Annotated in this window: 42 protein-coding genes, 13 tRNA genes and 1 riboswitch; of the genes, 6 read left to right on the top strand and 49 right to left on the bottom strand. The window is 33.9% G+C overall.

The window, feature by feature from the left end; translation table 11 throughout:
- Positions 1-186: 186 nt before the first annotated feature.
- The 5 genes from CN601_RS18665 to CN601_RS18645 all read right to left on the bottom strand — a co-directional run bounded on the left by CN601_RS18665 (position 187) and on the right by CN601_RS18645 (position 1,069).
- Positions 187-262 (bottom strand) — tRNA-Val (locus CN601_RS18665).
- A gap of 12 nt (positions 263-274) precedes the next feature.
- A tRNA-Glu gene (locus CN601_RS18660) sits at positions 275-349 on the bottom strand.
- Between the two features lie 11 nt (positions 350-360).
- Positions 361-451: transfer RNA gene (locus CN601_RS18655), tRNA-Ser, on the bottom strand.
- A gap of 7 nt (positions 452-458) precedes the next feature.
- Positions 459-533: transfer RNA gene (locus CN601_RS18650), tRNA-Asn, on the bottom strand.
- Between the two features lie 83 nt (positions 534-616).
- Positions 617-1,069, bottom strand: a complete 453-nt coding sequence (locus tag CN601_RS18645; RefSeq protein ID WP_098171908.1) for a SprT family protein — start codon at positions 1,067-1,069, stop codon at positions 617-619.
- A gap of 304 nt (positions 1,070-1,373) precedes the next feature.
- On the opposite strand from CN601_RS18645, the gene cmpA reads away from it, so the two are divergent.
- Complete coding sequence (cmpA, locus tag CN601_RS18640) at positions 1,374-1,484, top strand: cortex morphogenetic protein CmpA (RefSeq protein ID WP_088003988.1); 111 nt, start codon at positions 1,374-1,376, stop codon at positions 1,482-1,484.
- Here cmpA and CN601_RS18635 read toward each other — a convergent pair.
- From CN601_RS18635 to msrA, 13 genes are all read right to left on the bottom strand, one after another.
- Positions 1,474-3,672, bottom strand: coding sequence for a Tex family protein (locus CN601_RS18635; RefSeq protein WP_098171907.1), 2,199 nt, complete (start codon positions 3,670-3,672; stop codon positions 1,474-1,476). The two genes, cmpA and CN601_RS18635, sit on opposite strands and share 11 nt — an antisense overlap.
- A gap of 118 nt (positions 3,673-3,790) precedes the next feature.
- The gene (gene ndoA, locus CN601_RS18630; RefSeq protein WP_056476047.1) at positions 3,791-4,141 is read right to left on the bottom strand and encodes a type II toxin-antitoxin system endoribonuclease NdoA; all 351 of its coding nucleotides are present in this window, start codon (positions 4,139-4,141) and stop codon (positions 3,791-3,793) included.
- A gap of 4 nt (positions 4,142-4,145) precedes the next feature.
- Positions 4,146-4,427 (bottom strand): CopG family ribbon-helix-helix protein, encoded by a 282-nt coding sequence (locus CN601_RS18625; protein WP_056476050.1) that lies wholly within the window; start codon positions 4,425-4,427, stop codon positions 4,146-4,148.
- Positions 4,428-4,565: 138 nt separating this feature from the next.
- Complete coding sequence (gene alr, locus CN601_RS18620; RefSeq protein WP_098171906.1) at positions 4,566-5,738, bottom strand: alanine racemase; 1,173 nt, start codon at positions 5,736-5,738, stop codon at positions 4,566-4,568.
- A gap of 166 nt (positions 5,739-5,904) precedes the next feature.
- Positions 5,905-6,924 carry a LolA family protein gene (locus tag CN601_RS18615; RefSeq protein ID WP_098120391.1) on the bottom strand — a complete coding sequence of 340 codons (1,020 nt, stop codon included), beginning with the start codon at positions 6,922-6,924 and terminating at the stop codon, positions 5,905-5,907.
- 327 nt (positions 6,925-7,251) lie between these two features.
- A complete protein-coding gene (acpS, locus tag CN601_RS18610) occupies positions 7,252-7,605 on the bottom strand; it encodes a holo-ACP synthase (protein ID WP_098120392.1) in 354 nt (117 codons plus the stop codon).
- A gap of 21 nt (positions 7,606-7,626) precedes the next feature.
- Positions 7,627-8,592, bottom strand: coding sequence for a UV DNA damage repair endonuclease UvsE (gene uvsE / locus CN601_RS18605; RefSeq protein WP_098171911.1), 966 nt, complete (start codon positions 8,590-8,592; stop codon positions 7,627-7,629).
- Between the two features lie 126 nt (positions 8,593-8,718).
- The gene (gene cshA / locus CN601_RS18600) at positions 8,719-10,272 is read right to left on the bottom strand and encodes a degradosome RNA helicase CshA (protein WP_098120393.1); all 1,554 of its coding nucleotides are present in this window, start codon (positions 10,270-10,272) and stop codon (positions 8,719-8,721) included.
- Between the two features lie 400 nt (positions 10,273-10,672).
- On the bottom strand, positions 10,673-12,049 hold the full coding sequence (locus CN601_RS18595) for a UDP-N-acetylmuramoyl-tripeptide--D-alanyl-D-alanine ligase (RefSeq protein WP_098171905.1): 1,377 nt from the start codon (positions 12,047-12,049) through the stop codon (positions 10,673-10,675).
- A gap of 112 nt (positions 12,050-12,161) precedes the next feature.
- Positions 12,162-13,262, bottom strand: a complete 1,101-nt coding sequence (locus CN601_RS18590; protein WP_142317368.1) for a D-alanine--D-alanine ligase — start codon at positions 13,260-13,262, stop codon at positions 12,162-12,164.
- Between the two features lie 231 nt (positions 13,263-13,493).
- Positions 13,494-14,768: an MDR family MFS transporter gene (locus CN601_RS18585; protein ID WP_098120396.1), complete on the bottom strand. Its 1,275-nt coding sequence runs from the start codon at positions 14,766-14,768 to the stop codon at positions 13,494-13,496.
- A 161-nt stretch (positions 14,769-14,929) separates the two neighbouring features.
- Positions 14,930-15,157, bottom strand: coding sequence for a hypothetical protein (locus CN601_RS18580; RefSeq protein WP_098120397.1), 228 nt, complete (start codon positions 15,155-15,157; stop codon positions 14,930-14,932).
- A gap of 242 nt (positions 15,158-15,399) precedes the next feature.
- Positions 15,400-16,347, bottom strand: a complete 948-nt coding sequence (msrA, locus tag CN601_RS18575) for a peptide-methionine (S)-S-oxide reductase MsrA (protein ID WP_098171903.1) — start codon at positions 16,345-16,347, stop codon at positions 15,400-15,402.
- Positions 16,348-16,499: 152 nt separating this feature from the next.
- Between msrA and mscL the strand changes: the two genes are divergently transcribed.
- The gene (mscL, locus tag CN601_RS18570; protein ID WP_098171902.1) at positions 16,500-16,889 is read left to right on the top strand and encodes a large conductance mechanosensitive channel protein MscL; all 390 of its coding nucleotides are present in this window, start codon (positions 16,500-16,502) and stop codon (positions 16,887-16,889) included.
- A 79-nt stretch (positions 16,890-16,968) separates the two neighbouring features.
- Here mscL and CN601_RS18565 read toward each other — a convergent pair whose 3' ends face one another.
- A complete protein-coding gene (locus CN601_RS18565; protein WP_098171901.1) occupies positions 16,969-18,186 on the bottom strand; it encodes a coiled-coil domain-containing protein in 1,218 nt (405 codons plus the stop codon).
- A gap of 192 nt (positions 18,187-18,378) precedes the next feature.
- Positions 18,379-19,701, bottom strand: coding sequence for a diaminopimelate decarboxylase (gene lysA / locus CN601_RS18560; RefSeq protein WP_098120401.1), 1,323 nt, complete (start codon positions 19,699-19,701; stop codon positions 18,379-18,381).
- A gap of 135 nt (positions 19,702-19,836) precedes the next feature.
- Positions 19,837-20,010: riboswitch (Lysine riboswitch) on the bottom strand.
- A gap of 307 nt (positions 20,011-20,317) precedes the next feature.
- Here lysA and CN601_RS18555 point away from each other — a divergent pair.
- Positions 20,318-21,223: a cation diffusion facilitator family transporter gene (locus tag CN601_RS18555; RefSeq protein ID WP_098171900.1), complete on the top strand. Its 906-nt coding sequence runs from the start codon at positions 20,318-20,320 to the stop codon at positions 21,221-21,223.
- 83 nt (positions 21,224-21,306) lie between these two features.
- Here CN601_RS18555 and CN601_RS18550 read toward each other — a convergent pair whose 3' ends face one another.
- From CN601_RS18550 to CN601_RS18540, 3 genes are all read right to left on the bottom strand, one after another.
- On the bottom strand, positions 21,307-21,963 hold the full coding sequence (locus CN601_RS18550) for a VC0807 family protein (protein ID WP_098171899.1): 657 nt from the start codon (positions 21,961-21,963) through the stop codon (positions 21,307-21,309).
- Between the two features lie 131 nt (positions 21,964-22,094).
- Positions 22,095-22,562, bottom strand: a complete 468-nt coding sequence (locus CN601_RS18545) for a DinB family protein (RefSeq protein WP_098171898.1) — start codon at positions 22,560-22,562, stop codon at positions 22,095-22,097.
- Between the two features lie 335 nt (positions 22,563-22,897).
- Positions 22,898-23,284 (bottom strand): DoxX family protein, encoded by a 387-nt coding sequence (locus tag CN601_RS18540; RefSeq protein ID WP_098120405.1) that lies wholly within the window; start codon positions 23,282-23,284, stop codon positions 22,898-22,900.
- Between the two features lie 175 nt (positions 23,285-23,459).
- Here CN601_RS18540 and CN601_RS18535 point away from each other — a divergent pair, with 175 nt between their 5' ends.
- Positions 23,460-24,104, top strand: a complete 645-nt coding sequence (locus CN601_RS18535) for a TVP38/TMEM64 family protein (protein ID WP_098171897.1) — start codon at positions 23,460-23,462, stop codon at positions 24,102-24,104.
- Positions 24,105-24,216: 112 nt separating this feature from the next.
- Positions 24,217-24,528, top strand: a complete 312-nt coding sequence (locus CN601_RS18530; RefSeq protein WP_098171896.1) for a magnetosome magnetite crystal formation protein family — start codon at positions 24,217-24,219, stop codon at positions 24,526-24,528.
- A 109-nt stretch (positions 24,529-24,637) separates the two neighbouring features.
- On the opposite strand, the gene CN601_RS18525 is transcribed toward CN601_RS18530, so the two are convergent.
- The 3 genes from CN601_RS18525 to CN601_RS18515 all read right to left on the bottom strand — a co-directional run bounded on the left by CN601_RS18525 (position 24,638) and on the right by CN601_RS18515 (position 27,930).
- On the bottom strand, positions 24,638-25,525 hold the full coding sequence (locus CN601_RS18525; RefSeq protein ID WP_257131742.1) for a TVP38/TMEM64 family protein: 888 nt from the start codon (positions 25,523-25,525) through the stop codon (positions 24,638-24,640).
- A 344-nt stretch (positions 25,526-25,869) separates the two neighbouring features.
- Positions 25,870-26,700 (bottom strand): aldo/keto reductase, encoded by an 831-nt coding sequence (locus CN601_RS18520; protein WP_098120408.1) that lies wholly within the window; start codon positions 26,698-26,700, stop codon positions 25,870-25,872.
- A gap of 18 nt (positions 26,701-26,718) precedes the next feature.
- Entirely contained in the window at positions 26,719-27,930 is a 1,212-nt protein-coding gene (locus tag CN601_RS18515; protein ID WP_098171895.1) for an MFS transporter, read from the bottom strand.
- 413 nt (positions 27,931-28,343) lie between these two features.
- Here CN601_RS18515 and CN601_RS18510 point away from each other — a divergent pair, with 413 nt between their 5' ends.
- Entirely contained in the window at positions 28,344-28,697 is a 354-nt protein-coding gene (locus CN601_RS18510) for a winged helix-turn-helix transcriptional regulator (RefSeq protein ID WP_098120410.1), read from the top strand.
- A gap of 176 nt (positions 28,698-28,873) precedes the next feature.
- On the opposite strand, the gene CN601_RS27005 is transcribed toward CN601_RS18510, so the two are convergent.
- From CN601_RS27005 to CN601_RS18405, 23 genes are all read right to left on the bottom strand, one after another.
- The gene (locus CN601_RS27005; protein WP_172446665.1) at positions 28,874-29,038 is read right to left on the bottom strand and encodes a hypothetical protein; all 165 of its coding nucleotides are present in this window, start codon (positions 29,036-29,038) and stop codon (positions 28,874-28,876) included.
- A gap of 107 nt (positions 29,039-29,145) precedes the next feature.
- Entirely contained in the window at positions 29,146-29,565 is a 420-nt protein-coding gene (gene mgsA, locus CN601_RS18505; protein WP_098120411.1) for a methylglyoxal synthase, read from the bottom strand.
- Between the two features lie 64 nt (positions 29,566-29,629).
- Positions 29,630-30,952, bottom strand: a complete 1,323-nt coding sequence (locus CN601_RS18500; protein WP_098171909.1) for a sensor histidine kinase — start codon at positions 30,950-30,952, stop codon at positions 29,630-29,632.
- A 97-nt stretch (positions 30,953-31,049) separates the two neighbouring features.
- Positions 31,050-31,724 (bottom strand): response regulator transcription factor, encoded by a 675-nt coding sequence (locus CN601_RS18495; protein ID WP_098120413.1) that lies wholly within the window; start codon positions 31,722-31,724, stop codon positions 31,050-31,052.
- Between the two features lie 154 nt (positions 31,725-31,878).
- Positions 31,879-32,550, bottom strand: a complete 672-nt coding sequence (locus tag CN601_RS18490) for a PspA/IM30 family protein (protein ID WP_098171894.1) — start codon at positions 32,548-32,550, stop codon at positions 31,879-31,881.
- Between the two features lies 1 nt (position 32,551).
- The gene (locus CN601_RS18485) at positions 32,552-32,962 is read right to left on the bottom strand and encodes a hypothetical protein (RefSeq protein ID WP_098120415.1); all 411 of its coding nucleotides are present in this window, start codon (positions 32,960-32,962) and stop codon (positions 32,552-32,554) included.
- A gap of 142 nt (positions 32,963-33,104) precedes the next feature.
- Positions 33,105-34,193, bottom strand: a complete 1,089-nt coding sequence (locus CN601_RS18480) for a Ger(x)C family spore germination protein (RefSeq protein ID WP_179865607.1) — start codon at positions 34,191-34,193, stop codon at positions 33,105-33,107.
- Positions 34,190-35,275 (bottom strand): GerAB/ArcD/ProY family transporter, encoded by a 1,086-nt coding sequence (locus tag CN601_RS26560; RefSeq protein ID WP_142317367.1) that lies wholly within the window; start codon positions 35,273-35,275, stop codon positions 34,190-34,192. Before CN601_RS26560 ends, CN601_RS18480 begins: the two co-directional genes overlap by 4 nt.
- A 17-nt stretch (positions 35,276-35,292) precedes the next feature.
- Entirely contained in the window at positions 35,293-36,582 is a 1,290-nt protein-coding gene (locus CN601_RS18475) for a spore germination protein (protein WP_179865606.1), read from the bottom strand.
- Positions 36,583-37,267: 685 nt separating this feature from the next.
- On the bottom strand, positions 37,268-39,070 hold the full coding sequence (gene glmS / locus CN601_RS18470) for a glutamine--fructose-6-phosphate transaminase (isomerizing) (protein ID WP_098171891.1): 1,803 nt from the start codon (positions 39,068-39,070) through the stop codon (positions 37,268-37,270).
- Positions 39,071-39,602: 532 nt separating this feature from the next.
- The gene (glmM, locus tag CN601_RS18465) at positions 39,603-40,946 is read right to left on the bottom strand and encodes a phosphoglucosamine mutase (protein ID WP_098171890.1); all 1,344 of its coding nucleotides are present in this window, start codon (positions 40,944-40,946) and stop codon (positions 39,603-39,605) included.
- Positions 40,947-40,959: 13 nt separating this feature from the next.
- Positions 40,960-42,255, bottom strand: a complete 1,296-nt coding sequence (locus CN601_RS18460) for a CdaR family protein (RefSeq protein WP_098171889.1) — start codon at positions 42,253-42,255, stop codon at positions 40,960-40,962.
- Positions 42,248-43,066, bottom strand: a complete 819-nt coding sequence (cdaA, locus tag CN601_RS18455; RefSeq protein WP_098120421.1) for a diadenylate cyclase CdaA — start codon at positions 43,064-43,066, stop codon at positions 42,248-42,250. Before cdaA ends, CN601_RS18460 begins: the two co-directional genes overlap by 8 nt.
- Positions 43,067-44,061: 995 nt before the next feature.
- A complete protein-coding gene (gene rocF, locus CN601_RS18450; protein ID WP_098120422.1) occupies positions 44,062-44,961 on the bottom strand; it encodes an arginase in 900 nt (299 codons plus the stop codon).
- A 231-nt stretch (positions 44,962-45,192) separates the two neighbouring features.
- Positions 45,193-45,268, bottom strand: a tRNA-Ala gene (locus CN601_RS18445).
- Between the two features lie 18 nt (positions 45,269-45,286).
- Positions 45,287-45,358, bottom strand: a tRNA-Gly gene (locus CN601_RS18440).
- Between the two features lie 16 nt (positions 45,359-45,374).
- Positions 45,375-45,447, bottom strand: a tRNA-Lys gene (locus CN601_RS18435).
- Between the two features lie 25 nt (positions 45,448-45,472).
- Positions 45,473-45,547, bottom strand: a tRNA-Gln gene (locus CN601_RS18430).
- 8 nt (positions 45,548-45,555) lie between these two features.
- A tRNA-Tyr gene (locus CN601_RS18425) sits at positions 45,556-45,640 on the bottom strand.
- A gap of 18 nt (positions 45,641-45,658) precedes the next feature.
- A tRNA-Val gene (locus tag CN601_RS18420) sits at positions 45,659-45,734 on the bottom strand.
- Between the two features lie 10 nt (positions 45,735-45,744).
- Positions 45,745-45,819 (bottom strand) — tRNA-Glu (locus CN601_RS18415).
- A 16-nt stretch (positions 45,820-45,835) separates the two neighbouring features.
- A tRNA-Thr gene (locus CN601_RS18410) sits at positions 45,836-45,908 on the bottom strand.
- Between the two features lie 8 nt (positions 45,909-45,916).
- Positions 45,917-45,991 (bottom strand) — tRNA-Asn (locus CN601_RS18405).
- Between the last annotated feature and the right edge of the window lie 27 nt (positions 45,992-46,018).

Here is a 46,018-nt window from a genome sequence, read left to right as displayed (position 1 = left end):
GCTCCACCCCGCGATAATGTGGATACTATTTTATTAGATCCATGAAGTTTATTTCGTTAAGACCATCCCAATCTCAGGATGTTTATGCAAGTAGCAGCTCGATTGGTATGCTGAAGTTATTACTTCGAAGCATATTCGTTCGTGCTCCACCCCGCGATAATAAAAGTTTATATCATTTTAAAGAAATGGTGGAGGATGACGGGCTCGAACCGCCGACCCCCTGCTTGTAAGGCAGGTGCTCTCCCAGCTGAGCTAATCCTCCGGGATAAAATATTGGTGACCCGTACGGGACTCGAACCCGTGTTACCGCCGTGAAAGGGCGGTGTCTTAACCGCTTGACCAACGGGCCAAAAAAAAATATGGCAGAGAAGAAGGGATTCGAACCCTCGCACCGCGTTAACGATCTACACCCTTAGCAGGGGCGCCCCTTGAGCCACTTGGGTACTTCTCTATAATAATGGCTCCGCAGGTAGGATTCGAACCTACGACCACTCGGTTAACAGCCGAGTGCTCTACCACTGAGCTACTGCGGAAAAATTTAAATCAATTCGTCATGTGCTGCAACATGATGACAAGTATTAATATAAACTATACATATATTCCCTGTCAACACTATTTATAATTGTTTTAACGGACTTTTGCATATTCCACATACAAAGCGCTTTGTGTCTACTTTTCTTTTCCTTAAAAAGTCTTGTCCACACCCAACACAACTGTATTTATATTTATAAGAATGTGTTCTTTTTTTAATTGAATTTAACGGTTTACAGTATCTAGGGGCACCTACTTTTTTTAGTAGGACTTTAAAATCTTTATCTTCGTGTTTATATCCTTTCTTCATAATATGAAGATGATAGTGACACAGCTCGTGTAATATAATTCCCTTTAGCTCTTCGATTCCGTGTTCTTGATAGTATAGTTTATTTAATTCGATATTACTATTATTTAATAAATACCTTCCACCAGAAGTTCTCAATCTAGTATTGAAAGAAGCTTGATGGAGAAATGGCTGTCCGAAATAGGTAATCGATAGGTCTTCTACTAATTTTTGTATCTCCTCATTGTCCATTTATAGATCGCCACCTCTTTTTCTACTTTATTCTAACTAAACAACTCACATTTTTCTGGGTATGTGCATACATTAAACATACAAATGAGAATTTCAAAAGATCTTATTAGTACGATTTATGCTAAATGGGCTGCTCTTAGTAAATCTCTCTACAACGGCGTAATTTTTACTATCCAAAATGAACAATACAGTTATCCTTTTTATACAGTGTATCGGAAGGTTACCCCTCACTCATTTATTTCATCGCCCATCTCAATAGTTAAGATGGGCGAAGATTTTTAAGTTGGAGGTTTTCATCATGGTAATGCCTAGTTGGCTTAAGACTCAAATGCAGAAAGCATTTTATGAAAAAAATCGTTATCAAATAAAGTTATTAAATCAATGTTGGTTTTATTATCAAAAAATTAAGCTTTGACTTTTTCTTTTGCTTCAATTGGCAGCATAGATAAGCCTACTCTTTGTTTCTTTTGATCAACTTCAGCAATCCACACTTTTACTACTTGACCAACTGAAACAACATCTAATGGATGTTTAATAAATTTACTACTCATTCTTGAAATATGAACAAGACCGTCATTCTTTAATCCTATATCTACAAACGCACCAAAATCTACTACATTTCTTACTGTTCCTTCAAGCTCCATGCCTATTTTTAAGTCTTCAATTTGAAGAACATCTTGGCGAAGGATTGGTGCTGCTAATTCGTCTCGTAAATCTCTTTCAGGTTGTGTTAATGAACCTAAAATATCATTCAGTGTAATTAAACCAATATCAAGTTGTTCTGATATTTCTTCTAAGTTTAGCGTCTTTAACTTTTCTTTTAGTTCTTTTGAACCAATTTGATTTGTTGAGAAATTTAATTGCTTTAATAGTTTTTTTACTTGCACATAATTCTCCGGATGAATACTTGTACGATCTAAAGGTTCATCCCCTTCGACAACGCGCAAGAATCCAATACATTGTTCGTATGTTTTTGCACCTAGTCTCGGTATCGTTTTAAGCTCTTTTCGATTTGTAATTTTCCCTTTTTCATCACGATAATTAACGATATTTTTCGCCACCGTTTTGGACAAGCCCGATACATGTTGTAATAGCGAAACTGATGCTGTATTTACATTTACACCTACTTGGTTAACTGATGTTTCAACAACAAACGATAGTGATTCATTCAGACTTTTTTGAGAAACGTCATGTTGGTATAATCCTACGCCAACAGATTTAGGGTCAATTTTAACCAATTCAGCTAACGGATCTTGTAATCGTCTTGCGATTGAAACCGCACTTCTTTCCTCAACTTGGAAATTTGGAAACTCTTCTCGCGCTAGTTCTGAAGCAGAATACACGCTCGCTCCAGCTTCATTTACGATTACATAGTAAATACTATTTTTCATTTCTTTTAGAATTTCAGATATAAATAGCTCAGTTTCACGAGACGCTGTTCCGTTTCCAATTGCTATCATCTCTATTTTATATTTGATAAGAATATCTTTAATTTTTGCAATTGCTTGCTCTCTTTTATTTCTTTGAACTTCTTCTCTTTCACCTTTGAAAGGATGCGGATAAATAACATCAATATTAAGTACTTTACCTGTCTCATCTACAACGGCTAATTTGCAACCTGTACGGAATGCAGGATCAACTCCAAGAACGATTTTTCCTTTTAATGGTGGCTGTAGCAATAGTGAGCGTAAGTTTTCTGAGAAGATATTAATTGCATGAGAATCAGCTTTTTCGGATAATTCCTTACGAATCTCTCTTTCAATTGAAGGTTGAATTAATCGTTTATAAGCATCCTCAACAACTTCTTTTAAAATTGGTCGCACAAAAGTTTCCTTTATCATAACTTTTCTTTCTAAATATGAAATAATTTCATCAAAAGGCGATTGAACTGCAACCCTTAAAATATCTTCTTTCTCCGCACGATTCATTGCTAGTATTCTATGTGGAACAATCCTTGCAATTGGCTCAGAGTATTCATAATACATTTCATAAACTTTTTTCTCGTCTTTATTGGCATCTTTTACAGTACTATCAATTGTTCCTTTTTTAAATGTAACTTCACGAATCCACTTTCGATATGTAGCATCGTCTGCAATCCATTCCGCAATAATGTCTTTTCCACCTTGAATAACTTCATCAGCTGTACTAACTTCAAGTTCAATATTTATGTATTTTAATGCCTCTTCTGCTAACATGCCTTCTTTTGGCATCGAGAATAACCACTCTGCAAATGGTTCTAACCCCTTATCTTTTGCGACCGTAGCACGAGTCCTTCTTTTTTCTTTATATGGTCGGTATAAATCCTCTACTTCTTGTAGCTTTGTTGCTAACGTAATACTTTTACGTAATTCATCAGTCAGCTTTCCTTTTTCATCAATTAAACGGATTACTTCATCTTTTCGTGTTTGAAGATTTACAGCATACTCATATTTCTCCAAGATCGAATGAATTTGAACTTCATCAAGAGAACCCGTCTTTTCTTTTCGGTACCTGGCAATAAAGGGAATTGTATTTCCTTCTTCCTTTAATTCAATGACAGTAGCTACTTGTTTCAAAGTAATAGATAAATCAGATGCTATTTTATTAATCAATTGCTGTGACATAACTTAACGCCTCCAATTTTTGGGAATTATATAAGACCTAAAATAACCCTTTCAAGTCGAAAGGGTTATAAAACATTAATTATAATTTATGTAGATAAAGCTGCTAAAAAAAGCAACTTTAAAAATCAACAAGTCCTAAACTGATTTGCAACGCTTCATCAACCTGATCCATCATCTCATCGTCAAGATGTGTTATCTTATCGGTTAATCGCTGTTTGTCAATCGTTCGAATTTGCTCTAGTAGTATAACCGAATCACGTTCAAATCCATATTTTTTAGCATCGATTTCAACATGTGTTGGAAGCTTTGCTTTTTGGATTTGTGCTGTAATCGCAGCGACTATAACGGTAGGACTAAAACGATTACCGATATCATTTTGTATTATGAGAACCGGACGAACTCCACCTTGTTCCGAGCCAACTACAGGGGAAAGGTCTGCAAAATATACGTCGCCACGTTTTACTATCAAGTGATTACCCCCCGCTAACTAAGCGCTCCACTTTAGAATCCGCTTCAGACTCAGCATAGAATGACTCAGAAGATATTAATAAGTTGATTTTAGCCATTTCCATGTATCCGCGTCGCATATGTTCACGACTTTGGCGTCTTTTACGATCTTTTAAAAACATCTTAGTCGCTTGATAAATATACTCATTTCGATTACCGTTTTCTTGCTTTACTAATCCATCTAGTTCGCTTACTACGTGTTTTGGTAAACGTACTGTTATTTCAGTTGTCGCATTTAGTTCGGACAAGTTTCAGCACCTCCAGAATCAACTATTACCCATATATCTCCCTATACTACATCATACCATTATTTTCAGTGATTGGAAAGACACATATCTTCGTTTATCTTAACCAAATAACGGTGTTTCATACTTTAATACATCAAATTACAATTTATCTGATACTAGATAATTACTGACTGACTTAATATTTCCATTCTTTTTATATACTCTTGGTACCCGATGATTTAGAAGGCAAGTTACTTCATAATTGATTGTATTCATGTGTATAGCCACGTCCTCAGCCGTAACAGCTCCGTCTTTATTTTCTCCTATTAACGTCACTTTTGTACCAACAGGATAATGCTTTGAAAGCTTGATCATACACTGATCCATACAAACTCTACCAACGATTTCTGCCTTTTCACCTTCCACTAGTACAGAAAAGCCTTGCATATCTCTTAGCCATCCATCTGCATAACCAACTGGTAATGTAGCAATCCACTCTGAGTCAGAAGTAAAATACGTTGCTCCATAACTTACACCACTATTCGATGGTAACTGTTTAATATGTGAGATTTTCGTATAAAGCGATAGTGCGGGCTTTAATGTAAATGGCAGCAATGGCTTTATCTCTAAAGATGGAGTTAAACCATACATGATAATTCCAACTCGAACTGTGTTAAATAGGTTAGTTTCTAATGCAGCCGCTGCGCTGTTCGCACAATGAATTAGCTCAGGCGCAAATCCACTACTCTTAACCCATTCGATACATTCATAAAATGTCTTTAATTGCTGATTAAAATAGGATTTATTTAACTCATCGGCAGTAGCAAAATGTGTAAACAATCCTTCTAATTTAATCGATGGATTATCTCGTAAGATCGATGCTGCTCGTTCCCACTCCGATTTTGTCTTTAAGCCTAACCTACCCATCCCGGTATCAAATTTAATATGAATCATTGTACCATCAGTATTTTTTAGATTTTGAGAAATACCTTCTAACCAATCAACATTATATGCTGTTAAAGTTAATTTATGCTCAATTGCGACGTTTATATCCTCTGGTCTAGTTGCACCTAAAACTAAAATTGGTGCTTCTATTCCTGCATTACGCAGAAATATCCCTTCATCAATAAAAGCGACTAATAATCTTGTTGCTCCAGACTTTAATGCTTGTTTAGCTACTTCTACATAACCGTGTCCATATGCATTCGCCTTTAAAGCTACATAAATTTCTTGATGATTTGGGTAAAGCGATACAATATTTTTAATGTTTTCTTCAATTGCATCTAAATCCACTTCTACCCAAGTGTCGCGATAAAATGGTGTTTCTGTCATGATTTACACTTCCTTATCGATTTACCCATTACTCTTTTTATATGTGTTAAATTATTTGCTTATTTTACTATAAATGTCAACCAATATACTACTCATTCATAGTTTATTTGAAATTTAAAAAGGCGTGATAAAGCATCATCACGCCCTTTTAAGTTTGGAAAAAATATTATTTTGTGCCTGTATCTCCGACTGATTGAGCAACTTGAATTAATTCGCTTTGAGTTAAGTTTTTAGAAACAATCGTAAAGTCTGTTCCGCCATATGACCATGTGATCATCTTATCTGATAGTGCCCCTACGGTTTTTCCTAAATCAACTGGTTCACCAGTGATTTCCATTGTTGTACCAGACTCTGTAATCTTCGCTTTTTGCTCAATTAAAGTAAACGATTTTTTATCACCTTTATATGAAAGGATAACTTGAACACCAGTATTAGTTTTTACTTCTTGTTGGTCATCAAGCACTACACCATTCATCAAATAATTAGGGTAAAGTGTAACTAATAAATTAGGATCATTTTCTGGATTAGTTGATGTAGGTACACTTAAACGAGCGCTTGTCATATTTTTCTTCACGTCAAATGCGTCGCTATCAAACTTAGCATTGTATTCTACTTTATCAAATTTAACGTCCAACACTACATTTTTATCTGTATCTAATAATTTTACCGATTCAGGTGTTAAACCTTTTTTATTAAATGTAATTTCTTGTGTTGGGAGTAATTGTCTATTTGTATAATTTGTTTTCGTTTCAAAAACATAGCCTTTTTTAGTTGTTTTAAATGTTGCATTTTTATCCTGTACTAGGTCATTAACCAATGATTCTGGTAAGTATGGCTGACTGCTGTTTGATGGCCAATCACTTTGGAAGCGATAGCTTTTATTTAATGCTGGTGTTAAAACGAATACACCTTCTTTGTTTCTTAAAATAATTTGATTTTGATCGCTCTTAGCATTTTTTAATTGTACACGATAGTAAGAAGGCTTTTTGTGCCAAATGACAACTTCATACTTTTGTGGATCGTTGCCATTATTAATTGTTAATGTTGCATCCGCCTTATAACCATTCATTTTTTCAATCTGATTGCTAAGAGAACCTACTACATCATCTTTCGATTTCGTTCCACATGCAGCTAATGATAGTACTAACATGACAGTCAAAAGCATCGCTACAAGCTTTTTCTTCATTTCCCCAGCTCCTTTGTTCCTCTATTGTAAAAAAAGAGAATCTCATGCAAAGGCAATTGAATAAATGTGCGCGAGTAGCTTAGAAGTTTAATCTTGATTTATTCATGCACGTTGCAACCTTGCTTCTCATATCCTCATAAAACTATATGAGGTCAAGCTTTAAAATATGCAGACTAGCATGACAAGCTAAATTAAAATATTTTTAAAGAAAACGAGCCAAATGGCGAAAAAAGTGCTGTAGTTATGGGGATTTTTCTTCTACGGTGCATTGTTAATTTACAAAAAAAGAACAGCCACTCCATAGATGAGTGACTGCTTGAAAACTGTTTAGATTTGCTGTAAAACCACTTGAGCAGCAGCATAATGTTCAGTATGCGTAATCGATAAAAACGGTATAAATGGTAAATCAACAGTTAAAACAGGCTTACCTTTCTCATCGTTTAAAATTTCAATGTCTTGAAACCCTATCTCTTTTCCAATGCCAGTTCCAAATGCTTTTGAGCAAGCCTCTTTTGCTGCAAATCTGCCTGACAAAAATTCTAATTTTCTACGCTCCGATAAGTTTTTGTATATTCCATATTCTGCTTCAGTCAGAATCCTTTTAGAAAAACGCGGCTGCGAAATAATAATTTCTTTCATTCTTTCGATTTCAACTAAATCCAACCCAATACCTACAATCATATTCCCCCTACTTTCTAAGTACTACGGTTTAAAATAAAAGCTTGCACCATTAATAACCTCAACTGAAGGATGATCTTTCATATCTTCCATTAATTGAAAGAGTGCATTATCTTTTTGTTTTGCTTCAATCATACAATCAATTTGATCAACCGAGCCATATATTTCATTTAAAAACGTAATAAACAGATTCGAATCTACAAAATCGGCATGAGCCCGAATATCTTTCTCATCTCTAGGGCTTGATATATGCATTTTCATTGGTAAACTGGAATCTCTCCACGTATTAACAGCATCGCCCCAACTTTTTACCCAGTCTTCATTTTCATGATTGACTAAGTGATGATGATAGTCAAATACAAGTGGCACGCCTAATTTTTCACAAGCATATAACGTTTCATCAAATGTAAAAGTAGTATCATCATTCTCAAACATTAACATTTTCTGAATGGACGCTGGAACTAAGCTGAAATTTTCGATTAATTGTTCGAGTGATTTTTCTTTATCATCATATCCTCCACCAATATGTAATACACATCTTTGTTCAGGGTTAATTCTCATACCTTTTAATAACTGATAGTGCATTTTCAAGGTTTTAAGAGATGTTTTTAATAAGTCTTCATCTGTAGAGTTTAAAATAACAAAATGATCTGGATGAAAATCAATTCTCATTTCATTAGCAAGTGCAAATTTACCTAACTCAAGCAAACCTTCCTTTAATGGCTTGATATAATTCCAATCTGCCACTTCTTCATGATTCGCTAAAGGAATCAATTTACTACTTAGTCGAAAAAATGATATATCATGTCCCTTATTATGCTTTAGCAATCTTAAGCAGTTGTTAATATTTGTATTAGCAATTTGTTCTAACTTACGAATAGCCGCTTCTTTATCCTTTTGCTTTAAAAACTGTGTAACTGTCATAGTTTTTGAAGGTGAAGCATTTTGTAAGTTCATACTCATTGCAACATACCCAAGTCTTACTAGCATTTTCATTCCAACTCTCATATGTTTTTTAATTAGTGTATGGAATCTATCCAAATTCACACATATAGAAGAGAATAAAATTACAAACAAAAAGGTACATGGATTTTACCATGTACCTTAACTAATAACTTATTTACTGCTGTCTTGTGGTTTACGTTGTCCACCACGGTTGTTATCACGAGGACCTTCGCTACGTTTGTTACGGAAACTTCCGCCACGGTTATCACGGTCTCCACGACGTCCATCTCCACGACGATTATCGCTACGACGTCCATCTCCACCGCCGCTACGTCTATTTTCTCCACGACGGTATCCGCCGCCACCGTTTCCGCCGTTTCCACCGCGTCCGCCACGGTCACGTTTGACCATTGGTGGCTCATCAGTTAAACGAATTGGTGTTTCATTTGGCTCTTTTGTTAACATTTTTAAAGCTGCAGCTACAACACTTACAGAATCATGCTCTTCAAGTAATTCTTCTGCAATACGTTTGTAGAACGCTAAATTATCACTTTCCATAGTCGAAGTTAATTTCTCTGCAATGATACGTTGTTGACTTTCAATTGCTTCGTCTAATGTAGGTGCAGTCATACGTTCCATACGACGCTTAGTTGTACGTTCGATATTTTTTAATTGATTAAACTCACGAGGAGTAATAAATAACATCGCTATACCTGATTTTCCAGCACGACCAGTACGTCCAATTCGGTGAACATAGCTCTCAGGATCTTGTGGAATATCAAAGTTGTATACATGTGTAACGCCAGAAATATCTAATCCACGAGCTGCTACATCAGTTGCAACTAAAACATCAATTGAACCAGATTTAAATTTACGAAGTACTTGCTCACGTTTTGCTTGTGATAAATCACCATGAATACCTTCTGCAGCATAACCACGTAAGTTTAATGCTTCTGATAATTCATCAACACGACGTTTTGTACGACCAAAAATAATTGCTAATTCTGGTGTTTGAATATCTAATAAACGTGTAAGAACGTCAAACTTTTTCTTTTCTTGAACTTCAATAAAATGTTGTTCAATGTTAGGCATTGTAACTTCTTTTGCTTTTACTTTTACAATTTGTGGATTTGTCATGAAAGTTTCTGCAATGCGACGAATTGGATCTGGCATTGTAGCAGAGAAAAGAAGTGTTTGTTTGTTTTCTGGAACTTCTTTTAAGATCGCTTCAATATCTTCAATGAATCCCATGTTTAACATTTCATCCGCTTCATCTAAAACAACTGTATTTACATTGTTTAGGCGAATTGTACGACGGTTAATATGGTCTTGAATACGACCAGGAGTTCCTACAATAATATGTGGGAATTTTTTTAATGAACGCATTTGACGATTAATATCTTGTCCACCGTAAATCGGAAGGATTTTAACACCTTTATTCATACCGATTTTGTGTAATTCTTCGCCAACTTGAATAGCTAGCTCTCGCGTAGGAGCGATAACAAGTCCTTGGACATTGCTACTATCTACATCAATTTTTTCTAGTAATGGAATACCGAAAGCGGCTGTTTTACCAGTACCAGTTTGCGCTTGACCAATTACATCATGGCCTTGTTTTGCTAATGGAATAGTCTGCGCTTGAATTGGTGTAGCTTCCTCGAAGCCTAATTTTTCAATCGCAAACAGGATTTTACTACTTAATCCTAATTCTTGAAATGTTGTCAATTTGGTTAATCTCCTTTGTATCTCAATTGATCTATAAAAATTTAAAATATTATATGTTTCGTGACTGTTCATATGGAAGGTTCGTTTTTAGTGGCAAACAATAGTCCGAAGTATCATGAAAAGGAAACAATATCTACCCATTATACGGACATTCCATCTAAAAAGCAAATGAAGTTATATTCTAACAATTTGACCTTCGAACCTTCTTCTTTACCCCAAGAAACGTTAAATCCTCACTAAAACCCATGGTTTTCAGCCTTTTATTTGCTTTATTACGAATAGTTTTCATATGTTAAATTACGCAAATAAAGATTTCATTTAGAAATTGGACTTGGTTAAGCGTATAGGAAAAGACTTTAATTTCTATGCCTCCTAGCCCATATTTCCATTCATTATATTACTACTGTAGTAACACATTTACAACTTCCTCTAACTTCATACCCCTAGAAGCTTTTACTAACACTAGGTCATTCGGTTGAACTTGTTGTTTTAAGTCTTCAATTAATTTGTTTTTGTCATCAAAACTTTTTACTTTCGAAGAATCCATTTGTTCGAATGCTGAAGTTGCTGCAAACTTACTTAATGGCCCAAAAGTGTATAAAAAGTCAAAATGAAGATTTACAACTTCTTCACCAATTTCTTCATGGAAGGCAATTTCTTGATCACCTAGTTCCAACATGTCGCCAAATACTACAAACTTACGGTCATAACCTTTTAATTCTGAAGCAAACAAAAGGGCAGCTTTCATTGATGTAACACTAGCATTATAAGCATCATTAATAACTGTTAGCCCATTTTCACTTTTTAAAAGTTCCATACGCATTTTTGTCATTTCTAAATTCTGCATACCAGCGTTAATTTCATCCCAAGTTAATGAAAGTTTTCTCGCAACTGCAATTGCTGCCAATGTATTACTAATATTATGTTTGCCTAGTACAGCCAATTTGAAACGAACTTCTTGAGCTTTATTTATTTCGAATTCACTTCCAGCTTCGTTCATTTCAATAAACGTTGGATATACATCATTACTTTCACTAAAACCGAATGTTTCAATAGTATAGATTGAACTTTTGTCTTTTGTACCTTCGATTAATAACGGCTCATCACCATTAATTACAAGTAATCCACTTTTTGATAAACCACTAGCGATTTCAAGCTTCGCCTTTGCAATACCAGCTCTTGAGCCTAACTCTTGCATATGGGACTCACCGATATTTGTAATAATTGCTGCATCAGGCTCAGCTAAATTAGATAAAAACTCAATTTCACCAAAATTACTCATACCCATTTCCAATACAGCAACTTCTGTATCCTCAGCCATCGCTAATACTGTTAAAGGAAGTCCAATATGATTATTAAAGTTTCCTTGTGTTTTATGTACTTTGTATTTTGCTGAAAGAATGCTCGTTAAAATATCTTTTGTGGAGGTTTTCCCATTACTACCTGTAATTCCCACTACTTTACCATTCCACTCTTTTAAATAAGATTTAGCAAGTTTTTGTAGGGCTTCTAATGTGTCATCGACTAAAATAACAGAAGCGTTTGAAGGTACATCGGAAAACGTTCTTGAGCAAAGTACTGCACTAGCACCATTTTCAATCGCTTGAGGTAAAAATTGATGCGCATCGAATTTTTCACCAATAATCGGGATAAATAATTTTCCAGTTAAATCTACACGTGAATCTGTAGAAACTCCATTAATCGTTAAATCTTCCCCTTTTAATTCACTTCCAGGAATCATATTAACGATTTGAGATAAAGTACGCACGATTGACATTGTCACCGACTCCTCTTCTATATAGCATCCATATGAAAACAGTCTGAAAATCAGATTTTTGGACTATCAACAAACTGAAACACTATTCAACCATGAATAGTGTTTTCAATTGTTAAATATTATATTTAATTTGTTGTTTTTGCTCGTAACGTTCGATTGCTAGGTCAATTAATTTTTCAATTAATTTTGGATACGTTACACCTGTAGCCTGCCATAATTGCGGGTACATACTAAATGGTGTAAAACCAGGCATTGTATTAACTTCATTCATTAATACACCACCATCTTCTGTTACAAAGAAATCAGCACGAGTTAAACCTGAACCATCAATTGCTTTGAATGCAACCTCTGCAAAATGTTTAATTTTTTCATATGTTTCAGTCTCAACTGGAGCTGGAATAATTAGACCCGTATCGCTACTCTCATACTTTGCAGCGTAATCATAAAACTCTACCGACGGTTTGATTTCACCGACAACTGAACATTCAACTTGGTCATTACCTAATACGGCAATTTCAATTTCACGCCCAACAATGTTTTCTTCAATAATTATTTTACGGTCAAACTGGAATGCTTCTTCAAATGAAGCGATTAATGCTTCACGGTTCTTAGCTTTTGTAATACCAACACTAGAACCTAAATTAGCTGGTTTAACAAATACAGGATACCCTAATTCTTTCTCTACTTCTTCGTAGCAAGATTCTGCATTTGCTTTCCACTCTGTTTTTAAGAAATGAACATATTTAGCTTGAGGAATCCCAGCTTGAGCAAATAAGTTTTTCATTATTACTTTGTCCATACCAGCCGCTGAAGCTAATACACCGTTACCAACGTAAGGAATATTTAATAGTTCAAGTAATCCTTGAACTGTTCCATCTTCACCATTTGGTCCATGTAATAATGGGAAAATAACGTCAACTGGTCCAGTTGAATCTTGATTTGAAGCTGCAGGAATAATTGATGAAGTTAACGCGACAGGAGCGATTTCATTTACTTGTTGATCTTCATTTGAGAATTTTAAAGCTGCAACGCTTTCTACTTTTCCTTCAATTTGTTTACCTTGTAACCATTCACCTTGTTCTGTTATATAAATTGGATACACATCAAATTTTGTGTGATCTAAAGCAGAAATAACGGCAAAAGCTGTTTGTAATGATACTTTGTGTTCAGCAGATTTACCGCCATATAATAATCCTAACTTAATCTTCATGATGTTCCCCCTACTATTTTTTGCTCTCCCTATTGTACCACTTTATACAAAAGTGTATAAGCTTTTATGGGTAGAAACCTATTTTTCTTTACAACATATGCACCGATAGTCTTTTTGTGATTTTTTAACAACTAAAAAAAGTATAGCGTATTGCGCTATACCAGTCCGGACAAAATCTAAAAACCTTAACTAGAGACGATTCGAAATCATTTGTATATCGAAACATATAATGCTTTATTGAGCTATGCCTTGTTGATTATCTCTCATTGCTACCTTTTCATCTAGTGAACGATACATTACTCCCGAAATAACTACTCCTGTTCCAAGAATGATAAAAAGCCAGATCCCTAATTTTAAATCAAACAAAAAGCCACCTAATAAAGGTCCAAGAAATCCACCGATCGTATATTTCATACTACCAACAGCCATATAAGTTGCCCTTAATTCTTCAGGTGCGATATTCGCCACAAATGTCATTTGAACTGGCGACATGACCATTTCTCCAAATGTGTAGTAAATGAAGATTATTGCCAACAGAACTAGAATCATCCATTTACCTAATCCAACGAAAAGAAATAATGGCGGTGCAAAACCAATCGATAAAATACCTAATCCAAATAAGATCGTACCATAGAACATCGTTTTTCCAATTGAACGATTCGATAAATAACTTGAAATAGGAAATTGAAAAAGGACAACTAGCAATCCATTAAGTGACATTAAAAAAGGATAAGGATTCCATTCTCCGAAATGAGATTTAAAGATTTGTTTAAAATAAAGTGGTAGCATACCTTCAATTTGCGAAAATCCCATTGATATTATGACACCTGTTGCTACATAAAAAAGCAATAATTTATCTGATATAATAATGTTCATAACCTTTTTAAACGGGATTGTTGTTTTGTCTTGCTTTTCTTTAACACTCTTCATTTCTGCAGGGAGTGTTTCTTTTAATAGAATTAATTGAGCAATACTATACAGTCCTAAAGCTGTTGCAGCAATAAAAAATAAACTATCTTTTGAAAAATATACAACTGAACTTCCTAATAATGGACCTATGACAGTACCTACATTACTCCCAACCCTTAATAGTCCATAGGCTTCAGTTCTTTTTTCCGGTTCAGTTACATCGGCTACCATTGCAGAAGCTGCCGGACTAAAAAAAGAGTTACTAATACCTAGTAAAATTGATAAAATTAAAAATGACGTATAACTATCTACTAAAGCAAAAGAAACTAAGATGAGAGATGTTCCAAGCGTTGAAAAGACCATCATCCGTTTCCGACCATATAAATCTGCCAGCCTACCTCCAGCCATCGAACCGAATAAAGATGCTATAGGTGAAATCGACATAATAAATCCTACCTTTAGCATTGAATCGACTTTACCTTCTAAATAAAGTGCAAAAAATGGCATAAGCATCATCATCGCACTACTCGTAATCGTTTCTCCGATAACTCGGATCCATACATTACGATCCATACCTTTTAACTTTTTAAAAAATATCATCCTTTAAAAACACCTCCTAGTGCATCGAAACTACAATATTTAAACATATAGGATGAATGTTAAATTATGTTAAGTTTCTTTATAGATCGATTAGCCAAACTCAAAACAAAAGGGTGCTCAAAATGACCTTTGTCATTGAACACCCACTCTTTTTTATCATCTTAAGCTTGTTCTTTTGAAGAAATTGAGAACATCAATCCCAAAAAAGTACCTAATAAAAATAAGGTTGAACAAGACCCCATCAATACTATGCTCACTGTTAGGCTCACGCCTGTATGTAAGAAACCGCTTCCAGTGAAATATAATAAAAATAGAATAAGACCTATAAAAAAGGCAATACCAGAATATTGAGTATATGTTTCAACGATTTCATGATCAGTTTGCTTCATTATGATTGACCTCCTGTTTCTACTTTTTTGTGAATTGCAATACCTAATTTGTGACAACTTTGTGACACTTTTATATTAACACATTTATTTCGCAATTGTAAATATTTTCAGAAAACTTTTTAAATAATATTTGAGACAAGATTAAGAAAGTAATAATTAGGTTATAAATCAAGCATCACATTTTTAATAAAGAAAAACCGAGATGATTATACATCCCGGTCCATAGCTGATTTCTTATTGTTTTATTTCAGAAAGATACTCTTGTAATTACCAAAACCTTCTTCGTCCATTTTTTCATATGGAACAAATCTTAATGCAGCTGAGTTTATGCAGTAACGGAGTCCCTCAGGTCCAGGTCCATCATCGAAAACATGACCTAAATGTGAATCAGATTCAGCACTTCTCACTTCAATACGCATCATTCCATGGCTATAGTCCTTTTTCTCTTCAACCTCACCTTTTAATATAGGTCTTGTAAAACTTGGCCATCCACAGCCTGAATCAAATTTGTCTAAAGAACTAAACAAAGGAATTCCTGATACGATATCAACATAGATTCCTTTTTCTTTGTGATTCCAGAACTCGTTTCTAAACGGAGGTTCAGTTGCATCTTCTTGTGTAACAGCATACTGAATTGGTGTGAGCTTTTGCTTTAACTCTTCTTGACCAGTTTTCCATTGCTCCTTTAAAAACTTTTGGCGGCCAGACCCTTTAAAGTATAGTTGGTAACGAATCGGATGCTTCTTATAATAATGCTGATGGTATTCTTCTGCTTCATAAAATGGTTTTGCAGGTAATATTTCTGTCACAATTGAATTTTTGAAAACACCACTTTTTTCAAGTTTTTCTTTTGAAGCAATCGCTTGTTCTTTTTGAGTTTCATTATGATAAAAGATTGCCGTTTTATACGAACTACCTCGATCACCAAATTGCCCACCTACATCAGTCGGATCAATTTGTTGCCAAAATAAGTCTAATAGTTTTTCATACGGATATACATCAGCATCAAATGTAATTTGAACTGCTTCGTAATGGCCTGTTAAATGAGTGCACACTTCTTCATATGTTGGATTTTCTTTTTCCCCACCTGTATATCCTGATACAACCTTTATAATTCCGTCCTGTTGATCAAACGGTTTTACCATACACCAAAAACATCCGCCAGCAAATGTAGCCAATTCTGTCCCCATACCTTAACTCCTCCTAATAATTGTCATTAATTAGTATTTACCATATATATAAGTCGATATAAATATTTTTGCTTAAAAAGGCTAATTCTTAACTTGAAAGAATCAATTTTTGTATGTAAACTTATACGATAATTACACAGGAGGAAAGTAATATGTTTGAAGAGTTTAAGAAGTTTGCCCTAAAAGGGAATGTACTTGATTTAGCGGTTGGGGTTATTATTGGTGGAGCTTTTGGTAAGATTGTGTCTTCTTTAGTCGCTGATATTATGATGCCAATTATTGCACTTATCATAGGAAAGGCAAATTTTACAGGGTGGCAATTTAATGGGATTAAGTATGGTACTTTCATCCAGACAGTGATCGATTTCTTTATTATTGCGATATCAGTATTTTTCTTTGTTCGATTAATTAATAGACTTTCATTTAGAAAGAAAGAAATAGAGGAAGCTAAACCTGTCGTTCCTACTAAAGAAGAAACCTTACTTATAGAAATACGAGATTTATTAAAAGTACAAGTTAAAAACCAAAAAGATATAAGCTAAAGCTTATATCTTTTTTATATTTTAAGAGAAAATAAAAAACCTCGTACCATACTAAATATAATACGAGGTTAATAAACTATTAGAATTTTCCGTAGCCTAAGAAGTGAGAGCGAACCCAGCTATTACTTAAGCTGATAATGCTGATTCCGCTGCTTCCAGCATGAACCATTTTATTTCCACCAATGTAAATACCCATATGTGAAGGACCATTAATATAAGTATTTTGTAAGAATACTAGGTCACCAGGTTGTGGAGAGCTTACTTTTGTCGCACTACTCCAATATGTTTTTACATTTCCACGAGAGATGCCATATCCATTATGTGAATATACGTACCAGATGAATCCACTGCAATCGAATCCACTTGGAGAAGTTCCACCAAATACATAAGGAACACCTTGATATTTAAGAGCAAAATCTACAATTCCATTACCTGTTGCAACTGATCCACCATCATCTGATGGTCCAGCATTTGATCCAGAATTAGAATCAGATTTTGAATGTGAGCTTGAGTCTGATTTTGAGTCTGAGCTAGAAGAGTTTGAACTAGTGTTAGTCGCTTGACTATTGTCACTATCATCCTCATTATCATCGCTAGATAATGCTGCTAGTTCTAGAGATTGTTGCTCAAGACGTTGAACTCTTTCATCTTCTTTTGCATTTTCTAGTTCTTTAACAGCCAACTTCAAGTTAGCTTCTGCAGTATCTAATGATTTTTGTTTTTCAGCTTGCGCATTAGAAAGATCACTTTGTTGTGCAACTAAATCTTCTTTTGCTGCTACAAGCGTTGCTTTTTTCTCATCAACAAGTTGTTTTTCTTTTTTAACTTCGTCTTGTTCTGATTGTTGTTCTTTAATGATGTTTTCGTCAGCACTAAATAACGTTGAAATTGAATTTAATCTGTTAAAGAAATCTACAATTCCATCAGAGTTAAATAAGACGTCAGTCACAAGATTTACTTTTGGTTGCTTTTGCATAGCAACTAAACGTTGTTCTAATACTTCATTACGTTTTTCAATTCGATCTTGTAAATATGTAATTCTAGCTTTTTTATCATTGATAAGTTTCTCTGTCTCAGTGATTTCTGCTTTTTTTGCATCTATATTGTTCTTAGTTGTTTTAATTTGAGCATCTATCTTCTTTACTTCGCTGCTTAATTTTTTAAATTGTGATTGGAACTTATCTACTTCAGCTTGCTTTGTTTCTACTTTGCTATCAGCTAATACTGAAGCATTTGGCGCTAATGATAATACTATTGTACTTGCAATTGCTAGCACTGCCAGTTTTTTTCTTAACATTTCAGCGTCTCTCCTCTCGCTAATCTACCTAAGTATTTATACCATAGATTCACGAAGAGAGTCGCAATTGTTACAATATTGTAATATAAATGATAAATATGTCTTTATATGTCGATAAATTATCACAATTTATTGAGGAAAACGAAATAAAACACTTCCATTTATAATGAAAGTGTTTTATCAATCTGTTATTTATCTAATAGAAGAGTTTTCAACATAAACTCTGTCGTTTCTCACTAAATCTTCATATGTTTCACGGCGTACTACTTCTCTTGCCATACCATCTTTAACGAAAACTACCGCTGGACGACGGATACGGTTGTAGTTATTAGCCATAGAGTAACCATAAGCACCAGTACATGACATAGCTAATAGATCATTGTTTTCTACAACTGGTAATTTACAATCCCAGATTAGCATGTCGCCACTTTCGCAACATTTGCCTGCAATAGAGACAACTTCTTTATTTTCATCATTTGCTCGATTTGCAAGCATTGCTTCGTATTTTGATCCGTAAAGAGCTGGACGGATATTATCAGTCATTCCTCCGTCAACAGATACATATTTACGAATTGAAGGTAATGTTTTTGTTGAGCCGATCGTATAAAGTGTTGTTCCTGCTTCTCCAACTATACTACGTCCTGGCTCTAACCATAGCTCTGGTAGTTTATAATCTAGCTCTTCACATTGTTGTTTAATAATCGTGGTAATTGTATCAATATGTTTTGCAACAGCTAAAGGCTCATCTTCGGAAGTATAACGAATTCCAAAGCCTCCACCTACATTTAATATTTCAGCTGTAAAACCTAAATCATTTTTAAGGCCGTTTAAAAAGCTCATTAATACATTGATTGCATGAACAAATCCATCTGGCTCAAAAATTTGTGATCCTATATGTGAATGTATTCCTAATAATTTAAGATTACTTGAATTTAATGAAACTTCAACTGCTTCGTTAGCTTGCCCAGACATGATGTCGAATCCAAATTTAGAATCCTCTTGTCCTGTCATAACATATTCATGTGTGTGTGCTTCAACACCTGGAGTAACACGTAATAAAATTGAAACCTCTTCACCACGTTGCTCAGCCAACGCTTGTAGTACTTCTAATTCAAAGAAGTTATCAACAACGAAACAACCGATTTTTGCATTTAATGCTTCTTCGATTTCTTCAATTGTCTTGTTGTTTCCATGAAAATGAATTTTCTCCGCTGGATAGCCTGCTTGCAACGCTGTATAAAGTTCTCCACCAGATACAACGTCTAAACACAATCCTTCTCTTTCAATTAAACGGGCTTGTTCAACACATAGAAATGCTTTACTCGCGTATGCAACTTGATATTTCATTCCTGTATCTTTTAGAGCTTCAAGGAATTCCCTACATTTTGATTCAATTAATGCTTCATCATAAATGTATAGAGGTGTACCGTAATTTTTAGCTAATTCTACAGTATCACAACCTCCAATTTCTAGATGTCCTTCATTATTAATTCGACTATTACCATGTAAATACATTCATATTCTCCCTTCAAATCCAAATGTAAGATCATTCTAAGAAGCTTCCTTCAATGTATTAGTGTATTAAAAAAGACACATGAAGGATATGTTCATGTGCCTATCGCTTTAAAAAAAGGACTTAGCCAATCACATCTCTTCAATAGCTCTTCACAAACACATGTGACAGTACCACATTTATTCAATGTAGTCCCAGAAATAAAATGTGTGGCAATTTATTTCTTCGGCATTGGATCCTTTCTCATTTCGTCATCGAACCCACAGTTCTCTAAAATGATACTTATATACAATGCAACCTCTACGAATAGACTGTTTTTTTTTATATTAGTCTATGTATAACACAGTCTAAAAATAGATGTCAAACCATTTTTTGAAAAATCTTGTCGATTTATATTTCAATTGCACACACAGCTTTTTCTTTTCAAAATAGTATCTGTATTATAGAATATGTTTTATGCGAGCGAAAAGGTGAATTAAAATGAAAAATCATTTCAATAAAAAAAAATTAAATATAAAAAAAACAAACCACTAACAAATTGTTAGTGGTTTTTCTTTTTTGTTGCCTTATCACAAAACTCTTAACTTAAGTAGAAAAAATTGGACAGGGGTGAATAGATTGCGTTCAAGCAAAATAGCGGCACTTTCAATATGCAGTAACACAATCATCGTTTTATTAAAATTAATAGTAGGAATTTTTACTGGTTCTGTAGCAATCATCTCGGAAGCAATCCACTCATTATTGGATTTAGTTGCTTCAGTAATTGCATTTTTCTCTGTAAAAATATCAAACAGACCTCCTGATGAGGATCATCCATATGGGCATGGTAAATTTGAAAATATTTCGGGTACAGTTGAAACAATCTTAATATTCGTAGCAGGTATTTGGATTATCATTGAATCTGTTGAAAAACTTCTACATCCTTCTCCTATTAAGTTACCTATGATCGGTGTAGTCGTCATGTTAATTGGAGCATTAATCAATTGGAGAGTCGGAAAAATTGTTCAAAAAGTAGGAAATGAAACTCATTCTGTAGCCATGCAATCTAACGCTTTGCATTTATTAACAGATGTCTATTCATCACTAGGGGTTGCAGTAAGTTTAGTCTTGGTAAGTCTTACTGGATGGGAATTTCTTGATGCTTTAATTGGTATTGGAATAGCCATTCATATAATGAAGGAATCGATTGAACTTGGACGTAAATCGTTTACTCCATTGCTTGATACTGGCCTTTCTTCTGATGAATTAGAACAAATCGAAAGAGTATTAAATTCATTTAAATCACAATTTATTGAGTACCATGACTTACGCACGAGACGCTCTGGTGCTGAGGAACACATTGACTTCCACCTAGTATTACCATCAGACATGAGCATTGAAGAAGCACATATATTATGTGACAAAATTGAAGAGGAAATAAAAAATGTGCTAGTCGATCCAAAAATATTAATTCACGTTGAGCCTGAAAATGAAAGAATACAAAAACTTGATATCTTAAATGCAGGAGAAATGCAGAAATTGTAATGAATTCGAAATTAATTGAAGGGCAAGGATAAAATGAATAAAACCACAAGGAAAATTCCTTGTGGTTTTTCTTCATATCAATATTAAATAATAATTTCATCGGAAGTTTGCTCAGGGTCATCCCCTTTTAGTTTTTGAGCTCTCATTGTTACAATTGCATAACCAATTGCCATGATGATGCCAAAAACATATCCTCCAACTGTAAAGATAATCGTGCGTGAGTAATATGCTTTTAATCCGTACGTATCGACCATCCACCATTGTCCAAAAGCAAAGACTATATCTTTAATAATCCATGCTATAAACAAATATTGAAACACCTTAAATAGTGATGGATTTTTAAACAATTTCTTACTTTCTTCACGATCTTGTCCCTGAATTGCTGCAATATCAATCATAAAGTAATATGGTAATGGCTTTTTCATAGCCAATAAAACAAAAAATACTCCAACAAGTGCAAAGTGATAATACACATTATACATAATTAAGTTTTTGGCAGAACCTAAAGCCATTAAATCAACAGCAGTGCTAGCAGTTAAAGTTGAAATAATAAAAATACCAGTTACATTAAACTGTTTTGTATACCAAAAGCGAAATAATGTATATAAAATCCCTGGAACTGTCGGTAAGAGCATTGCCCAATAATCGCTAAAATAATGTTGTAAAACCTTATATAAAACAAGTGGAAATACTAAATACAAAATTAGATCATAAATAATTAAATTACTTTCTTTTTTCATTTAAATAACCTCGTTTTAAAATGACTTAATTTTCAGACCACCATTTTTATAATAGTTACACATGATTATAACAAAAAAATCTAAGAGCACAACCTCTTAGATTTTTATGGAAACAAAATTAACGAATTTACTTACTCTCCAAGTGTTCTCTTTAAACCATTTACTAAGCCCGCATGTAAACCTTCATGAAAGATATTAAAGCTTAGCATATCTCGAATAGTTTTAATTTCAAAATTACCAAGTTTTATCTCTTTTTCAATTACTTCATCTAAACGGCCTTCGTATGTAGAAATCAATTGGTCAGTTTGCTCTTCTAACAATCGAATAATTTCCTCATATGATGGAGGTGCCTCCTGCCAGTCACTTGGTTTACTTCCACCCTTAAAAGAATCGATGAATTCTTTTGATAGTTTGCCAGTATCGCCAGTATTTGCATAAAGTAATTGCTCATAAGCCCCTAATATATGACCAGCATTCCAATGAATATTATTATTAAATCCAGTTGGCACTACACCAACAACTTCATTTGAAACTGATTTAAGAATTTTTAAAGTATAAAACCTTGTAAACTTAAGCTGTTCAAAAATAGAATCTGCCATCTTAATCCCTCCGTATGGTTATCATTATTAAACTTATCGTATCACGAATGAGGGAATTTAAAAATTGTTAGGTTTGGCCATCTCACGATTAAAACTTGTTTTGTCGATAATTAGACGCATTCTAACAATATTTAAGCCGTGTTCACAAAATGTTCGTCCATTTCGATAATTTTTTCTACTCACACAAGTCTTCTTATATTGATCAATCCTGTTTATGAACAAAAGACTCCTGTTTATGCACAAATTTAACAGCTTTATAAACAAAGTACATATTTGCGTATATACCAACAAAAAAAGGAGCCTCAATAGATGAGACATCCCATAAGTGTCCGAATCTAAAATAATACTAGTGATCCTGGACCTGTCAGTAGTAACCCAACCGCTGCTGCTATTATTAACAGATTAAATTCAAAACCGTTCGAACTATTCCAGAATCCATTCTTTAAATGCACTTTCAATACTGCTACTGCCATAACCACAATAATTAACCATGCTCCAACTTCTGTATATACACCAGCCGCTACAAAGAATCCTCCTACGATTTCTGCAACTCCAGTAATAAAAGCAAAGAATGCTCCAGGTTTAATTCCAATTGATTCAAGCCACTGTCCAGTACCTTTTATACCGTAACCGCCAAACCAGCCAAATACTTTCTGAGCGCCATGACCTAATAAAATAATTCCTAAAACAAGTCGAATAATTAATAAACCGTCATCAAGCATATCTCTACCTCATTTCTCTTTAATTTGAGATATTTATTGCTTATTAAATTTTTATTCAATTTTTGACACTTTTATGCCCTTTATTATTAATTTTTAAAAATGAATCAGTTTTCTAATAATTGGCGAATAGAATAATATAACTGAAGATTTTCTACTAAAAAGGAGAGCATAAATCATGAAAAAAGTCGTTCCACTCATTGTAATCGGCTTTTGGATTTTAATGCTACTACTTGCCATCCGATATCATTTATTTCATCTCTCATTGGAGGATATAAAACATTTTATTTCGAATTCCTCCATCAATCCGATGCTATTATTTGTTGCTATTTTTTGCGCCAGAATTTTCCTATTTATTCCTAGCTCAGTATTAATAGTAGTAGGCAGTTTATTTTTTCATCCGTTTGAGACCATACTCTTATCATTAGTTGGTATGGCGATTACTGAATCTATTATTTACTTATTAAGTAGAACTATTTTAAGTGACACGATTCAGCAGTTCATGGAGAATAAATATCCTTCTCTATTTAAAGAAATTATTTCTAATCGAAAGAAATACTTGTTTTTAACAGTTGCAACTCCTCTAGCTCCAACAGACGGTGCATGCTTTATTGCAGCTTCTACTAATATGAAATATTTGTCTTATATCGCAATTGTGTTTGCTGGTAATATTCCAATCGCAGTTCTTTATACTTTATATGGGAACTTTTTGTTAGGCTCGCCATGGACTACAATCTGTATTACCGCTACAATCCTATTGTTGTTTTACATTTATATTTCCTTTAAAAAGAGACAGAAAAAGGATACTCATTTTTCTGCCTAATCAATTAAAGCAAATTTATATTTAAAAATTGTTAATAAATTAATCGATTTTTATATATAAATTAAACTATACTAAGGTTAATTAAAATTCTTTAAGAAATCGAGGTAAATAAATGGAAACAAATAAGATTTTGTCCTCATTATGTTATTTTAGTATTTTTTTCGCGCCTTTTTTATTGCCAATCATCGTTTATTTTGTAGCCAAAGATCAACAAATAAAGTCCCATTCTAAACGAGCACTTTTTTCACATATACTCCCCTTTCTAACAATTATCATTTTAGGGGCGATCTCCATTTTTACGTTTAATACAACGGGCGATGGAGTAAGCTATACTATTATTGGCGGATTTATATTAGTATGCATTGTTAATTTGGTCGTATTTATATGGAATATTGTTCAAGGTATTAAAATTTTAATTGGATGATTAAACTGTAGTTCGTCATATTTTCTACATTATTTCTCAGGAAATTTTCAATTTCGACAATCGTCATTAAAAAAGGCAATGTATCGTTTACCGTTACATTGCCTTTTTATTATTCACCTTGCGAAGCAATATAAGCTTCTTTTGAATTTGCTCGCTTAATTAATCTCTTAATAATGAATGATAAAGATAAGATACAAGCTAATAAAATGGAGCTCATTAAAGCTATTTGCGAAGTTGTTAGCGAGAAAACTTTCGCTAAGTAAACTGAGTAGGATAATAGTGAAGACGTAATTAATTTTGAAATCGCAGCAATTACAACGAACTTTTTAAAGGATACTTTGCTAATGCCGGCCCCTACGCAAATAATTTCATCTGGCAAAATCGGAACGATAAACATTAGCGTTAAAATAATTGTTTCATTTTTTAATACATATTCTTGATATTTTTTTAAGTGTTTTTCTTTCACCAATTTTGAGACTAGTTTATATCCACCTAATCTTGCTAAAAAGTACATAATGACAATACCTAAAGTTGAACCTAGGAACCCAATAGCCGCTCCAGAAAAAGGACCTATTACAGCACTACCTGCCGGAATCGTAATTGCTTCTGGTAATGGCAAAATGATTGGTTGAAATAAACAAATTAAGAAAAATAATAATTTTGCAGTTGTAATATGATCGGTTAATATTCGTTCAATCCCATATGAATTTACAATTACTAAAAATTTGCTGATATAGAATATGATTCCTACAGCGGATATACCTAATAGTAAGCAAATCAGTACGATCTTCGTAAATTTTAAAGGATTTTTATGATTCGATGCGACAAGATAAAAATCCAGTAATAAAGTTCCCATTATTGCAAAAACAAATGATACTTTATAGACCATGACAACAGTAGGTAAACAGATAATCAATATTAAGATTGATATTGTAGCTATCACTATGTGTAATGAAAGTTCTTTCATAGTGTTGAACTTTTTCGTTTCTTTCCTCACCGTAATCAACTCCTCTACTGCTCGACCGTTTTCCAGTAATTTTTATTAACTATCTTAATAGTAATTAATTGGTTTACAGTTTAAAACGCACTTTAGCATTAGATTATATCAGACTTAAGTCTTACAACATGAGGCTTTTTCTATTTATTAAATATTGTTATTATCGAATATTCGACCTTTCATCTAAAATGTCCTTTAAGGTCTGGCGTTAGGTAAATAATTGTTTATTTCTTTACTCTACTGCGAGCTAATTACGAAAAAATGGAACAGAAAAAGACTGTAAAAATCACAGTCTTTTTCCTGGTACTTTGATATTACATTTAAATAATATTTATAGGCTTTGCTTAAAAATCAAAATTATCAGGGTCTGGACCAACTCGGTGGTTTTGGTTTAGTGAGTTGATTTGTTCCATATCCTCTTGTGTTAATTCAAAATCGAATAGATTTGCATTTTCTTGAATGCGATGTTCTTTAATTGATTTCGGTATGATGACGATACCGTTTTGTAAATGCCAACGTAACACAACTTGAGCAATTGATTTATTATGTTTGTTTGCGATTTCTAATAAAGTTTCGTTTTCAAATAGTCCCCCTTGCATTAACGGAGCCCACGCTTCTACTTGAATTGAATTTTCTTTTAAGAATTCTCTTAGTTCAACTTGGCTTAACATCGGATGTAATTCGACTTGATTGACCATAGGCATAATTTCAGCAGTAGCCATCACTTCTTTTAAGTGATGAATTTGGAAGTTACTCATTCCAATTGCTTTAACTTTTCCATCTTTATATAGTGTTTCAAGTGCTTTCCAAGATTCAACGTATTTACCTTCTACAGGCCAGTGGATTAAATATAAGTCTAAATAATCAAGACCTAGTTTTTTCAAACTTAATTCGAAAGCATCAATAGTTGATTGGTAGCCAAGATCAGCATTCCAAACTTTAGATGTAATAAATAAGTCTTCACGTTTCAGGCCGTTCTCTTCAAGAGCTTCTTTAATTCCTTGTCCAACGCCTTCTTCATTTTGATAAATTGCTGCAGTATCAATACTGCGATAACCATTTCTGATAGCAGCCTTTACTGAATCAATTACGACTTGTCCGTCTTCCACTTGGAAAACTCCTAACCCTATAATAGGCATTTCTAAACCATTGTTTAATTTAACTAAGTTATTCATTTTTAAATCTCCTTTTTTCTATTTAGTATTTTTTTTCTTTTCTAAAGATGAACTCCAAACGCTTAAAAGAACTGCTCCAAAGACCATGATTCCACCAATCCACGGTGTATTAATCAAGCCAATCGTATCTACAACTAAACCACCAATAAATGCTCCAATTGCTATACCTACGTTAAACGCTGCTATATTTAGTGCTGATGCAATATCTACAGCAGATGGGACATACTTCTCTGCTAATTTCACAACATAAATTTGTAAACCAGGTACATTCATGAATGCAAGTAATCCTAAGAAGAAAATCGTAACAATTCCAACCAGTTTAAATGGTGCAGTAAACGATAGAATGACGAGTAGAATTGCTTGAACTGCAAACATCCAAGTCAATGCCTTTAAAGGATTTTTATTGGCCGCTTTTCCTCCGACTGTATTACCAAGTGCAACTGCAACTCCGTAAACAAGTAAGATGATACTTACAGAATTAGGAGCAAAGCCAGTAATTTTTTCAAGGATTGGTGACAAGTAAGTGAATGCAACAAACGTTCCACCGTATCCTAAAGCTGTAATAGCAAAAGCCAAAAGTAATGGACCATTTGTTAAAACCTTCAAGTTATCACTAATTTTTGAAGCTGGCGGCTGTTTAATTGATTTTGGAACTAATATCGCAATTGCAATGATTGCAATGATTCCTAATAACGCTACAGCTCCAAAAGTTGATCTCCATCCAAAATGTTGACCTATAAATGTACCTAATGGAACACCCGTTACAGTCGCAACTGTTAAACCTGTGAACATAAATGCAATTGCACTTGCACGTTTATTTTCAGGAACTACATCAGCTGCAATTGTTGAACCGATTGAAAAGAAGACCCCATGTGAAAATGAAGTAATAATTCGGGCAACTAGCAATAGGCCAAAGCTAGTGGAAAAAGCAGCAACGCTGTTTCCTACTATAAAGATAACCATTAATAGCATTAATAATGATTTTCTACCTATCTTATTCGTTAATGCCGTTAATATTGGTGCTCCAAATGCAACACCCATCGCATAACCAGAAATTAATAAACCTGCTAATGTAATTGAAATTTTCAAATCACCAGCTAGAGTTGATAATAAACCAACAGGAACAAATTCAGTTGTTCCAATACCAAATGCACTAATAGCGAGCGCCATTAACGCGGGAGTGCCACTTTTTTTCTCTTGCACTTTAATCGAAGCAGCAGTTGAATTCATTAAAAATCCTCCTTGTAATTGTTATTTTTATTGTAGTTTGAATACAAAGAGACATGGCGCCTGAATAAAGTCTCATTGTCATTCAAAACATAAATGAAATGAAAAAAAGTAAAAGAATAATGACTTCCATATATACATTTAAGTGACAATGGAAAAAATACTTTTTAATAAATGTTCGTTAATCTACTAACTATTTGTCATTATGAGCGATAGGAATAATTTAGAGAAGTATGCACTTTGAAGTGATATAGTTACTTTTTAGTAACATTTATGTGAATAGAGGTTTAAATCGCAGAAAAATTTTCAAATAAAATTTTTAACGAGACTAGAAACTACACAGTTTGTGAAGAGAATGTTATGATATTCTAATCATTAAAAATAAGCTTACGTAGATGAATGAAGGAGAGGGGAACATGAAAAAATACAATATTCCAGTTGAAGCTTCATTAGACGTAATCGGTGGTAAATGGAAGGTTGTGATTCTATGTCATTTGACAAAAGGAACGAGACGAACTTCTGAATTAAAAAAATTAATGCCTAATATTACGCAAAAAATGCTCACTCAGCAATTGAAGGAATTACAGGAAGATAATATCGTTCACCGAAAGGTATTTAATCAAGTTCCACCTAAAGTGGAATATTCCTTAACTGAGTATGGATGGTCTTTAAAGGAAGTTTTAGATTTACTATGTTCTTGGGGAGAAACTCATATTGAACAGATGTATCCTGACAAAAATGAAGTGCTTCTTCCAGAAGTAACACTATAATAAAAACTCCTTTTTCTATTTTGAGAAAGGAGTTTTTTTGCGTAAATAAATTTAGTCTTTTTCATTCGAATAAAAAAAGATTGTACTCTATCGTTACAATCTTTTTTAGCTACTATTGTTATTTGTTTATTTACATATTCATTAAGGGTAAATAAAAGAAATCAACCAATCTTGACTTAACGGCCGTGTCTCCACTTAGTCGGCTTTCCTGATGAAGGGCAATTCGGAAACTTTTGTCCCGCTTCTAATTCAATATGTTCCCCGTCTGCATCAGTGTAAGAGCCAGAGATCATAACTGTTTCACCTGAATTATGTGTATGTCCATATCCTTGATTATCCATCGTAATCCTCCTTTTCAATTGAACTAGAATTACTATTTCCTTCATCAAAGTTATTTATTCGGCTTCTTTATCATTTTTAAAGTTTTCTTAGACGTAGAATTCAGATTTCACTTGTCTTCATCATTTTTCTTTCCGTGAATTATGTTTCTCCATTTTAAGTCCCCGCGTTCTAATCCATGAATTAATATTTCCGCTGTACCCATGTTTGTTGCTAAAGGAATTGCATAAACATCACATAAGCGAATTAAAGCCAAAATATCTGGTTCATGTGGTTGCGCTGTAAGTGGGTCACGAAAGAAGATAACCATATCCATTAAATTCTTTGCAATCAGCGCACCTATTTCCTGATCTCCGCCAAGAGGGCCGGAATTAAATCGGTGAATTTTTAATTTTGTACTTTCCATTATTTTTGTTCCGGTTGTTCCAGTAGAATATAACTCATGTTTAGTTAAAATAGACTCATACGCCATTGCAAAGTTTACTAATTCTTTTTTCTTTTGATCGTGTGCAATGAAAGCAATTTTCAAGGTCAACATTCCTTTCTTATCGGGAAAATGGAAATCAGATTTCGTACAAATTGATAATATAAACCTATGCTCTTTTATTAGTAATATTAGAAATTGGAATTTGTATAGTAAACGTACTTCCCTTTCCAATTTCACTATTTACTTGAATAGTTCCATTATGAATTTCTACAATCCATTTTGCAATCGCCAAGCCTAATCCATGACTTCCAATTTTTCTTGACCTTGATTTATCAGATCGATAAAAACGATCGAATATACGTGTATGATCTTCTTTTTTAATTCCGATACCCGAATCTGTAACTTGTATCCTTAACTCATTTTCTTTGTTCGAAAGAATTAACTGAACCTCTCCTCCATCTGGAGTATACTTAATCCCGTTATCAATCAGTATATATAAAAGCTGTGATAGTTTTTCAGGATCACCTTTAGCTTTTACAATTTCCGGAGAAGTTAAGGTTAGATTAATCTTTTTTGATGCTGCTAACGGTTGTAAAGAAATAATCGCCTTTTCTGCAATTGCACGAAACTCAATTTCCTCTAATTTCAATTCAATTTGGTCCGTGTCTGAACGAGCCAAAGTTAATAAACCGCCAACTAAACTTGTCATTCGTTGAACTTCATCTTTCATACTAAATAAAAGCTTTCTTGAAAAATCGTCTTCCTCTGTATCAATTGTCATTTCCATTGCATCAATTGATGAGAGTAAAACGCTTAATGGTGTTCGTAGCTCATGTGAAGCATCCGCTACGAATTCTCGTTGTCGTTTAAAAGATTTAAAAATAGGGATCATCGCCTTTTTTGACATTAAATTACTTATATATAGTGCAACACCAAAAAATACAATTGTTAAGGCAATAAGGATGACTATAACCCATTTAAATAAATGATACACATCTGAAATATCTTTACCAACGTATATTGTACCGATGAAATTTCCTTTATAAAATAATGGCTCACCTGCAATCATTAGACTGATGTCTTTTCGGTTTAAAGGAACACGTAACTCATCATGATCATGAAACTTTCTAATATCTTTTTCAAACTCTTCGTGCTCTATTTTGATTTTCACCTTTCGGGTCTCACTCTTTTTAGGGAACCAATCCTTAATTTGAAGTAATAGCTTTGACCTTAATTGAGGAATGTCCTCTTGTCCCATTATTAATTCGCCACTTGGTTTAACTACATAATAAAAAAACTGATCTACTCCTGCCAACACGATCTCTTGATTTTGGTCTTGCAGGTTCCCTTGTTGATTTTGAATCATATAATTTTCAATTATTTTTGCTTCTTGACTAGCCAACGATTCAACTGTGCGCCTTTGATCATTCATTATGACAACGTATAACACCGCAAAGACTACAATAATGAATATACTTAGAAAAAGCATGACTAATCCACTGTATAACACGGTTAAGCGATTTTGGGTAGTCTTAAAAACATCCCTTCCTTTTTGGTCTCGTATGGCCCGCAAAAAGGAAATAAAATTAGTAATCACATTTATATCCTACCCCTCTAATACTTTGTAGCAATTCTTGTTTACCAAGCAAATCTAATTTCTTTCGAAGTAGTTTAACAGTTGCATCAATTGTCTTCATCGCAACATCTGAATCATATCCCCAAACGCGCTCCAAAATGATTTCTCGAGGTAATACTTGCCCTTTATTTTGTAACATAAAGTCAAATAATTGAAATTCACGTGGGCTTAATTGAATATCAATCTGTCCACCTCTAATAGATTGGCTTGTCCGATTTAAAATCATATCACTAATTAGAATTTCTTCCTCTAATATTGGGGCATAGTTTCGTCTAGAAAGTGCTCGTAACCTGGCTAAAAGTTCATCGATTTCAAAAGGCTTTACTAAATAATCATCAGCTCCTGAGTCCAATCCTACAATTCGGTCTTCTAATGCATCTTTAGCTGTAAGGATTAAAATCGCACCTGAATAACCATCCTTACGTAAACGATGACATATTTCTATTCCCGTTCCACCTGGCATCATCCAGTCTAATATTAATACGTCATAGTGTGTGTTCGTTGCATAATAGAAGGCCTCTTCACCTTCAGTTACCCAATCAACTTTATATCCCGCTTTTTTCTTTAACATATAACTGATTAGCTCACCAAGTTTTAAATCATCCTCAGCCACTAGTATATTCATAATAAAAATACTCCTCGTTCTAAATTTACTTCTTAGACTTATCATGTGCTATCTGAAATGATAATTTCAACTTTCTTCTTAATTATAAAATAAAAGGAAGCACCTATTAATCATTACGGTGCTCCCTTGCATTTATTTTAGTTAATTCGTTTCCTTACACAGTTTCTACAGTATATTGCTTTAACTTTTGTAGCTCAGCTTCAATCTCTTCACTCATAGCGCCGTCTGTTTGAACACTCGTTAAAGTACTTTTATTATAGGCAAACTTATTTTGAGCCTGTACTTCTGCTTCCATCATTAGTATTCGATCTTCTGCGCGAGCGATTCCATTCGCAATCGTTTCTGAATTAAAAGAAACCGAAGTTTGTTGAATCTGTTTAATCGACTTTGCTATATTTGCTCTAGAAACTAACAATAGTCTTTTATGAAGATATTCATCATATTTTCCTTTCAGTTCATCTAATTTTTCATAAAGTGACTGAGTTTGGTTTTGAATTGTATTTAGCTGCTCCTTATATAAGCTTAGCTGTTTTTCATGTACAAGTTTTTCCTGTATAGCCAGCTTTGCAATAGATTCTTCACCGCTCTCTACCGCTAACTTAGCTTGTCCACCTCTTTTATTTACCAATCCTTCTGTTTCCAAGATTAATGCCTTTTGTTTATTCTCTAGAAAAATCTGACGCGAAAGTGCTTCTTGCCCTTTTAAAAGATCCTCTTCCATTTCTCTAATATATTGGTTCAACATTGAAATTGGATCTTCTAAACCATCTAGTGCACCATTCATTTTTGCTAACGATATTGATTTCATTCTTTTAAAAATACCCATTTTATTTATTCTCCTTTTTTGTTAATAGATTTTTTTCCCATTTATCTAATAGATCTGCATTTGTTCTGTTTACTGGTGTATTGAAGTTTGATGTATCAAATGAAAATTGATTAGTTGAACTAGCTTGTCCTTTTTTAATAAACTTTTTAAAGATAAAAGTCACAATCGCAAGAGCGATTAAAAGGAATAGTACTAATCCAAACCAAGAAAAGTCATGAAAATGGTGTGGACCATGCATCATTCCAGGGGATCCATAATCATAACGTCCCCCTCTATCCATGATCATTGCATGTCGATCGACAAAACGTCTTTCATGTAAACCACCTAGTAATCTAAGAAAAAAATGTACCGCTAAAACAAAAACTAACGTTAAAGAGGTCCATGTAAATATTCTCTTTACTCTCTTATTCATGTTATTTCCCTCCTCTCATTTCTTAATAAATTGAATTCTAATAGAGGATGGTGAAATTATGGTGAAAACGAAACTTGCAAAAAAAAAAGATAGTTAACAGATTTCCCATCTGCTTTTCTATCTTTTCTTAAACCTCATATTCTCAATTAATTAACCCCGTCCCTTTTATTTTAACTTCTGACTTTATCTTAAAGGTCAGGCTAGAGTACTTTTTGTTCCAAAACGATAGGTTTCTATTTTCACTATTCCTAGATAAATATCGTAAACCAAAACCTATTGGATCAATATCTTTATCTTTTATTTTATTAAGTAAAGCACTAGTCTCTGCATTAATTTTCTCTTCCATTTGTTTATTTAGTGCTGTTATATCCCCTTCTCTGATCATTTCTAAACCATCAACTTTTTCTTCTATAACAGCTCTTACCTTGATCGTATAATTGACAATTATATTTTTATTTTGATCTTTTAATTTGTATTTTGCCTTACCTTTTTCTAAATTCATTACAAACATAGTATTTTTATTTTTGACTTTTAAGCTTTCATTATAGATTCCGGTCGTTAAAAGTCGATAGGTTTCTGATTCATTTGGGTTAAGTTCCATAATCAGTTTATTCTTATCAAATAATGCGATTTTGTCTACTAATAATTCTTTTTTATTTGATTCAATGATTGGCATGACGATACTTACGCCATCCTCAGTTTCTCTCCTATATGCGTCAAATAGACAAATTTGATCTATGTATGGTGACTCGGTTCTACTAAAATCAAAATACGATTTTAAAACGCCACCAGATACTTGCTCTTGAATCGGTTTAAAATTAAGCACTTCATATGCATTTGGTTTAGCAACGCTTAAATAAGACGTCATCTGAATATCTGGTCTTCTTACAAAAAACTCCAACAATGGTTGTATATTTTTTTTTGCTAATTTCTCTCCAATTACTATCGTGCTGCTATGTCCATATACTAATTCCTTATCAATCTGAGACTTCATTAAGTTTAGACCTTCTGAAATCGAATCGGAATTTGCCGAGAGAATAAGAAATTCTGATTTAGGTGTTTTTGGATCTCCATTTGGAATTGCTACTTTAACCATTACTTTATATGTTTTGTCAGGCATCTCAGATTGATCAACCCCAATTGAAGTTATAAATGCCCTCTTATCAATATCTTTAAAGGTACAACCAGATAATAGTAGCACTGCACCAAACGCAAGAAAAACCAGACTCAAGTAACATGCTTCTTTTTTACTGATGCATACAACAACGAAATAATTAATAAGAAGTTTGAGATGGCATTTAAATTGAAATACATCGTAAAATATTTTACTAGATCTATTTCTCTTATGAGAATTTGAATGACTGTTGTAGCACAAATAAAGAAGGAAATTAATATCCATTTATAAGTTCCTCCATATTTCAAATTGAGTGTTTTAAATAGCTCTAATGAGGTATGCCAACTAAGAATGATGTATATTAAGGAAATGATGATTTGTCCAAAAAGTAGAATGTAAATAACTCTTTCCACGATTAAATAGTCAAAATGCATACTATCAACCGTAGTTAACCAAACGAACACTTCTTTTTTGACTCCCTTTAAGCCCAGGTATCCAATTGGTATTAAATAATTACTAGAGACAATAAATATCCCAAATAGAAAGATCCAAAGCAGATATTTTTTGGTAATGGAATTTAAATTTATTTTCTCATTAAAAATGATTAAGTTTGAAAAGCCTGTAAAGATAAACAGAGCAGCAGTGAATGCGCTGACAGTTGGTAGATGTTTAAAATAGTTAACAGATTGATATAGAGAATCCGCTAGAACAAAACGATCTGTTAAAAATCTAATGAACACAAATAAAACAATTGGAATGTGTAACATTACGAGTATTTCGGTAACGTATAATAATGATTCGGTTTTTAGTAAAATCGCAAAAATTATAACTAAAAGAAATACTATATAGGTTATTAATATAGGGGTAGTCGGATTGATAAAAATATTAACTACATGAATTAACGCGATAATAAATAGAGCTCCAGTTAAATACCAAAAAATTAAGCTATAAATTATGTAACACTTACGATACCAGTCGGGAACAACATTTTTTATGATTTGATTAATATTTTGTTCAGGAAATCTACTAAATAACTTTTGTAAAATATAAATAAAAAGGCCACCAACTATAATAGCCAAACAAATACTTAAAATACTCCCGTTTAGACTACTTTTATACATTATTTGAGGTCCAAACGCGGTTATACTAATCACCGTATTTAAATAAAACAGGTATGAAATATATCTTTTTCCTAGCAAAAAATACACCCCGATAGCTAATTATTATTAAAAAGTGTCAAATATGGCTTTCCTAAACTTCTCAAATTGCATAAATAACAAAGAATAGCTAATGTCCCGACTAATACGCCAAGCATTCCAAACAGTGATGCAAATATAATAATCGGATAGCGAATAACCCGAATTGCTTGATGCATTGCATTTATTGGGATACTAAATAACGAGATTGCAACTAACGAGACAACGATGATCATAATGTCTGCTACTAATCCCGCCTGTGAAGCAGTTTGACCTAATATTAATCCCCCTACTGTTGTAGCTGTAGAACTAATTGATTTAGGTAGTCTTAAGCTTGCCTCGATTAAAAACTCTGCCATCAGCATTAGAAAAAGAATTTCAATATAAGAAGGAAACGGAACTGACATCCTGCTTCCAGCAACAAGTAAAGCGAATTGGACCTGCAACACTTCCGGGGAATAAGAAATAACTGCAACGTAGATGGCAGGTAAAAACACAGTGATCATCAAGGCGATATATCGTATTGAAACCATAAACTTTGAAACGATCGTTAGTTCGACTGTATCATCCATCGATTTAAAAAAGTCGGAAAATGTTGCAGGACCAATTAACGCCCAAGGCGTTCCTTCAACGAGTACAATTATTTTTCCAGTTGAGATACTATTTACAACTCGATCGGGCCGCTCAGTGGTTAAAAAAAGTGGAAATAAGCTCAACTTGTTATTGATTAACAGTTTCTGAAGCTGACCACAAGATTGTAAAACATCAATTTTCAAAGCATTAATTTTTGCCAAGAGGTTATGGTAGACATTTATATCAACTAAGTTTTTATCATATAAAACTAGTACCTTCGTCTTTGATAAGCTACCTACAATATGATCTTCCACCTTCAATGTACTCTTTCTATATCGATTACGAATCAAATTTAAAGAGATATCAATGCTCTCATTTAATCCGTCTTTTGGCCCCTGCAATACATTTTCTTCAGTTGAAACTCCTACAGAACTTGCACTAAACTCACTAATTGAAACAGAATAGTTCTTTTCATCTAAATTAACAATAATATTTCCGCCTAAAATCTTTTCAATCATCTCTGTCTCTTCGGAAATAATCTCCCAACCATTTAATGTAGCAAGGTAATCTTTATATAAAGTAAATGACTCATATTCATAAAAAGGTGTGATTAGAAGTTCAGTAATTTTATTTTCATCACAAACTGAAATTAAATAATAAAAAGTGATCGTTTTATTATATTTTTTCAAACTACGTTTTTGAAAATCACTATTACTACGGATTGATTTAAACTTCATCTTCTTCACCTCTTTACTAATTTGTACGAATATCATGTGGATATTCGTAAATATATGGTAATAAGTGAAACTATGTATAGAAGTCTAATTTTTAGGTCTCATAATTCGGTTCGGTATTGGCTATGTGAATCTTAAAAATGTTGAATTCATTTTAAAAACAAAAAAAAGAGACTGCTGTAATATAGCTATACAGCGTAGCCTCTTTTGCTTTACAGTTCAACTTGATCTGGTTTTCTGATTACAACGCGCTCATCAACTTCACTAACATAAAAATCATCTTTTGTTGGAATAAAGTTTTCATCACTAATCTTTATCATAACCTGACAACTCCTTTGTTTAAAATCGATCCATAGTTTTAGGATGGAATGATTAATGCGAATTCATTCTTATTTTTCCAAATTCAGAAGTATTTCATCAATTTGATTAGAAAAGTGGAAAATAGTATCGTTTGTTAGATCATGTACTTCAAACAAAAAGGACCAGTAGCTACAGCCACTAGTCCTAGAATTGATTTATTTATTTAATTGGTTTTCTAACAACAACACGCTCATCAACTTCACTAACATGAAAATCGTCTTTTGTAGGAATGATATTTTCATCGTTAAATTTGACCATCATTTTACACTCCCTGTTCAGTTTTTATTTTCAAATCTGTTGTTCATTTGCAGTAAAATCACTAATTTGATTATTCAACTGTAACTGATTTTGCTAGGTTACGTGGTTTATCAACATCACAACCACGATGTAATGCAGCAAAGTAAGAAATTAATTGTAATGGTACTACTGAAAGGATTGGTGATAATTCTTCTTGTACTTTTGGTAGAATGAAGCGGTCACCTTCCATATTTAAACCTTCCATTGAAATGATACAAGGGTTAGCTCCACGAGCGACAACCTCTTTTACATTACCACGAATGTTTAAGTTTACTGATTCCTGTGTAGCTAGTGCGAAGATTGGAGTACCTTCTTCGATTAAAGCGATTGTTCCGTGTTTTAATTCTCCACCAGCAAATCCTTCTGCTTGGATGTAAGAAATTTCTTTTAATTTTAATGCGCCTTCTAAACATACGAAGTAATCTACGTTACGACCGATGAAGAATGCATTACGAGTTGTAGCTAAATATTCTGAAGCAATTTTTTCAAACTCTTCTTTTTGGTTTGTAATTGATTCCATTGCATTTGCTACAATTCCAAGTTCTTTAACTAAGTTAAAGTTAACTGTTTTTCCTTTTTCTTTTGCAAGAGCATTTGCAACAATAGAAAGTACTGCTAATTGAGCAGTATATGCTTTAGTCGATGCAACAGCGATTTCAGGACCCGCGTGTAAAGCTAAAGTATAATCAGCTTCACGTGATAATGTTGATCCTGGAACGTTTGTAATTGTAATTGCTTTGTGGCCTAATTTATTTGTTTGTACTAGACACGCTCTACTATCAGCTGTTTCGCCACTTTGTGAAATATAAATGAATAATGGTTTTTCTGATAGTAATGGCATATTGTAAGAGAATTCACTTGCAACATGAACTTCTACAGGAATACCTGCTAATTTTTCAATAAATTGTTTTCCAACAAGACCAGCATGATAACTAGTTCCACAAGCTACGATATATAATCGATCAGCTGCTGCCAAAGCCGCATTAATTTCTGAGTCAATTACAAGCTCGCCACTTTCATTTTGGTACTTTTGGATAATATTGCGGATTACTAAAGGCTGCTCATCTGTTTCTTTTAACATGAAATGAGGGTAAGTTCCTTTTTCGATATCGCTTGCGTCAATTTCCGCTGTATATGGAGCACGTTCTATCATATTTCCGTTAAGATCCATTAATTGAACTTTGTCTTTAGTAACTAAAATAACTTCTTTATCCATCAATTCAATAAATTGATCAGTAATTTGTAACATTGCCATCGCATCAGATGCAATAACATTAAACTCTTCACCAACACCAACAAGTAATGGGCTTTTGTTTTTTGCTACATAAATTACATCATCATTTTGTTTATCTAATAACGCAATTGCATATGAACCTTTAAGAAGCTTAAGTGTTTCTCTAAATGCATCAAGCACTGTTAAACCTTTTTTAATATATAGCTCAACTAACTGAACAATTACTTCAGTATCTGTATCACTTGTAAATTCAATTTCATTTAAATAATCGTTTTTTAATTGTACATCGTTCTCGATAACGCCGTTATGAACTAGTGTAAAACGTTCAGTAGAGCTTTGATGAGGATGCGCATTACGTTTACTTGGAGCACCATGTGTTGCCCATCTTGTATGACCAATACCAACATTTCCGTCCGCTTTAGTAGGGATTGATTTGCGTAATACAGCAATTCTACCTTTTTCTTTATAAACTTCTACACCACTGTCAGTTAAAAGAGAAATCCCAGCAGAATCGTAACCACGATACTCTAATTTCTCTAAACCTTTTAATAAAATTTCTTTCGCATTATCATTTCCAATATATCCAACGATTCCACACATAATTAACTATTGCTTAGTAAGTCCTAAAACAAGACATACAAAAAGTATAGGAATGGAACGCTGTTTTCCTAACCGTTTAATTATTAAATTTTCTATTCCCTCGTCATGTTTAATAATGGTAGAGGACTTACAAGCAATATCCACCTACCTTTCATATTCCGCTCATAAAGCGAGTTCATTTGTATTTGTTAAACGGTGTATCAGATTATTTACGTTTGTGCACACAGTCACCTATGTGTTTTACATAAATAATTTCGGTTGTGATACATCAACCGGGAGTCATCCGCCGAAAATTCGATAAAACTCCACCTCGTCAACTACACTTTCTCGTCCTGTGTAGTTCTGGCGCTTTTTTTAAACCTTTATTGTTTCTATACTCCTTCCTTGTTAGGAAAACAATAAAACAACTATACTATACGCTATTTAAAATGGTCAACAAAAATATTGGAAGAAAATGATAGAACAGTTGTTTATATAATAAAAATATGCATAGACTTACACAAAAGTGCTCATCTATGCATAAATTTATTTTTTATTCTCCAACTTCTTCTTTTACCACTGTAACAATGCGTTCTACATACTGTTTACACTCTGCTTCAGAAGGCGCTTCAGCCATTACACGAATTAGTGGTTCTGTACCAGAAGGACGAACTAAAATACGACCGTTGCCGTTCATCTCTTCTTCTACCTCAGCAATGATCCCTTTGATACGCTCATTATTTAGCGCTTCGTTTTTATCTGTAACACGTACATTAATTAATAATTGTGGATATTTCTTCATTTCTCCAGCTAATTGAGATAAAGTTTTTCCTGTTTCTTTAACAATATTTACGAGTTGAATTGCACTTAACATACCATCACCAGTCGTAATATGATCTAAAAAGATGATATGTCCTGATTGCTCACCACCAAGATTGAAGCCATTTTTTCTCATCTCTTCCATCACGTAGCGATCACCAACACCTGTTACAGCGCTTTTCATTCCATTTGTTTCTACTGCTTTGTAGAAACCTAAATTACTCATAACTGTTGAAACAATTGTATTTTGTTTTAAACGACCTTTCTCGTTTAAATATTTTGCACAAATATACATGATTTGGTCACCATCAACGATTTCACCTTTTTCGTCAATTGCAATTAGACGATCACCATCTCCGTCAAATGATAAACCGATGTCAGCTCCTTTTTCTTTTACAAGTGCTGCTAACGCCTCTGGATGTGTTGAACCCACACCGTCATTTATATTAAAGCCACTCGGATTTGTTCCCATCGTAACGATATCCGCTTCTAAATCTGCAAATAAATACGGAGCTAATGAAGAAGTAGCACCATGTGCACAGTCAAGAGCAACTAATAGACCTGAGAAATCCTCATCAATTGTATTTTTAAGGAATTGTAGGTATTTTTGACCACCTTCAAAATAATCACTAACTTGGCATAAATCATTACCTGTTGGTCTTGGTAGCTTATCTACTTCTGCATCCATTAATTCTTCAATTTCTTCTTCTTGCTCATCCAATAATTTAAATCCGTCTGGACCAAAAAACTTAATACCATTGTCTGCAACAGGATTATGCGAAGCCGAAATCATAACACCAGCTTGTGCTCCTAGTGCTTTTGTTAAATAAGCAACACCTGGCGTAGAAATAACGCCTAGTCTCATTACTTCAGCACCAATTGATAATAAACCTGCAACTAGTGCACCTTCAAGCATGTGTCCAGATACACGCGTATCACGCCCAACAATAATTTTAGGTTTGACATTATTTTTTGTTAAAACATAACCGCCGCAGCGTCCAATTTTATATGCTAATTCAGGAGTTAACTCTTTATTCGCAACTCCTCGTACACCATCAGTACCAAAATATTTACCCATTTTAACTCTCCTTCTAATTCGATGACTGTCCTACATCGCCTTCGTCTGAATTCTCGTCAGGTTCAGTTTGTGCCGATTTTTTATCAGCAATTTCAGTCGATATTTTATCAAACTCTAAGCTATACATAACACCTTTCGGACCAGTAATAGAAAGCGCAACATCTCTAGTTCCTGGATCTAGTCCATTAACTTTTGCTGTGATTTGTAAATCGCTTGCTTTTATTGCGTCCAGATCATCTTTAAATCCCTTTGCTGTAACTACTAATTTTCCTGTGGAAGGTTTAATAAACTTATATGTAAGTTGATCGTCCTCGCCTACTAAATTAATCGGGATATTACTAAAGCTCTTTTCTATTTCTTCATCAAAACTAACGTCAATGTTAATAGTGCCTGGGTCTACTCTAAATGCACCATCTGGAGTAGGTATATTTACTTCGTATGTGCCACTTTGATTAATTGATGATAGGTCTACTGGTACCTCAATAGGACCCTTAAACTTGTCCAACCAGTCCTTAGAGGCATAAATTTTTACTTCATTAACTTTACTCGTAAGACTGCTTAATTTTAACCCTTCCATAAGTGTACCTGTTTGAACTAATGTGATTGGATAATTAGCACTTTCGGAAACAATTGGGACAGTTACTTCAACTTTTTTCGGTTGCGTATAAACTGAAAGCAGTGTACCCCTTTTATTATATAATTTAACAGGTAAGACCTGACTAAACGTTTGATTGGCATCAGTAACATCTACATAAACTCTCGCATATGCCACCTGTGAAACTTCATTTGACGAACCAATAATTGTGACTGAACCTGGTTTTACAAGTGCATTCTCTGCTTTATAGCCATGTTTAATATTTTTTTCATTTAGATAAACAACGTTAACTGAAACGGCTTTTTCAATCTTTTCATTAATCGTTACCCTAACTGTTCTAGGTTTAATGGTTGCTTTAATTTTATCTGAAATATTTCTAATTTTTAAAGGCACGTCATATGTACCTAAAGCATAAGAAGTTAAATCCAAATACACTTCGAAATCTTTCTTCATTTCTGCAGTTTTAACAATACTATTAGGCCCATCTAATTGCACTGAAACGTTCTTCGGAATTCCAGTAACGATTAGATTGCGCTGATCGTAAATTGGCGTAACAGGAACATCCCGCACTAATTCCTTGTTATTTACAAACGGTATGTCACCTAATCCAGATGAACTTGATTGTGGAACTAAATTGACAGACATAAATAGTAATAACGTTACTAATAATGCGATTCCTCTTAATATCCAACGATTATCCATAAAATTATCCATTACGTTTTACCTTCCAATTCCATTTAGATGTATTGGACTCTTCTGGCGACTTTAGTTCCAAATTTAATAAGTTTACAAGTTCGTCTTTTGACAACTCTCTGTATAGATTTCCATTCTTAGCTACTGATACTGCACCTGTTTCTTCTGAAACCACAATCGTAATACTATCAGTAACTTCACTGATCCCCACTGCAGCACGATGCCTTGTTCCCAATTCCTTTGAAATAAATGCACTCTCAGATAAAGGTAAGTAACATGCAGCTGCTGTAATTTTTTCACCTTGAATAATCACCGCTCCGTCATGAAGAGGTGTATTTGGTATGAAAATATTGATCAGTAATTCAGAAGATAAATTTGCATTCATTCGAATACCCGATTCTATATAGTCACCCATGCCGGTTTGTCTCTCAAATGAAATAAGTGCACCTATTCTTCGTTTTGCCATGTATTCAGTGGCCTTAGCAATATTCTCAACAATATCATTTCGATCATTAATGCCATTACCAGCAGCCCTTGAGAAGAAACGACCACGTCCAAGTTGCTCTAACGCTCTTCTTAGCTCTGGCTGGAAAATAATAATAACCGCTAAGAATCCCCAGGTTAATGCTTGATCCATTAAGAACTGTAAAGTATGTAACCCAAATAAACTACTTAACACTTTCACCACGATAATAATCGTGACACCTTTTAATAATTGGACAGCCTTTGTCCCCTGAATGATGATAATTAATCTATAAATAACAAACCAAACTATTAGTATATCTAATCCATTTTGTAAATATTGTAAAAAATTTATATGTAAAGAAGGCACCTTTTACCCTCCCAATTCTATAGAATAAAACTGTATCTTGAGTATTATACCATATTTTTGTATTACACAAAATTTGTGAGTTATTTAATAATTTAACATTCCTTTTACTACTATTTAAGCAATATTAAATACAATTACAAAATCCATATCTGTTGGCCTACTTACTTAATAGAAGAAACACTCTCATTTCACTTATATTTTTTTGATTATTACCCTTTTATACAGGAAGTTTTACCTGACTTTTTTCTAGTGAAATTGATACAAAGATAAGCTAGCTGAGTTTAGCTTTTTTTATTGCGTTGAAAATGAGTTTGTCAGGTGTTCGACATGGTCAGGGTGGTTTTAGTGGATTTGTATTATTGCTTGTTATGCGTATGTAATTTTCATATTTTTACTTATGATCTTACTCGTGAGGCCTTTATGAGTAAGTTATTTTCATCTATTCTCTTTTTTTTAACTCATGAATCCTTTATGAGTTTCATTTGTTCATTTTTATACTCTTTTCCTTACTCACGGTCCCTTTACGAGTATGTTCTTACCACCTATGTACTTTTTTAGTGCTCATCCCCTTCTTGAGTATGTAATTTTCATATTCACGGTATTTTACGTTTACGATCGCGTGAGCTTTCATAAGTATCTTCAATTTATATCTCATAATGACAAGGTTAAACGGCAGTATGGTGTTGTTTTCCACTACAGTGTGCTCTCTTTTTATGTAGCTGACCTAAACCTCTTTAGCGCGTCTACGGGGTCTTTATCAGCCTCGCTATTCCCCATTACCTTTCTTCCATCAGACACTTTTAAAAAAAGTTTAATACCCTATACATAGAGCAGAATATCATTTAATTACTCCGTAAGATTATCAATCCCGATCTTATAAGCTATTAACTGAAGCCTAGCCTTCTAACAATATTAACTATCCACTAACTTTATATTTCAATACAAAAAAGCTAGCAAATGCTAGCTTTTTTGTAGAGTATATTCCTAATTGTACGTTACAGTAGTTTTTCACCAAGTAATGAGCCTATTAAAGCAACAGCTACGATTGCTGTTCTATTTTTTTCGTCTAATATTGGGTTAACTTCTACAAATTCAATAGAAGTAATAATATCAGCTTCTGATAGCATTTCCATTGCTAAATGACCTTCTCTATAAGTGATTCCCCCAGGTACAGGTGTACCAACTCCTGGAACATGAATCGGATCTAGTCCATCAAGGTCTAATGATAAGTGTACACCATCGCAATTTTTTAAATGGTCAATGCTTTCTTCCATTACTTTCGTCATTCCTAATTTATCAATTTCATGCATTGTGTAAACTTTAATACCCAATTCTTTGATAATTGCTCTTTCACCTTCATCAAGATCACGTGCACCAATGATTATTACGTTCTCTGGTTTTACTTTAGGGAAGTATCCACCTATTTTCGTTAATAAATCATGTCCATGACCTAAAGAAACAGCCAATGACATTCCATGAATATTTCCAGAAGGTGAAGTTTCCGCTGTATTTAAGTCTCCGTGTGCATCAAACCAAATTAGACCAAGATTATTATAATGTTTTGATACACCAGCTAATGTACCGATTGCAATACTGTGATCTCCACCAAGAACTAATGGCATTCTATTTCTTCGAATTACATCATCTACTTCAGCAGCAAGCTTTTCGCATGTTTCTTTTACAGATTTTAAGTTCTTTAAATTGTGTTCTGAATTATCTTCTTTAACTGGTGTACGTTCTACTAAAATGTCTCCTAAGTCTTCAACATGATAAGACATTCTTTCAACGCGTTCGTGTAATTGTGCGTATCTAATTGCACTTGGCCCCATATCTACTCCGCGTCTTGTTTGTCCTAAATCTAATGGTACCCCAATAATTGAAATATCTTTTAACATTTTAATTTCCCCCATCGTCTGAATTCCTATTTAGAAAACGCTTACTTAGCTTAGAAAAAAATAATTTTTGACTAATAAAGTTTCTAATTATATTAATAGTTTAAATCTTTTGAAACAAATGGGTCAACTCGACATTTTTTTGTATACATATGCATTTTCATCAAGTATAGTATATGAATTTAAGCAACAAAAAACCTTAGTCAAATGACTAAGGTTAAACTTTATGTATATTGGTGGAGCCTAGCGGGATCGAACCGCTGACCTCCTGCGTGCAAGGCAGGCGCTCTCCCAGCTGAGCTAAGGCCCCATTATATTGTAGGAAATAAGCGGAAGACGGGGCTCGAACCCGCGACCCCAACCTTGGCAAGGTTGTATTCTACCACTGAACTACTTCCGCACATAAAAAAAAAGAGTGAGCCATGAAGGATTCGAACCTTCGACCCTCTGATTAAAAGTCAGATGCTCTACCAACTGAGCTAATGGCTCGTAATAAATTACGATTAAATAAAAATGGCTGGGCTACCTGGATTCGAACCAGGGCATGACGGAATCAAAATCCGTTGCCTTACCGCTTGGCTATAGCCCAACAATAAATGGTGGAGGGGGACGGATTCGAACCGCCGAACCCACAGGGAGCGGATTTACAGTCCGCCGCGTTTAGCCACTTCGCTACCCCTCCGGTATTTATTAAATTAGATGGTGGAGGATGACGGGCTCGAACCGCCGACCCCCTGCTTGTAAGGCAGGTGCTCTCCCAGCTGAGCTAATCCTCCGTAATATAAATGGTGACCCGTACGGGACTCGAACCCGTGTTACCGCCGTGAAAGGGCGGTGTCTTAACCGCTTGACCAACGGGCCATTACAACTTTTCCCAAGCTTCCAACCGGGCTCGAACCGGTGACCTCTTCCTTACCATGGAAGTACTCTGCCTGCTGAGCTATGGAAGCATTAAAAATGGCTCCGCAGGTAGGATTCGAACCTACGACCACTCGGTTAACAGCCGAGTGCTCTACCACTGAGCTACTGCGGAATAATCAAAACCAAGCGACGTTCTACT

Source organism: Bacillus sp. AFS017336 (assembly GCF_002555445.1).
Taxonomy (GTDB): domain Bacteria; phylum Bacillota; class Bacilli; order Bacillales; family Bacillaceae_G; genus Gottfriedia.
Note: the sequence above shows the minus strand (reverse complement) of the source record. Positions and strands in the feature narration are given on the sequence as shown.

What these genes read in the sequence shown, in the direction of transcription:
- CN601_RS18645 (WP_098171908.1), bottom strand. Translation starts at nt 1,069, where the DNA reads ATGGACAATGAGGAGATACAAAAATTAGTAGAAGACCTATCGATTACC.
- cmpA (WP_088003988.1), top strand. Translation starts at nt 1,374, where the DNA reads ATGCCTAGTTGGCTTAAGACTCAAATGCAGAAAGCATTTTATGAAAAA.
- CN601_RS18635 (WP_098171907.1), bottom strand. Translation starts at nt 3,672, where the DNA reads ATGTCACAGCAATTGATTAATAAAATAGCATCTGATTTATCTATTACT.
- alr (WP_098171906.1), bottom strand. Translation starts at nt 5,738, where the DNA reads ATGACAGAAACACCATTTTATCGCGACACTTGGGTAGAAGTGGATTTA.
- CN601_RS18615 (WP_098120391.1), bottom strand. Translation starts at nt 6,924, where the DNA reads ATGAAGAAAAAGCTTGTAGCGATGCTTTTGACTGTCATGTTAGTACTA.
- acpS (WP_098120392.1), bottom strand. Translation starts at nt 7,605, where the DNA reads ATGATTGTAGGTATTGGGTTGGATTTAGTTGAAATCGAAAGAATGAAA.
- uvsE (WP_098171911.1), bottom strand. Translation starts at nt 8,592, where the DNA reads ATGCTAGTAAGACTTGGGTATGTTGCAATGAGTATGAACTTACAAAAT.
- CN601_RS18595 (WP_098171905.1), bottom strand. Translation starts at nt 12,049, where the DNA reads ATGTCAATCGTGCGTACTTTATCTCAAATCGTTAATATGATTCCTGGA.
- CN601_RS18585 (WP_098120396.1), bottom strand. Translation starts at nt 14,768, where the DNA reads ATGATATTTTTTAAAAAGTTAAAAGGTATGGATCGTAATGTATGGATC.
- CN601_RS18580 (WP_098120397.1), bottom strand. Translation starts at nt 15,157, where the DNA reads ATGAAGCAAACTGATCATGAAATCGTTGAAACATATACTCAATATTCT.
- msrA (WP_098171903.1), bottom strand. Translation starts at nt 16,347, where the DNA reads ATGGGGACAGAATTGGCTACATTTGCTGGCGGATGTTTTTGGTGTATG.
- mscL (WP_098171902.1), top strand. Translation starts at nt 16,500, where the DNA reads ATGTTTGAAGAGTTTAAGAAGTTTGCCCTAAAAGGGAATGTACTTGAT.
- CN601_RS18565 (WP_098171901.1), bottom strand. Translation starts at nt 18,186, where the DNA reads ATGTTAAGAAAAAAACTGGCAGTGCTAGCAATTGCAAGTACAATAGTA.
- lysA (WP_098120401.1), bottom strand. Translation starts at nt 19,701, where the DNA reads ATGTATTTACATGGTAATAGTCGAATTAATAATGAAGGACATCTAGAA.
- CN601_RS18550 (WP_098171899.1), bottom strand. Translation starts at nt 21,963, where the DNA reads ATGAAAAAAGAAAGTAATTTAATTATTTATGATCTAATTTTGTATTTA.
- CN601_RS18545 (WP_098171898.1), bottom strand. Translation starts at nt 22,562, where the DNA reads ATGGCAGATTCTATTTTTGAACAGCTTAAGTTTACAAGGTTTTATACT.
- CN601_RS18540 (WP_098120405.1), bottom strand. Translation starts at nt 23,284, where the DNA reads ATGCTTGATGACGGTTTATTAATTATTCGACTTGTTTTAGGAATTATT.
- CN601_RS18535 (WP_098171897.1), top strand. Translation starts at nt 23,460, where the DNA reads ATGAAAAAAGTCGTTCCACTCATTGTAATCGGCTTTTGGATTTTAATG.
- CN601_RS18530 (WP_098171896.1), top strand. Translation starts at nt 24,217, where the DNA reads ATGGAAACAAATAAGATTTTGTCCTCATTATGTTATTTTAGTATTTTT.
- CN601_RS18520 (WP_098120408.1), bottom strand. Translation starts at nt 26,700, where the DNA reads ATGAATAACTTAGTTAAATTAAACAATGGTTTAGAAATGCCTATTATA.
- CN601_RS18515 (WP_098171895.1), bottom strand. Translation starts at nt 27,930, where the DNA reads ATGAATTCAACTGCTGCTTCGATTAAAGTGCAAGAGAAAAAAAGTGGC.
- CN601_RS18510 (WP_098120410.1), top strand. Translation starts at nt 28,344, where the DNA reads ATGAAAAAATACAATATTCCAGTTGAAGCTTCATTAGACGTAATCGGT.
- CN601_RS27005 (WP_172446665.1), bottom strand. Translation starts at nt 29,038, where the DNA reads ATGGATAATCAAGGATATGGACATACACATAATTCAGGTGAAACAGTT.
- CN601_RS18500 (WP_098171909.1), bottom strand. Translation starts at nt 30,952, where the DNA reads ATGCTTTTTCTAAGTATATTCATTATTGTAGTCTTTGCGGTGTTATAC.
- CN601_RS18495 (WP_098120413.1), bottom strand. Translation starts at nt 31,724, where the DNA reads ATGAATATACTAGTGGCTGAGGATGATTTAAAACTTGGTGAGCTAATC.
- CN601_RS18490 (WP_098171894.1), bottom strand. Translation starts at nt 32,550, where the DNA reads ATGGGTATTTTTAAAAGAATGAAATCAATATCGTTAGCAAAAATGAAT.
- CN601_RS18485 (WP_098120415.1), bottom strand. Translation starts at nt 32,962, where the DNA reads ATGAATAAGAGAGTAAAGAGAATATTTACATGGACCTCTTTAACGTTA.
- CN601_RS18475 (WP_179865606.1), bottom strand. Translation starts at nt 36,582, where the DNA reads ATGAAGTTTAAATCAATCCGTAGTAATAGTGATTTTCAAAAACGTAGT.
- glmS (WP_098171891.1), bottom strand. Translation starts at nt 39,070, where the DNA reads ATGTGTGGAATCGTTGGATATATTGGAAATGATAATGCGAAAGAAATT.
- glmM (WP_098171890.1), bottom strand. Translation starts at nt 40,946, where the DNA reads ATGGGTAAATATTTTGGTACTGATGGTGTACGAGGAGTTGCGAATAAA.
- CN601_RS18460 (WP_098171889.1), bottom strand. Translation starts at nt 42,255, where the DNA reads ATGGATAATTTTATGGATAATCGTTGGATATTAAGAGGAATCGCATTA.
- rocF (WP_098120422.1), bottom strand. Translation starts at nt 44,961, where the DNA reads ATGTTAAAAGATATTTCAATTATTGGGGTACCATTAGATTTAGGACAA.